Origin of the sequence: Flavobacterium sp. (genome assembly GCF_028712645.1) — a bacterium.
Classification (GTDB): domain Bacteria; phylum Bacteroidota; class Bacteroidia; order Flavobacteriales; family Flavobacteriaceae; genus Flavobacterium.
The window spans coordinates 1-47,369 of sequence record NZ_JAQTPQ010000001.1 but is presented as its reverse complement, the minus strand read 5'-3'; the positions used below and the strand labels follow the sequence as shown (position 1 = coordinate 47,369).

General features: G+C 35.3%; 29 protein-coding genes. 23 read left to right on the top strand and 6 right to left on the bottom strand.

Annotation, left to right across the window (positions count from 1 at the left end; translation table 11 throughout):
- The 4 genes from PHC28_RS00140 to PHC28_RS00125 all read left to right on the top strand — a co-directional run.
- Positions 1-3,081, top strand: a 3,081-nt coding sequence (locus PHC28_RS00140) for a glycoside hydrolase family 2 TIM barrel-domain containing protein (protein ID WP_300095145.1), incomplete at its 5' end; no start/stop codon positions are given.
- A 31-nt stretch (positions 3,082-3,112) separates the two neighbouring features.
- Positions 3,113-4,222, top strand: a complete 1,110-nt coding sequence (locus tag PHC28_RS00135; RefSeq protein ID WP_300095142.1) for an SGNH/GDSL hydrolase family protein — start codon at positions 3,113-3,115, stop codon at positions 4,220-4,222.
- Between the two features lie 63 nt (positions 4,223-4,285).
- Positions 4,286-4,414, top strand: a complete 129-nt coding sequence (locus PHC28_RS00130; protein ID WP_300095139.1) for a hypothetical protein — start codon at positions 4,286-4,288, stop codon at positions 4,412-4,414.
- Between the two features lie 79 nt (positions 4,415-4,493).
- A complete protein-coding gene (locus PHC28_RS00125; protein WP_300095136.1) occupies positions 4,494-6,605 on the top strand; it encodes a beta-galactosidase in 2,112 nt (703 codons plus the stop codon).
- 272 nt (positions 6,606-6,877) lie between these two features.
- On the opposite strand, the gene PHC28_RS00120 is transcribed toward PHC28_RS00125, so the two are convergent.
- Complete coding sequence (locus PHC28_RS00120; protein WP_300095133.1) at positions 6,878-7,900, bottom strand: LacI family DNA-binding transcriptional regulator; 1,023 nt, start codon at positions 7,898-7,900, stop codon at positions 6,878-6,880.
- A gap of 440 nt (positions 7,901-8,340) precedes the next feature.
- On the opposite strand from PHC28_RS00120, the gene PHC28_RS00115 reads away from it, so the two are divergent.
- The 19 genes from PHC28_RS00115 to dnaB all read left to right on the top strand — a co-directional run bounded on the left by PHC28_RS00115 (position 8,341) and on the right by dnaB (position 38,149).
- The gene (locus PHC28_RS00115; protein WP_300095130.1) at positions 8,341-9,825 is read left to right on the top strand and encodes an FGGY family carbohydrate kinase; all 1,485 of its coding nucleotides are present in this window, start codon (positions 8,341-8,343) and stop codon (positions 9,823-9,825) included.
- Positions 9,826-9,832: 7 nt separating this feature from the next.
- Positions 9,833-11,158, top strand: coding sequence for a xylose isomerase (gene xylA, locus PHC28_RS00110; protein ID WP_300095127.1), 1,326 nt, complete (start codon positions 9,833-9,835; stop codon positions 11,156-11,158).
- A gap of 13 nt (positions 11,159-11,171) precedes the next feature.
- On the top strand, positions 11,172-12,590 hold the full coding sequence (gene xylE, locus PHC28_RS00105; RefSeq protein WP_300095123.1) for a D-xylose transporter XylE: 1,419 nt from the start codon (positions 11,172-11,174) through the stop codon (positions 12,588-12,590).
- A gap of 93 nt (positions 12,591-12,683) precedes the next feature.
- Positions 12,684-13,337: a fructose-6-phosphate aldolase gene (gene fsa / locus PHC28_RS00100; protein WP_300095120.1), complete on the top strand. Its 654-nt coding sequence runs from the start codon at positions 12,684-12,686 to the stop codon at positions 13,335-13,337.
- A gap of 1 nt (position 13,338) precedes the next feature.
- Positions 13,339-14,181, top strand: a complete 843-nt coding sequence (locus tag PHC28_RS00095; RefSeq protein WP_300095117.1) for a transketolase — start codon at positions 13,339-13,341, stop codon at positions 14,179-14,181.
- Between the two features lie 9 nt (positions 14,182-14,190).
- Positions 14,191-15,147: a transketolase C-terminal domain-containing protein gene (locus PHC28_RS00090; RefSeq protein ID WP_300095114.1), complete on the top strand. Its 957-nt coding sequence runs from the start codon at positions 14,191-14,193 to the stop codon at positions 15,145-15,147.
- A 661-nt stretch (positions 15,148-15,808) separates the two neighbouring features.
- Positions 15,809-15,994, top strand: a complete 186-nt coding sequence (locus PHC28_RS00085) for a hypothetical protein (protein ID WP_300095111.1) — start codon at positions 15,809-15,811, stop codon at positions 15,992-15,994.
- Between the two features lie 296 nt (positions 15,995-16,290).
- A complete protein-coding gene (locus tag PHC28_RS00080; RefSeq protein WP_300095108.1) occupies positions 16,291-18,291 on the top strand; it encodes a glycoside hydrolase family 97 protein in 2,001 nt (666 codons plus the stop codon).
- A gap of 3 nt (positions 18,292-18,294) precedes the next feature.
- Entirely contained in the window at positions 18,295-19,887 is a 1,593-nt protein-coding gene (locus PHC28_RS00075; RefSeq protein ID WP_300095105.1) for a glycoside hydrolase, read from the top strand.
- Between the two features lie 143 nt (positions 19,888-20,030).
- Positions 20,031-22,898, top strand: a complete 2,868-nt coding sequence (locus PHC28_RS00070; RefSeq protein ID WP_300095102.1) for a TIM-barrel domain-containing protein — start codon at positions 20,031-20,033, stop codon at positions 22,896-22,898.
- A gap of 31 nt (positions 22,899-22,929) precedes the next feature.
- Complete coding sequence (locus tag PHC28_RS00065; protein ID WP_300095099.1) at positions 22,930-25,173, top strand: glycoside hydrolase family 3 C-terminal domain-containing protein; 2,244 nt, start codon at positions 22,930-22,932, stop codon at positions 25,171-25,173.
- Between the two features lie 69 nt (positions 25,174-25,242).
- On the top strand, positions 25,243-27,684 hold the full coding sequence (locus tag PHC28_RS00060; protein ID WP_300095096.1) for a glycoside hydrolase family 95 protein: 2,442 nt from the start codon (positions 25,243-25,245) through the stop codon (positions 27,682-27,684).
- 103 nt (positions 27,685-27,787) lie between these two features.
- Positions 27,788-29,734 carry a sialate O-acetylesterase gene (locus PHC28_RS00055; protein WP_300095093.1) on the top strand — a complete coding sequence of 649 codons (1,947 nt, stop codon included), beginning with the start codon at positions 27,788-27,790 and terminating at the stop codon, positions 29,732-29,734.
- Positions 29,735-29,804: 70 nt separating this feature from the next.
- Positions 29,805-31,850 carry a beta-galactosidase gene (locus PHC28_RS00050; protein WP_300095090.1) on the top strand — a complete coding sequence of 682 codons (2,046 nt, stop codon included), beginning with the start codon at positions 29,805-29,807 and terminating at the stop codon, positions 31,848-31,850.
- Between the two features lie 385 nt (positions 31,851-32,235).
- Positions 32,236-33,366, top strand: a complete 1,131-nt coding sequence (gene tgt / locus PHC28_RS00045) for a tRNA guanosine(34) transglycosylase Tgt (protein WP_300095087.1) — start codon at positions 32,236-32,238, stop codon at positions 33,364-33,366.
- A gap of 74 nt (positions 33,367-33,440) precedes the next feature.
- Positions 33,441-34,526 carry an LptF/LptG family permease gene (locus PHC28_RS00040; RefSeq protein ID WP_300095084.1) on the top strand — a complete coding sequence of 362 codons (1,086 nt, stop codon included), beginning with the start codon at positions 33,441-33,443 and terminating at the stop codon, positions 34,524-34,526.
- On the top strand, positions 34,513-35,397 hold the full coding sequence (locus PHC28_RS00035) for a DMT family transporter (RefSeq protein ID WP_300095080.1): 885 nt from the start codon (positions 34,513-34,515) through the stop codon (positions 35,395-35,397). Before PHC28_RS00040 ends, PHC28_RS00035 begins: the two co-directional genes overlap by 14 nt.
- Positions 35,398-35,513: 116 nt before the next feature.
- Positions 35,514-36,467 (top strand): acetyl-CoA carboxylase carboxyltransferase subunit alpha, encoded by a 954-nt coding sequence (locus PHC28_RS00030; protein WP_300095077.1) that lies wholly within the window; start codon positions 35,514-35,516, stop codon positions 36,465-36,467.
- Between the two features lie 140 nt (positions 36,468-36,607).
- On the top strand, positions 36,608-38,149 hold the full coding sequence (dnaB, locus tag PHC28_RS00025; protein WP_300095074.1) for a replicative DNA helicase: 1,542 nt from the start codon (positions 36,608-36,610) through the stop codon (positions 38,147-38,149).
- A gap of 80 nt (positions 38,150-38,229) precedes the next feature.
- Here dnaB and PHC28_RS18295 read toward each other — a convergent pair whose 3' ends face one another.
- The 5 genes from PHC28_RS18295 to PHC28_RS00005 form a co-directional block, all read right to left on the bottom strand.
- Positions 38,230-38,352 carry a T9SS type A sorting domain-containing protein gene (locus tag PHC28_RS18295; RefSeq protein ID WP_367277963.1) on the bottom strand — a complete coding sequence of 41 codons (123 nt, stop codon included), beginning with the start codon at positions 38,350-38,352 and terminating at the stop codon, positions 38,230-38,232.
- 20 nt (positions 38,353-38,372) lie between these two features.
- Complete coding sequence (locus PHC28_RS00020) at positions 38,373-38,597, bottom strand: hypothetical protein (protein WP_300095071.1); 225 nt, start codon at positions 38,595-38,597, stop codon at positions 38,373-38,375.
- Positions 38,598-38,669: 72 nt separating this feature from the next.
- Positions 38,670-45,260 carry a LamG-like jellyroll fold domain-containing protein gene (locus tag PHC28_RS00015; RefSeq protein WP_300095069.1) on the bottom strand — a complete coding sequence of 2,197 codons (6,591 nt, stop codon included), beginning with the start codon at positions 45,258-45,260 and terminating at the stop codon, positions 38,670-38,672.
- A gap of 124 nt (positions 45,261-45,384) precedes the next feature.
- Entirely contained in the window at positions 45,385-46,062 is a 678-nt protein-coding gene (locus PHC28_RS00010) for a response regulator (protein ID WP_300095066.1), read from the bottom strand.
- A partial coding sequence (locus PHC28_RS00005; protein WP_300095063.1) for a histidine kinase dimerization/phosphoacceptor domain -containing protein occupies positions 46,062-47,369 on the bottom strand: 1,308 nt, incomplete at its 5' end. The genes PHC28_RS00005 and PHC28_RS00010, both read right to left, overlap by 1 nt.

Below are 47,369 nucleotides of genomic sequence, written 5' to 3'. Positions count from 1 at the left end.
CCGTATTATCAGAGTTTAAACGGATCTTGGAAATTTAACTGGGTAAAATCACCAGATATGCGTCCGGTTGATTTCTACAAAACTGATTTTAATGTCAATTACTGGGATAATATTGAAGTGCCGTCAAATTGGCAAATGAAAGGGTACGGCAAACCCATTTATACAAACATAACCTATCCGTTTGTTAAAAATCCACCTTATATTATGGAACCAGGATACGCTGGTTGGACTAATAGTGAATTGCCAAATCCTGTGGGGTCTTACCGACGCAATTTCGTGATTCCTGAAAATTGGTCTGGACGCGAGATTTTTTTAAATTTTGCCGGAGTGCAATCTGCCATATACGTTTGGGTAAATGGAAAAAAAGTGGGTTACAGTCAGGAAGGTATGACTCCTGCCGAATTTGACATCACGCCTTATATCCAGAAAGGAAATAATACGCTGGCAGTTGAAGTGTATCAATGGAGCGATGGCAGTTATCTGGAAGATCAGGATTTTTGGCGTTTGGCTGGCATTTTTCGTGATGTGGCTTTATATTCAACTCCAAAGTTTTATATCCGAGACTTTTTTGTCCAGCCAGAACTCAATGATGATTTTACCTCTGCTATACTCAAAGCGAAATTGTCGTTTGCAAATAAAGCATTCAAGGGAGCTGTTTCTGTTGAAGGGTATTTGTTGAAAGACGGACAAAGTTACAAAGGAGAAAAACCTATTTTTGTAAAACAACTTGCGGCTTCTGAAGTAAGTAAAAAGACATCAGAACTATCTATCAATACTAAAGTAGATCATCCCGATTTATGGTCGGCAGAGACACCTAACTTGTACCAAACCGTATTTGTCCTGAAAAACGCATCTGGCGAAATCCTCGAAGTTCTTGCCACTCCTTTTGGTTTCCGTAAAATTGAAATCAAGGATTCACAGCTTTGGGTAAACGGAAAAAGTGTGTTGCTCAAAGGGGTTAACCGTCACGACCTTGATCCAGCAAACGGACGTACTGTTTCGTACGGAATAATGGAGCAGGATGTGAAGTTATTCAAGCAGTTTAATATCAATACAGTTCGCACCAGTCATTATCCCAATCATCCTGATTTTTACAAATTGTGCGATCGTTACGGCATTTACATGATAAGTGAAGCTGATTTGGAGTCGCACGGTATGGGCTTTGGAAAAGAAGGACTCGGACATGATGTTCGTTGGGAGAAAGCACATGTCAGCAGGCAAGTGTCGATGGTAGAGGTGTTTAAAAACCATCCTGCCATTATCATTTGGTCTCTCGGAAATGAAGCAGGAACAGGAGTTAATTTCGAAGCTTGTCGCAAGGCAGTGCTGCAATTGGACACATCTCGCCCCATTCATTACGAAGGTTACAGCAAAGTGGCCGACATCGAATCGAACATGTATCCAAGTGTGGAGTATATCGATGAAATTGGTTCTCGAAAGGATCCTAAACCATTTTTAATGTGCGAATATGCACATGCAATGGGAAATGCCGTGGGAAATCTCCAGGAATACTGGGACGTGATTGAAAAACACAAACGACTTATTGGTGGTTGCATCTGGGATTGGGTTGACCAAGGATTAAAAAAAGAAGTGCCTGGAAAACCCGGAGAATACTTTTTTGCTTATGGTGGCGATTTTGGAGACCGTCCAACGGATTGGAACTTCTGTGCCAATGGATTGACTACACCTGACCGAGCCATTACACCCAAATTGGAAGAAGTGAAAAAAGTCTATCAGTACATTGCCATTACGCCCCAGGATATACTGAATGGTAAAGTAAGCATTAAAAATAAATACCAGTTTATCAACCTTGATCAGTTTGATCTAGTTTGGGAATTGAGTTGCGATGGCAGCGTGATTGAAGCGGGAACGATGAACCCACTTAATCTTGAACCAGGAAAATCAGCAGAGGTAAGCATTCCGTTTGCCAAACCGCAATTAAAAGCGGGCGGTGACTATTTCCTGAAAGTAATTTTCAAACTGCACACCGACGAAAAATGGGCTACACGAGGACATGTTGTTGCTTGGGAACAGTTGGCTGTACCGCTTAACGTGCCTGCTGTTGAACCCGTTCGTCCGCAAAGCTTGTCGTCACTTTCTTATAATGAAAGCGGAGATTGGATACAGGTTTCCGGCAAAGCATTCAACTTAAAATTCAATAAAAAAGTGGGCACTATTACTGATTTGGATTATTTTGGCAAAACAGTTTTACATACTAACCCCGAAGCCATTAATGGAGTTCGCATTGAAGCAAAATCGATTTACAAAGACACCTTGAGCAGTGCTTCTATTGCTGGTCCGATGCTGAATGTTTTCCGTGCACAGGTGGATAATGATTATTTTTTTGGAGGAGGTTATGGTCCTAAATGGCGAGAGGCAGCATTATACAACATGAAACCGACAGTAAAAAATATTTCGGTAAGCAAACAGGGAGACGCACTTGTAATTGATGTGACTCTTAATTCAAAATCGTCCAAAGGTTATGCCGTGGGTCAGCATACTGTTTGGAAAATTTATGGAAACGGTTTTGTCGATGTGACTACTGATTTTGATCCGGACAAACTAGACTATCCATTACCTAAACTTGGATTCCTGTTACAAATGCCCGAAGGTTTTGAAGACGTGACTTTCTACGGAGCTGGCCCACACGAAAATTATCGCGACAGACTGCGTTCGGCTGCCATTGGTCGTTATAAAACAACGGTAGATGATATGTTTGTGCCTTATTTGCGTACTCAGGACTGCGGTAACCGCTCGAATGTGAATTGGTTTACCGTTAGCAATCATGAAGGTGTGGGAATGATGGTTGTTGCTGACCATAAAATGGATTTTAGTGCATTGCATTACACGCCGTTCGATTTAGAGAAAGCAAACCATCCCTACGAATTGACCCGTAGAAAACAAACAATATTGACTGTTGATATGCAACATAACGGATTAGGTGGCGGAAGTTGCGGCCCAAGCCCAATGGATAAATACTTGTTGAAAACAGAAAAAGCAAGCTTCAGTTTTTCCATCCGTCCCTATATTGGGAATATGGGAGATATGGGAGATGTTGCCAAAATGAAACTTGATAAGTAAAAAAATAGAGTATTAGTAAAATAAATGAGCAATGAAATTAAAATTTAATTTAATTTTTTTAGTGGGAATTTTGATATCGCTTCAGGTTCCAGCACAGAAAAAGAAAGTAGCCTGTGTAGGCGATAGTATTACGTATGGATTGGGGTTGTCAAATCCCTCAACCGAAAGCTATCCAGGTCAGATGCAGGTGCTTTTAGGAACAACTTCTTGGCAACTTGGCAATTTTGGTGATAGCGCCCGACTACTACAAAAAAAAGGATATTCTTACTGGAATTCAGGGCAGTACACTAATGCACTTGCCTTCAATCCAGATCTTGTTGTAATTGCGCTTGGAACTAATGATGCCTATCCTTGGGCTCTAGACGGGAGCGATGCAAATTTCAGGAACGATTATAAAGCATTGATTCAATCGTTTCAAATTCTTTCTACTAAACCTGAAGTAAGTATTTGTTTGATTGCTCCTGCCGAGAACAGTAGCTGGGGACTTTCTAATTCCTATATTGATAAGGTAAATGTTGATATAAAACAAGTAGCCATAGAAAATGGGGTCAATTTAATCGATTTACACACTGCATTCGATGGTCATTGGCCAAGTTGGTTTCAATCAGATGCTGTACATCCATCGGTAACAGGAGCTGGACTAATTGCCCAGAAAGTTCAAGAAATGCTTCTGATGCCAAAACCCGAAGTGAGTTATGCAAATGGTAAAATAACAGCTCCAGATGGAGATGGCTATCAGTGGTATAAAGACGGTGTAGCTGTTGCCTCAGTAGATGGAGGAAATCTAAAGGAAATGACTATTATTGAAACAGGAATTTACAAGGTGTCTATCAAGTTGAATGCAGGTAATGAAACACGCATCGTATCTAAAGAATTAAACCTATTGGTGTTAAGTAAAATAGATTATAAAATAAAATCTAAAAAAGTTGTTGTTTTCCCCAATCCTGTATGCGAGGTTATAAGCGTTATTTTAGATAATCAAAGCGAAAATGTTCGTTACACAATTTCTGATTTATCAGGAAAAACAGTGTCATCGGGCTTAATAAACAATGATCACAATGCAGTAAATGTTAGTAAATTTTCTGCTGGAATTTATATGTTGAAAATTGGTAGCGAAAGCATTAAAATTGTTAAAAGATGAAATATTGGCTTGATTGCATCCAAGTTCTTGCAGGTAAACAATGTGCTTCTGTTGTTCAATTCAATGAAAACCAATAATTGTGGCGATTTACTTGAAGTTCAAAAGGTGGCTATTGGAGATAAAACCGAAGCGATTATTTTTCGAAACCAGAAAGAAGTATTAGTAAGTATGAAATTGCCAAAGAAAAAGTAATTGCTTTATTTTTTTAAAATATAAAAATAATCTTTTAATTGACAGTGTCGTAATTAATAAAATAAATAATTAAGAATCAATGAAAAAAAGTTGTAATCAAATAAGAGTATTTAAAATACTATTTGTCATCGCATTGATGATAGCTGGATGGAATGTACAATCCCAAAATGCTGACAGATTTTTTCCTAAAAAAGATTTAATAGCTACAGGAATTTATTATTATCCCGAACATTGGAACGAAAATCAATGGGAACGGGATATCAAGAAAATTTCAGATATGGGTTATGAATTTGTGCATCTCGCAGAGTTTGCTTGGTACAAAATGGAACCCGTTGAAGGGAAATATGATTTTGCTTGGCTGGATAAAGTAGTGAGCATTTGTATGAAAAACAACTTAAAAATAGTAATGTGTACTCCTTCGGCAACAACACCTTCATGGATGCGTATTAATTATCCTGAGACCTTTATTATGGACGGTCATTATATTCGTGCAGAGAATGGTACTCGAGGTTTAAACTCTACAGTTAACCTTAAATACCGTATGTTTTTAGGAAATATTGTTACTGAACTTGCTAAACGTTATGGACAGAACAAGAATGTGGTAGGATGGCAAATTGACAATGAGCCGCCAGCAATTGCTGATTATAGTCCAGATTCTCAAGTTTCATTCAGAAAATGGCTTAAAAATAAATATCAAACCATTGAGGCGTTAAATATGGCTTGGGGAGCTGCTTTTTGGAGTCAATGGTTTACTAATTTTGATGAGGTTGTAATACCTAATACCACTTTAGTAGGTTGGTGGGGTAACAATCCTCATGCTTTACTCGATTTTAAACGCTATTCTGCAGATTGTCAAGCAGATTGTCTTGATTTTCAAGCAGGTATTTTGAGAGAATATATTTTAGATAATCAGTACATTACAACAAATTATACGGCTATTTGTACTGGTGCTGACCCAAGAAGAACCAAAAAATTGGATTTTGCAGCCTATACGGCTTATCCTAATGGTGGAAGTAATAATATAGGAGAAAATGGGTTTAGATTGGGCGACGGTAAGTCAATTCTTTTCGCTGCCGAATATTATAAATCGGTTGGTGGTGTTTCTGGTGTTATGGAAATTCAGCCAGGTCCAGTGAATTGGGGAAGCTATAATCCTTTATTATTACCAGGTACTGTACGAATGTGGTTGTATCACACTTTTGCCGCTGGAGGTAAAATAGCTTGCTCTTATAGGTTTCGTCAAATCAATTATAGTTCAGAGCAATACCATTCTGGAATTATGAAACCAGACGGAGTAACTGTTTCTACTGGAGGGAATGAATACATACAATTTATGAAGGAGGTTAAATCACTTCGAAAACAATACAAACCTAATGAAAAAATGCCTGAGAAATTGGTCGCAAGATCAACTGCTATTCTTTGGGATTTGGATAATTATTGGGCTATTGATAGACAAAAATTGACTTATCAATGGGATACATGGGGCTATCCTGTAAAATTTTTAGAAATGTCCAAATCTCTAGGGGCTCCTACTGAAGTGATTTCAGAGAAAACGGATTTTTCTAAATATAAATTTTTAATTGTACCCGCTTATGATTTAGCAGATTCTGTTTTGGTTAAAAAATGGGAAAACTATGTTAATAATGGAGGTCATTTGATTTTAACTTGCCGTACTGCAACAAGAAACCGTGATGGACATATTTGGGAAGGAGAGTGGGCAGCACCATTATCTGATCTTATTGGTGCACATGTTGAAGCTACCGATATGCTTTCATCTTATAAAAATGGGGGAATTTTAATGAACGCTACCAATTATAATTGGAACAACTGGGCCGATTTGCTTACGGCTGATAAAGGAACAGAAGTGCTTGCAACTTACAACAATCAATTTTATAAAGGAAAAGCCGCTGTTGTAAGACATAAAATGGGAAAAGGTTCTGTAACCTACATTGGTGTAGATACAGATGACTCAAAACTGGAGAAAGATATTTTGAGAACTATTTATACAAATGCAGGTGCTACTACAGAAGACTATCCAGAAGGTGTTTACGTTTACTGGCGTGACGGATTTAACTTTGCAGTAAATTATTCTTCAAATGATTATACAATGAATTTATCAGCAACTGCAAAAATCCTTGTTGGTGAAAAAACATTAAAACCTGCAGGAGTAGTAGTTTGGAGCGAGTTATAGATTGAAAGTCAAAAAGATACTTCTGATGGAAAAACCAGAAATAACTATTTCTAGAGATAAAGTTGTTGCTCAAAAGGGAATGGATTGTCAATGACATATCAATCTAGTAGCTGTTATTTATGCAAATAGAAGAAACTAGAAAGAAATTGGTGCTCTCAGTCTTTCTTTGAGCATCAATGTTTTGATAATTAGAATTTCAACCCTTGATTCGCATAATATATAAAAGTTTAAAGAACTAAATAATTATGGGTAGATAAAAGAGGTTTTGATGCCTATTTCAAAGGAAAAGTAGTTTCTCTTTCTATTAAGCTAGTTTTGATTATTTTGGTGGTAAATTCTAATTCACTTTTGCCTTCCAAGCGATCTACTAACATTTTTGTAGCAACCTCTCCAATGTATTTACCGTGTTGGCTTATCGTAGTTATTGCGGGAGTAACATGCTGGGGTAATTTTCCATTAGTAAAACAAATGATGGACATTTCCTCAGGAATTTTGTAATTCATAGATTTAATCAATTGTAAAGATTGAATGGCTGAACTTTCCTCTAGGCATAATAAACCGTCTATAGACTTGTCGGATAAGATTATTTTCATAGAGGTTTCAAGGTCTTCTTTTTTATTTAATCGGACGATTATTTTTTCATTGATTGCAATGTTGTGGTCAGTTAGGGCCTTCTTATATCCTTCCACTCTCAATTTTCCCACGCTTAAAGTGTCAATTACAGATACTAAAGCAATTTTTTTACAACCTGTCTTGATTAAGTGTTCGGTGGCATGTCGCGCTCCTTCAATATCGTTAACAATAACTTTATCACAATTAATGGCATCAGTAATTCTGTCAAATAATACAATAGGAACTCCTTCGTTGATGGCTTCTATAAAATGGTTGAAATTTTTGTTAATTTGAGTTTCCTCTGCGATAGAAACTATAAAGCCGTCAATCGTACCGCTTTTTAATAATTCGACTGTGTTTACCTCTTTATCATAGGATTCATTGGAAATGCACGAAATTAAACTATAACCTAATTGGCTCGCTTTTTCTTCAATACCCACAAAAACCTCTGTAAAAAAGCTGTTCATTATGTTGGGAATAATTACTCCCAAAGTTTTTGTTTTTTTATTCAATAAACTTAAAGCAGCTTTATTGGGTTTATAATGATGCTTTTTGGCATATTCTTGAATTTTTTCCTTGGTTTTTGAACTAATGTCTGGGCTGTTATTCAATGCTTTAGAAACTGTAGCTATAGATATATTAAATTCAGTTGCAATTTTTTTTAATGTAATTCTAGAGGTCATTTGGATTCAATAAGGATTAAATTTTTTGGCTAACTTAAATTAAAATTCGATTCATATTTGTTTTAGCTTTTATTAATTGAGTAAAACGATAGATGTAGAATCAAACAATATGAGATTTATAATTTTACAATTTGAATTGATGAGTTATTGTGTTATTATTTTTCAATAAAACTTACACATTTATTATGCTTTGCAAATGTAGTGTTTACTTCTGATTTTTATAAGCAACTTAAACCTTTAAGTAAATTCATAATTCTTGTAATTTTGATTTAAAATTCTCTTAATCCCTTGATTTTATTGAACTTGTTTCTTTATGAAAGTTTTTTTTATGGATTCCTTTTCTAAATCTGAAAAAGAATAATATGATATTTATTTTAATAAATAATAGTGAATACTGTATTTTTAACGTAAAATTTTCAAGAATAACTAAAAAAACAAGAATGTACTATATAGGATTTGATATTGGAAGTTCTTCAGTCAAAGTTGCTTTGGTTGATGCAACTACAGGTGAAAAAATTATTGCGTTGCATGAACCTGTTGATGAAATGGCAATTATTGCATTTCATAAAGATTGGGCAGAACAAGATCCTGATTTGTGGTGGGAATATATTTGCACAGCTACAAAAAGAGCAATTAAAGAGGCAAATATTGATGCGTCAAAAATAACAGGTGTTGGTATTTCATATCAAATGCACGGATTGGTTGTCGTTGATAAAGACGGAAAATCTTTGCGCAACTCCATTATTTGGTGTGATAGCCGAGCAATTGAAATTGGCGAAAAGGCATTTCAAGAAATTGGAACCGAAAAATGTGCCACTCATTTATTGAATTCACCAGGTAATTTTACAGCATCCAAATTAAAATGGGTAAAAGAAAATGAGCCTGAAATTTATTCGAAAATTTACAAATACATGTTACCTGGCGATTATATTGCCTATAAACTTACTGGAGAAATGGCAACTACAAAAAATGGTTTGTCTGAAGGTATGCTTTGGGATTATAAGGAAAATAAAGTAGCCAATTGGTTATTAGATTATTTTGGAATCGATCATTCATTGACTCCAAATATTGTAGAAAACTTTACCAATCAAGGTCTTTTAAACGAAAAAGGTGCTAGGGAAACAGGACTTCCTGCGGGTATTCCAGTTGTTTATAGAGCAGGCGATCAACCGAACAATGCATTGTCATTAAACATTTTGAAACCAGGTGAAGTTGCTGCCACTGGAGGAACTTCGGGAGTGATTTATGCCGTTACCGATCAATTGAAATCAAAAGAAACTTCGAGAATAAATAGTTTTGTACATGTTAATTACACCAATGAACATCCTACAGTTGGAAAATTATTATGTATCAACGGGGCTGGAATTCAGTACAGATGGTTGCGCAATCATAGCGTGGTAGATTCGTATGAAAATATGAACAGGAAAGCTTCGAAAGTTCCGGTAGGATCAGATGGAGTAGTGGTTATCCCTTTTGGAAATGGAGCTGAACGTATGTTGAATAATATAAATGTGGGCAGTCATATTTTGAATCTTAATTTCAACAAACATAGTCATGGACATTTATATAGAGCAGCATTAGAAGGAATTGCTTTCTCATTTGTTTATGGAATGGAGATTTTAAAAAATGACAATGCCGAAATAAAAGTGATTCGTGCTGGAAATGACAACTTGTTCCGTTCAGAAATTTTCGCAAATACGGTAGCAACTTTAATTGGGCACGAAATAGAAATTTACAACACTACAGGTTCTGTTGGTGCTGCAAGAGCTGTTGGACTTTTAGATGGTGATTACGAGAAATTTGGTGAGAACATTATTAAAAATGATCATGTCATGACCTATATGCCATTGAAAAACATCGAACCATACGTAGAAGCTTATAAAAATTGGAAAAAAGAATTAGAAATAATAGTAACAAATAAATAATAAAAAAATGATAGTTTTAGGGAACAAAGAGTATTACAAAGGAATTGGTCAAATTCAATTTGAAGGCAAAGAATCGGATAATCCTCTAGCTTTTAAATATTACAATCCAGATCAAATCGTAGCTGGAAAAACAATGCGTGAGCATTTTAAATTTGCTATAGCTTACTGGCATACTTTCTGTGGTCAAGGATCAGATCCATTCGGTCCAGGAACACAACAATTTGCTTGGGATAAACCAGCAGATGCAATCGAAGCTGCAAAAGAAAAAGCAGATGCAGCATTTGAATTTATTACAAAAATGGGTTTTGGTTATTACTGTTTTCACGATTATGACTTAGTTAGAGAAGGTGCTACTTTTGCTGAATCAGAAAGCAGATTGGCTACAATTACTGATTATTTAAAAGAAAAACAAGCAGCCTCTGGAGTGAAATTGCTTTGGGGAACAGCTAATGCTTTTTCGAACCCTCGTTATATGAATGGTGCTGCAACCAATCCAGATTTTAATGTAGTAGCAAGAGCTGGAGGACAAGTGAAATTAGCTTTGGATGCTACTATTGCATTAGGTGGAGAAAATTATGTGTTTTGGGGAGGACGTGAAGGGTATATGTCTTTATTAAATACTAATATGGGAAAAGAATTAGACCATATGGGACAATTTTTAAGAATGGCTCGTGATTATGCTCGTGCACAAGGTTTCAAAGGAAGCTTTTTTATTGAACCAAAACCAATGGAACCAATGAAACACCAATATGATTTTGATTGCGCTACAGCAATTGGATTTTTACGTGCTCAAGGTTTAGAAAAAGATTTCAAAATGAATATTGAAGTCAACCATGCAACATTGGCACAACATACTTTCCAACACGAAATAGATGTGGCTGCTCAAGCTGGAATGTTAGGTAGTTTAGATGCCAATCGAGGGGATTACCAAAACGGATGGGATACGGATCAATTTCCAAACAATATTCAAGAAACTACCGAAGCGATGTTAGTATTCTTGAAAGCAGGAGGATTGCAAGGTGGTGGAATTAATTTTGACGCCAAAATCAGAAGAAACTCTACGGATATGGAGGATGTTTTCCAAGCACATATTGGTGGTGCTGATACTTTTGCCAGAGCATTACTTACTGCAGATAAAATCATCACTTCTTCGCCTTATGAAGCATTGAGAAAACAACGTTACAGCTCATTTGATTCTGGAAACGGAAAAGCTTTTGAAGAAGGAAAATTAGATTTAAAAGCATTGTACAAAATTGCTCAAGAAAATGGAGAACTTTCATTAAAAAGCGGAAAACAAGAGTTATTCGAAAATATTATTAACCAATATATTTAATCTATAAAAGAATATGGCAACAGCAACAAATTCTAGTTATTTATTTAAACTTACCTTAGTAGCAACATTTGGAGGACTACTCTTTGGATATGATACTGCAGTAATTTCAGGAACTGTGAGTTCTTTAGAAAGTTTTTTCGTGCTACCTTTTGGTTTGGATGAAATGGGAGCAAATGCCCGATTGGGATTTGTTGTTTCAAGTGCCTTAATTGGCTGTATTATTGGTGGGATTTCAGGTGGAATTATCAGTAAAAAATTAGGTCGTAGAAACGGTTTAATTTTAGCGGCTATTCTGTTTTTAATATCAGCTTTAGGTTCTGCAATGCCAGAAATGTTTGTAAAACCAATAGGTGAAGCAGATCATACTTTTATGTATTTGTTTATTGTATATAGAATTATTGGTGGAATAGGTGTTGGATTAGCATCTATGCTATCGCCCTTGTATATTGCAGAAATTGCCCCTGCACATAGTAGAGGTAAACTAGTTTCTATGAATCAGTTTGCTATTATTTTTGGTATGTTGGTAGTTTATTTTGTAAACTATTACATTTCAAAACAAGGTGATGATACTTGGCTAAATGTAGTGGGTTGGAGATGGATGTTTGGTTCGGAAGTAATTCCGGCAAGTCTATTTTTGGTTATGCTATTTTTTGTTCCAGACACCCCGAGATCTTTGGTGTTGAAATCACAACCTGAAAAAGCATTGGCAGTTTTAATTAAAGTGAATGGTATTGATGAAGGAAAGAAAATATTGGCTGACATTCAAAATACAGTAGTAAGCCATTCCGGGAAATTATTTTCTTTTGGTATGACCGTAATTGTAGTAGGAGTATTATTGTCTGTTTTTCAACAATTTGTAGGTATAAATGTAGTGTTGTATTATGCCCCTGAGATTTTCAAAAGTATGGGTTCAGGAACGGATACCGCTTTATTGCAAACTATTATTGTTGGAGCAGTTAATTTATTGTTTACCGTTTTAGCAATTATGACAGTTGATAAATTTGGTAGAAAACCTTTGATGATTATTGGTGCTTTAGGAATGGCGATTTCTATGTTTGCTTTAGGTACTACATTCTTTATGCAATCCGTTGGAATGGGAGCATTGGTATTTATGTTAATTTACGTTGCCAGTTTTGCAATGAGTTGGGGGCCAGTTTGCTGGGTGTTATTGTCAGAGATTTTTCCAAATAAAATTCGTGGAAGAGCTTTAGCAGTTGCAGTTGCAGCACAATGGATTTCTAATTATTTGGTATCATGGACTTTTCCAATGATGGATAAAAACACTTATCTTTTAGAAAAATTTAACCATGGTTTTGCATATTGGATTTACGGAGTAATGAGTGTATTAGCAATGTGGTTAGTATGGAAATATGTTCCAGAAACAAAAGGAAAAACTTTGGAAGAAATGGAAGAAATTTGGGAGAAAAATTAATATCCCAATAGAATGAATAATTTATAAACAACACAAAACAACACAGTTAAATAGATCTATTAACTGTGTTGTTTTTATTTAAAAAAAAACAAAATGAAATTTTTTATTGACACAGCAAAATTAAGTGAAATTGCAGAAGCACAAGCATTAGGAGTTTTAGATGGAGTAACAACAAATCCATCCTTAATGGCCAAAGAAGGAATTACAGGAAAAGACAATATTTTAAAACATTATTTAGCAATATGTAATATTGTGGATGGCGATGTTTCTGCCGAAGTAATCGCAACTGATTTTGAAGGAATGGTTCGTGAAGGAGAAGAATTGGCAGCATTACACCCACAAATTGTTGTAAAATTACCCATGATTGCTGCGGGTATCAAAGCCTGTAAATATTTTTCGGATAAAGGAATCAAGACCAATGTAACATTAGTTTTCTCTGTGGGACAAGCCTTATTGGCTGCCAAAGCTGGAGCTACTTATGTTTCTCCATTTTTGGGAAGATTGGATGATATTTGTACGGATGGTTTAGGATTAATTGCCGAAATCAGACAGGTGTATGATAATTACGATTTTCAAACTCAAATTTTATCAGCTTCGGTTCGCAATACAATGCATGTAATTAATTGTGCCAAAGTAGGATCGGATGTAATGACTGGGCCTTTATCTTCTATCACAGGATTATTGAAACACCCATTGACCGATAGCGGATTAGCACAATTTTTAGCCGATTATCAAAAAGGAAATTAAGATGGAAATTAGTAAATTACAAGCTATCGTCTCTCAAACTAGAAGGGATATTTTAAGGATGGTGCATAAAGTGAATTCAGGACATCCAGGAGGATCGTTGGGATGTACAGAGTTTTTAGTAGCTCTTTACAATGAAGTTATGGATTTGAAAAAAGGGTTTGATATGGATGGAAAAGAGGAAGATTTGTTCTTCTTGTCTAACGGTCATATTTCTCCTGTTTTTTATAGCGTTTTAGCACGAAGAGGTTATTTTCCTGTTGAAGAGCTAAATACTTTCAGATTATTAAATTCACGCTTACAAGGTCACCCAACAACGCATGACGGATTACCTGGTGTGCGTATTGCTTCGGGCTCGCTTGGTCAAGGATTATCTGTGGCAATTGGTGCCTGTCAAGCCAAAAAATTGAACGGCGATAACAATATTGTTTATACACTTCATGGAGATGGTGAATTGCAAGAAGGACAAAATTGGGAAGCCATTATGTATGCTTCCGCAAAAAAAGTAGATAATCTAATTGCTACTATTGACTATAACGGACAACAAATTGATGGTTCAACGAATGAGGTTCTAAATATGGGAAGTTTAAAAGCTAAATTTGAAGCTTTTGATTGGGATGTTCTCGAAATTGCAGCAGGAAATGACCTTGAAGCAATAATTGCCGGAATGAAAGAAGCAAAATCCAGAACTGGAAAAGGAAAACCGGTATGTATTCTTTTAGAGACCATTATGGGAAATGGAGTTGATTTTATGATGCATACTCACGCTTGGCACGGTAAAGCTCCTAATGACGAACAATTAGCAAATGGTTTAGCTCAAAACCCAGAAACTTTGGGAGATTATTAAATTAAGGACATGAAAAAATATACAAATACAGGAAGTAAAGATACTCGCTCTGGTTTTGGAGTTGGTATGACCGAATTAGGTAAAAAAAATGAAAAAGTAGTGGCTTTATGTGCTGATTTAATTGGTTCTTTAAAGTTTGATGATTTTAAAAAAAATCATCCAGAACGTTTTTTTCAAATCGGAATTGCCGAGGCAAATATGATTGGAATTGCTGCAGGATTGACTATTGGAGGTAAAATTCCTTTTACAGGAACTTTTGCTAATTTTTCTACTGGCAGAGTGTACGATCAAATTCGTCAATCAGTAGCTTATTCTGAAAAAAATGTAAAAATTTGTGCTTCTCATGCGGGATTAACACTAGGTGAAGATGGAGCAACACACCAAATTCTTGAAGACATTGGATTAATGAAAATGTTACCTGGAATGACTGTAATCAACACTTGTGATCACAACCAAACCAAAGCAGCAACTCTAGCTATTGCAGATTATCATGGGCCTGTTTATTTACGTTTTGGACGACCAGTTGTGCCTAATTTTATGCCCTCTGATGAACCTTTCGTAATTGGGAAAGCGATTGTGCTTAATGAAGGAACTGATGTTACAATTATTGCTACAGGTCACTTAGTTTGGGAAGCTTTATTGGCTGCAGAAGTGTTAGAAGCTGAAGGGATTTCTGCAGAAGTAATCAACATTCATACTATAAAACCCTTAGATGAGGAAGCTATTTTAAAATCAGTTGCTAAAACAGGGTGTGTAGTTACTGCCGAAGAACATAATTATTTAGGGGGATTAGGAGAAAGTGTTTCGGGTGTTTTGGTTCGAAATAATCCATTACCACAGGAATTTGTAGCTGTTCAAGACAGTTTTGGCGAAAGCGGAACTCCAGAACAATTAATGGAGAAATATGGTTTGAATGCCGAGACAATTGTCAAAGTAACAAAAAAAGCACTTTCGAGAAAAAAGTAAAGTACCTTTTTTAAGGGAATAAAAATCTAGTGGAAATCATTTTTCTTTAGCTAGAATGCGGTAGGGATATTTTATTCCTACCTCATTTTTTTAGTGGTAAAAAAATTAAAGGCGAAATTAGATTATAAAATAAATGCAGATTTATTACAAAAAACACTCGAACTGACGGTTGCGATAATTACATCCAATGAGTATTTTAAAAAAAAAAATTAGAAATAGGCTAGTAGAATTTAAAGGTAATTTCACTTAGATTTTGTTTTAGTCAGAATCCTTTTGCTTACTATGATTCTCAGGACTTTTTTCTATACCAATTCAACTTAAACCTTTTGGATAGTAAATAAGTGATTTAGTTGATACAACATTTAAATATGATAATTGAGACAAATGAGGTACTTTTTAGACACAAAAGAGTACCATCAAATAATAGAGTTTTAAGGACATTTGTTGTTGTAGTATTTTGTAATATTTAATATTTATATAAAAAAAAAGTGTTTTTTAAATATTTACCATAGTTAATTTATTAATAAAGCATTAAATAGTCATTTTAACAAGAAGTTTTGGTTTCTAAGTGCCTTAAAAAAAACACATTGAACAGTTTGGATTAAATTAGGGTAGTTTTCAAGTAAAGTTTATTTTTCTGAATCAATGCTTTGTTTTTTTTATGATACAAAAAGTAACATCTCAAATACAAATGTTCTTAATGAGCCAATTTAATATTAGCAAAGATTTTAAAAATTGCCTGAACGCCTTAAAAGAGATGGATTGGAGTAAATTGAAGCTCAAAGTATTTGCAGTACAAGGAACAGGTGTTGCAATAGCAAAAGTTTTTCTTCTTGAAGGCGAGTAAAAAACTATTTCGCTTTTCAAAAAGGAAATGATTTCAGCATAAATGAAAACCATTAAATCAAAAGATGTCGTTCAAAACAGAATGGATAAAATAAATAATTGGTTAGTTTTTAGACTGGGGAGTTTTAATAGTCTCCCTAGTTTATTTAAATTAATTATGTGAATCAAGGGTTAAAATAAAATGCTAGTATTCTTCTGATTAGACCTAACAGGTTTTAAAAACCTGTTAGGTCTCTTTTGAAAACTAGAAAGTTATAGATTCAACCCTTGATTCGCATTAATTATTAAAAAATAAAAATGATAAAAAAAATAATAATACCTATTTTACTTTTTACTGTAATCTCTGTATTTAGCCAAAGCAAAAAAGATGGGTATGAAGTAATTTCGCCTAGCGGTAAAAATAAAATTAAGTTCGAATTGTTTAAAAGCGAACCTAAATATTCCGTTTCTCACGGTAAAACTCAGGTATTGTCACTTTCGGATATGGGATTTTTATTAAAAGATAAAAATCTAAGTACCAATTTTGAAGTTGTAAAAGTAGAAAATTCTTCTTTCGATGAGACTTGGGAACAAGTTTGGGGAGAAAAACATAAAATTCGTAACCACTACAATCAAATGGTGGTGAAATTGCAACAAAAAGACAAACAAAAACGCCAACTCGAAATACAGTTTCGTGCTTTTGATGATGGGGTTGCCTTTCGTTATGTTTATCCAAAACAAGCCACAAAAGATAGTATTTTCATTATGGATGAAAAAACCACTTTTAATTTAAAGGAGGATGGTAAGGCTTGGTGGATTTCTGCTTACAGAGAAAATCGTTACGAATATCTTTATAAAGAAACTCCAGTAAGCACTTTAGATACGGTACATACACCCTTGACAATAGAAAGCAAGAATGGTTGGAAATTGAGTTTTCATGAAGCAAATCTTGTCGATTTTGCGAGTATGACCTTGGTAAACACTTCGGGAACTCAATTAAAAACTGATTTAGTTCCTTGGTCAGATGGTGTAAAAGTGAGAGTAAAAGACAGTTTCACTTCTTCTTGGAGAACCATTCAAATCGGTGAAAATGCAGGTGATTTGATTGATTCGTATTTGATTTTAAATCTAAACGAACCTAATAAATTAGGGAATGTAGATTATTTTAAACCCTACAAATACTTAGGAATTTGGTGGGGAATGCACATCGGAAAATATACTTTTTGGGAAAGTGAAAAACAAGGGGCTACTACCAAAAATGCGCTAGAATACATTGATTTTACTTCCAAAGAAGGATTTCATCACATATTGATTGAGGGTTGGAACAAAGGTTGGACTCCAGCTTGGTATGAAAATAAGATGCATATGTTCAGTTTTACTAAATGTGCTGATAATTTTGACATTGACAAAGTGGTGGAATATGGAAAACAAAAAGGAGTAGAACTTATTGGATACCACGAAACGGGCTCTAATTTAATTAATTATCTTAAAGAAATCGATGAGGGTTTTGCTATGTACAAACGTCTGGGTATTCACACCATAAAAATTGGTCATGTGGGGGGCAAATTGAATATGAAAGAATGGCATCACGGACAATTTGGAGTAAATTATTTCAGGTATGTTTTGAAAAAAGCTGCCGAATATGATTTGGCTGTGTTTTATCACGAACCAATAAAAGATACTGGAGAACGCAGAACATATCCTAATATGCTGGCTAGAGAAGCCGCTCGTGGACAAGAATACAACGCATGGAGCGAAGGAAATCCGCCCAATCACGTGACTATTTTGCCTTTTACCAGAATGTTGTCTGGGCCGATGGATTATACACCCGGAGTTTTAGATGTCGAAATCAAAAAAGGTTATCCAGGGAAAAGAATCCACGGAACTACGGCTCAACAATTGGCTCTTTATGTAGTATTTTATTCACCAATTCAAATGTTGGCCGACCTTCCTGAAAATTACGAAGGAGTACCTGCTTTTCAATTTTTGAAAGATGTTCCAACCGATTGGGAAACCACAAAAGTATTGAATGGAGAAATAGGGGAATACATTACCACAGTTCGTAAAGATGAAAATAGTGACGATTGGTATTTGGGAAGTATTACTAATGAGAAAGCTAGAGATTTAACTATATCATTATCTTTTTTGGATGCTAAAGCTACTTATGAAGCACAGGTTTATGCCGATGCCGAAGGAACAGATGAAACTCATAATCCAGAATCAGTTGCGATTTCTAAAAAAACAGTAAAAGCTTCGGATGTATTGAAATTGCATTTAGGTGGAGCAGGAGGAACAGCCATTCGATTAAAAAAAATATAGATTATGAAACAAATAGTAGTAGTACTTACAATTCTTTTAGGTTTAGCCAATGCTAAAACTTTTGCACAAAATTCGAGTGCTAAAAAATCAGCATCTACCAATCGAATTATAAAAGTCGATTATAATAAATCGGCAGGTGAATTGAATACGATGTTCAAAGAATGCGTTGGGGCGGGAAGAGCTAATGAAGGATTGCGTGCCGATTGGCAACAACAATTGACTTTAGCAAAAAAAGACTGTGATTTCAAATACATTAGAATGCATGGTTTATTAACTGATGATATGGCAGTTTACACAGAAGATAATAAAGGAAATCCGCAATACAGTTATCAATATGTTGATGCTTTATACGATTTTTTGCTTAGCATCAATGTAAAACCATTTGTGGAATTGGGTTTTATGCCTTCAAGATTAGCAAGTGGTAGCCAAACTATTTTTTGGTGGAGAGGAAATGTAACTCCTCCTAAAGATTACAAAAAATGGGAAGATTTAATTCGAAATCTAACTCAGCATTTTACCGAACGTTATGGTGAAGAAGAAGTAAAAACTTGGTATTTCGAAGTTTGGAATGAGCCTAACTTGTCTCCAGGATTTTGGACTGGTACACAGGCGGACTATTTCAAATTATATGAGTACACTGCTAGAGCTGTAAAAAGTGTAAATTCAGCTTACAAAGTTGGTGGGCCTGCTACAGCTGGAGCAGCTTGGGTTCCTGAAACTATCGATTTTTGTAGCAAAAATAATGTGCCAATAGATTTTATTTCTACACATTCTTATGGAGTTGGGCAAGGATTTTTAGACGAATTTGGAGGTTCTGGAACTGTTTTGAGTAAAGAATCATCAAGTGTAAGTGGAGATGTAATTAATTCTCGTAAACAAATTTCAGCTTCAGACAAACCAAACTTAGAATTGCATTACACCGAATGGAGTTCGTCTTACACTCCGGCTGATCCTTTTCACGATAGTTATCATTCGGCAGCTTATATTCTTCAAAAATTAAAACAAGTAGGGAACGCTGCCAACTCTATGTCATATTGGGTTTTTACCGATGTTTTTGAAGAACCTGGACCAAGATTTACACCTTTTCATGGAGGATTCGGATTGATGAATACTCAAGGCATAAAAAAAGCAGCATATTTTTCGTATGATTTTTTGAATAAATTGGGAACAACAGAACTTCAAGATACGGACACTTCTTCTTGGGCTACCAAAAGCGCAAATGGAAATATGCAGGTTTTGTTTTGGGATTTTACTTATACATTGCCTGATCGTACAAATAATCAGCAATATTATATAAAAGATTTACCATCAAAATCTAAAGGAAGTGTAAAAATTCAATTGACAGGACTTGAAAAAGGGAACTATCATTTAGAGATATACAAAGTAGGTTACAAAGTTAATGATGCCTATACAGATTATTTAGCGATGGGAAAACCAAGCCAGTTAACAAAACAACAAGTAAATGCGCTTAAAGAAAAAAACAACGGTAATCCAATTGCCACAGCAATAATAACAATTGGTTCAGATGGAAGCTATAACAAGGATTTTGACATTAATGAAAATGATGTTTTTTTGTTAAACCTTGTTAAAATATAATTAGTGTTAACCAACAATAGTAAATAATATACATTGCTATTAAAAAACGTTACAAAGTGATTTTGGATTACTGTAGCGAATTATTTTAGATAAAAAAGGTTGCGTTATTGAGCAATCTGTTAAAACATTTTTTACCAACTTATATGAAAAAAAATAAAATATACTTAAGCCTAATTACTGGATTAGTATTAGCATCATGTGCTACTAAACAGTATGAAAAAACGAATGATGGTATAATTGTAAACATAAGTCATCCTAAAGAAGCAGCATCAAGCAAATTACGTTTGCAAGTTTTAGGGAATGACTTAATACATGTGTCTGCGACACCAGATAATGTATTTCCAAAAGATTCTAGTTTAATTATTGTGCCTAATATTGGGACTGTTCCGTTTAATGTTGCCATGGTAAAAGATTCGATCAAATTAGCTACCGAAACTTTAAATGTTATGGTTTCATCAAAAGATGGAGGTGTTAAGTTTAAAGATAAAAACGGCAAAATTATTTTGGCAGAAAGTGCTGGTGGAGGTAAAACATTTAGTCCAGTAGAAGTTGAAGGAACTAAGGGGTATTCAGTTCGTCAAATTTTTTATTCGCCAAAAGAGGAAGCTTTTTATGGTTTAGGACAACATCAATCAGATGAGTTTAATTACAAAGATAAAAGCGAAGAATTATATCAATACAACACTAAAGTTTCTATACCATTTATTGTTTCCAATAAAAATTATGGTCTTTTGTGGGATAGTTATTCATTAAGCCGTTTTGGAGACAGTCGCCCTTTTGAACAATTAAATACCGTTTTTAAATTATACGATAAAAATGGTGAACCTAATAATTTAACGGGTACTTATGTTACGCCAGATAATGGAAAAATAGAAATAGTTCGTAAAGAAGCCTCTATTTTCTTTGAAGATGTTAAAAGTTTTAAAAACTTGCCAGCAAATTTTCCTTTAAAAAATGCTAACGTAACTTATGAAGGCGATATTGAAGCACCGCAAAACGGAGAATATAAATTTACTTTATATTATTCAGGTTATGTTAAAGTGTATTTGAACAATCAATTAGTAGTTCCAGAGCGTTGGAGAACAGCTTGGAATCCAAATAGCTACAAGTTTTCAATGAATTTAGAAGCTGGTAAACGAGTTCCTTTACGAATAGAATGGAAACCAAACGGTGGAACTTCCTACTGCGGATTAAGAGTAAGAACACCTCAATTAGTTGAAGAAAAAAGCAATCAAGTATGGTGGAGTGAAATGAATAAAAAATTAGACTATTATTTTGTTCATGGAAATTCTATGGATGAGGTAGTTAAAGGATATCGTACTTTAACTGGAAAAGCTCAAATTATGCCAAAATGGGCAATGGGGTATTGGCAAAGTCGGGAACGATATAAAACCGAAGCCGAGATTCTGGGCAATTTGAAAGAATTTAGAGATCGTAAGATTCCTATAGATAATATTGTAATGGATTGGAATTATTGGGAAGAAGATGCATGGGGAAGTCATCAATTTGATCCGAAACGTTTTCCTGATCCAAAAAGAATGGTCGATTCTATCCACGCGATGAATGGTAAAATGATGATTTCGGTATGGCCTAAGTTTTATAAAACAACAGAGCATTTTAAAGAATTTGACCGAAAAGGATGGATGTATCAACAAGCCATAAAAGATAATATTCGTGACTGGGTTGGTCCTGGTTATGTAGGTTCTTTCTATGATGCTTATTCAGGTGGAGCAAGAAAATTATTTTGGAAACAAATTTATGATAATTTATACCCAACAGGAGTTGATGCTTGGTGGATGGATGCCAGTGAACCAAATGTGCTGGATTGTACAGATATGGATTATCGTAAAGAATTGCAAGGGCCAACAGCTTTAGGCTCTTCTACAGAATATTTCAATACTTATGCTTTGATGAATGCCGAAGCCATTTATGATGGGCAACGTAGTGTGGAACCAAATAAACGCGTGTTTTTATTAACTAGATCAGGTTTTGCGGGATTACAGCGTTATTCAACAGCAACATGGAGTGGTGATATCGCAACACGTTGGGAAGATTTGAAAGCCCAAATTTCAGCAGGTTTAAACTTTGCTATTAGTGGTATTCCATATTGGACTATGGACATTGGTGGATTCTGTGTTGAAGATCGTTATGTAGATGCTCAAACGGAATTTGACAAAAATGGAACAGAAAATGCCGACAATAAAGAATGGAGAGAATTAAATACACGTTGGCATCAATTTGGTGTTTTCGCACCATTATACAGATCACACGGACAATTTCCTTATCGTGAGCCGTGGAATATAGCTCCTAAAGGACATCCAGCTTACGAGTCCATTTTGTTTTATGATAATTTGCGTTATAGATTAATGCCTTATATCTACACCATGGCCGGGATGACCCATTTTGACGATTATACCATTATGCGTCCTTTGGTAATGGATTTTTCTAGCGATAAAAAGGTTGTGAACACTAATGATCAATTTATGTTTGGTCCTGATTTTATGGTTTGTCCAGTTTATAATTATGGCGTTCGCAAAAGAGATGTTTACTTTCCGGCAGGAACTAATTGGTATGATTTTAATACGGCCAATTACATAAAAGGGGGACAAACTTTATCCGTTGACGCACCTTATGGTCGCATTCCATTATTTATTCCCGAAGGTGCTATTGTTCCTGTAGGACCAGAAATACAATATACGGATGAAAAACCAGCAGATACAATTGTTCTTTATGTATATAAAGGTAAAAACGGTAAATTTGATTTATATGAAGATGAAGGTGTAAATTATAATTATGAAAAAGGATTCCATTCTAGTATTCCATTCAGTTATAATGAAACAAATGGTGTTTTAACTATTGGCGAGCGAAAAGGAGAATTTAATGGAATGTTAAAAAACCGTAAATTTGTTATTGTTCCTGTGAGTAAAGAAAACCCTAAAGCATTTGTATATGATGCTCAAGGTCAGGTAGTCAATTATGACGGACACATACAAACTATTACATTAAAATAATCACAAAATCATAAAGTAAAAAATAACCTAGATGAAAAATAAATATATCATTTTATCAATTGCATTAGTAACGGTATTGACTGTTTCGTGTAAAAATGGATTCCAAAATACAGATAAAAAACCAATAACGGAAACGGTTCACCAAGTCAAAGAATTTGACCCTTCAAAATATGAAGAAAAGATAAATTCTTTAATTTCTCAAATGACACTTGATGAAAAAATCGGTATGTTGCATGGTAATAGTATGTTTGCTAATGGTGGTGTAGAACGATTGGGGATTCCAGAATTAAAAATGGCAGATGGTCCTTTAGGCGTTCGCGAAGAAATTTCTCGTGATTCTTGGGCTGCGGCTGGATGGACAAATGATTTTGCGACCTACTATCCTGCCAGTGGGGCTTTGGCAGCCACTTGGAATACCGATATGGCATATACTTTTGGAAACAGCGTTGGGCAAGAATTGAGAGCGAGAGGAAAAGATATGTTATTGTCTCCTGCAATCAATATTGTAAGAACTCCACTAGGAGGAAGGACTTATGAATATATGACCGAAGATCCTTTTTTGAATAAAAAAATAGCAGTGCCGTTGGTTATTGGACTACAAGATAATGATGTGATGGCTTGTGTAAAACATTTTGCAGCTAATAATCAAGAAACCAATCGTGATATTTATGATGTTCAAATGGATGAACGTACACTTCGCGAAATTTATTTACCAGGGTTCAAAGCTGCGGTAACTGAAGCCAATGCTTATGCTATAATGGGAGCTTATAATAAATTTAGAGGCGAATATTTATGTGAAAATGACTATATGCTCAATAAAATTTTGCGTGACGAATGGGGCTTTAAAGGTGTTGTTGTTTCTGATTGGGCTGCGGTGCATTCTACTGTGAAAACTTTAAAAAATGGTTTGGATATCGAAATGGGAACTCCAACGACAAAGTTTAACGAATTTTTATTAGCTGATAAATTAATTGCAGCTGTAAAAAAAGGTGAAATTTCAGAAGACGAAATTAACAAACACGTAAAACGTATTTTAAGAGTTTTATTCCAAGTAAAAGCAATGGGAAGTCAAGACCGTGTTAAAGGAAGTATTGCTACCGAAGCCCATTATCAAGATGCTTACAAAATTGCGACAGAAAACATTGTTTTATTGAAAAATGATAAAAATGTACTGCCTTTGCAGTTAAATGGAATAAAATCAATTGCCGTAATTGGGAACAATGCCACTAAGAAAAATGCTTTGGGTGGATTTGGTGCAGGTGTAAAAACTAAAAGAGAAATTACGCCTTTGGAAGGTTTGCAAAACAGATTGCCAAGTGCTATCAAAATTAATTATGCAGAAGGGTATTTGGAGCGTTATGAAGAAAAAAAGTCAGGAAAATTAGGCGACATTACCTTGAGTGGTCCAGTAACCATCGATCAATTAGATCCAGCTAAATTGCAAGAAGCTATTGAAACTGCTAAAAAATCTGATATTGCTATTGTTTTTGCAGGTTCTAACCGTGATTATGAAACAGAAGCTTCGGATCGTAGAAATTTAAAATTACCATTTGGACAAGAAGAATTAATTAATAAAGTTAGAGAAGCAAACCCTAACACAATTGTTGTTATGATTGCAGGCGCTCCTTTTGATATTGAAGCAATAAAAAATAAAACATCCACTTTAGTTTGGAGTTGGTTCAATGGTTCCGAAGGTGGAAATGCCTTAGCCGACGTGTTATTAGGAAAAGTAAACCCTTCAGGAAAATTGCCTTGGACAATGCCTAAAAATATTATGGATTCGCCTGCACACGCTACTAACAGTTTCCCTGGTGATAAAACGGTTACTTACTCAGAAGGAATTTTGGTAGGATACCGTTGGTTTGACACGAAGAAAATAGAGCCTCTTTATCCTTTTGGATATGGATTGTCTTATACTACTTTTGCTTTCGAAAATGCTAAATCTGATAAAAAAGAATATGCAACTGATGAGACAATCTCAGTTTCTGTAGAATTGAAAAACACTGGAAAAGTAGATGGTAAAGAAGTGGTACAATTGTATTCTTCCAAATCCGATTCGAAAATTACCCGTGCCGCCCAAGAGTTGAAAGGCTTTGAAAAAGTATTGGTAAAAGCCGGAAATTCACAAACTATTACGATTCAAGTTCCAGTAAAAGAATTGGCTTATTACAATGTTGATGCTAAAAAATGGACAGTAGAATTAGGAAATTATACTTTGAGATTAGGAAGTTCTTCTCGTGATATTAAAAAAGAAATTCAAATTAGCATTAAGTAAGAATTTAGTAATTAAGGTTTTAATTAAAATTGACTCCAGTTTTTGCTGGAGTCAATTTATAATTATAAGATGATAAATAATAAAAAAACAGCATCAATAATTATGCAATCAAACAATTTCAGTAGACTATTTTTAGTTTCTATTTTTTTCTCTTTTTGTGGAATAGCTTCTGCTCAATCCGACCATATTCTTTGGTTCAAACAACCTGCCGATTTTTTTGAGGAATGCTTGGTTTTAGGCAATGGAAAAATGGGTGCAACCGTTTTTGGAGGTGTAGATTCGGACAAAATTTATTTAAACGACATCACACTTTGGTCGGGAGAACCTGTAAATGCTAATATGAATCCTGAAGCATACAAAAATTTGCCTGCTATTCGCGAAGCATTAAAAAATGAAAATTACAAACTGGCAGAAGAACTGAATAAAAAAATTCAAGGAAAAAATTCAGAGGCGTATCAGCCACTGGGAACGATGGAAATTAATAACCATAATTCTGGGAAAGTTTCCAATTATCATAGAGAATTAGACATTTCTAATGCTGTTTCCAAAGTGACTTATGAAGTAGATGGTGTGAAATTTACCCGTGAATACTTTGTTTCAGCACCAGATCAAATTATGGTAATCAAATTGACAAGTAGTCAAAAAGGAGCATTAAATTTTGATATTAATTCCAGCAGTTTATTAAAATACAAAACGGAAGTAAAGGACAATCAGCTTGCAATGAATGGTGTTGCACCAATTTATGATCATCCTGGTTATCAAACGGTGCCGTCTTTTCTTTTGGAAAAAGAAAGAGGAACCCGATTTACTACTTTGATGAAAATTAAAAACACGGATGGAACAATTGTAAGTTCCGATACTAGTTTAGGTTTGAAAAATGGCACCGAAGCCTTAATTTATGTGTCGATTGCAACCAGTTTCAATGGTTTCGATAAAAATCCTGCCACACAAGGTTTAAATGATAAAGCAATTGCTTTGAAAAATTTGAATAAAGCTTTTGCAAAATCATTTGACAAATTAAAACAATCTCATATTAGCGATTACCAAAAATTCTATAATCGAGTTGCCTTGAATTTAGGAAAAACGGAAGCTCCGAACTTGCCAACGGACGAACGTTTGTTGCGTTATGCAGATGGAAAAGAAGATAAAAATCTTGAAATTCTGTATTTTAATTTTGGACGGTATTTATTGATTAGCAGTTCTCGAACATTGGGAGTTCCAGCTAATTTACAAGGCTTGTGGAATCCTTATCTCCATGCGCCTTGGAGAAGTAATTACACAATGAACATCAATTTGGAAGAGAATTATTGGCTTGCCGAAAATACCAATCTTTCTGAAATGCATAAGCCACTTTTGAGTTTCATTAAAAATCTTTCGGTTACAGGAAAGATTTCTGCTAAGACTTTTTACGGAGTAAATAAAGGATGGTCTGCATCACATAACTCAGATATTTGGGCAATGAGTAATCCTGTTGGTGTTTTTGGAAAAGAAGAACCGATGTGGGCTTGTTGGAATACTGCTGGCGCGTGGTTAAGTACACATATTTGGCAACATTATGTTTTTACTCAAGATAAAAATTATTTAAAAAAGGAAGGTTATCCTATTATGAAAGGAGCTTCTGAGTTCTTTTTAGGATGGATGATAACAGATAAAAACAGCTATCTAATTACATCTCCATCAACTTCTCCAGAGAATAAATATAGTACACCTGATGGTTTTGTAGGAGCCACAATGTATGGAGGAACGGCTGATTTGGCAATGATTAGAGAATGTTTTGATAAAACAATCAAAGCTTCAAAAGTTTTAAATATTGATGCTGAATTCAGATTAAAACTCGAAATTGCAATGTCTAAACTGTATCCATATCAAATTGGGAAAAAAGGAAATTTGCAAGAATGGTATTTTGATTGGAATGATGAAGATCCAAAACACCGTCATCAATCGCATTTGTTCGGACTTTTTCCGGGAGAACAAATCACGCCAGAAAAAACACCAGACTTGGCTCAAGCTTGTAAAAAGACTTTAGAAATAAAAGGAGATGAAACAACTGGATGGTCAAAAGGATGGCGTATTAATCTTTGGGCAAGACTTTGGGACGGAAATCGTGCCTACAAAATGTACAGAGAGTTGCTTAAATATGTTGATCCTGATGGTAAAAAAACGGAGACGCCAAGAAGAGGAGGAGGGACATATCCTAATTTATTCGATGCACATCCCCCTTTTCAAATTGATGGAAATTTTGGCGGAGCTGCCGCCGTTGCTGAAATGTTGGTTCAGTCCAATGAAAATGAAATTAGGTTATTGCCTGCTTTGCCAGATGCTTGGGATAACGGATCTGTAAAAGGAATTTGTGCAAGAGGAGGCTTTGAAATTTCGATGGAATGGAATGCCAAAACCTTAAAAAAATTGACTGTTTTTTCTAAAAAAGGAGGGAAAACAACACTTGTTTCTGGCAATAGTAAAAAAGCAATTACTTTGAAAAAAGGGAAGAAATTAGAAATAAATTGGTAAAAACCAAATCGTTTTTAAACCTTTTTTTTGAAGTTCTAACAGTTTGAAACTAAATAAATCTTAAAAGGAAACTTGGTGTTTCTTTAATTATAAATTAATAAAAATGAAAAAATATTTTGCATTCCTTTTTTTATGCTTTAGCATTTATTCTAATGCTAATGTAAAGCTTCCTTTATTGTTTAATGATGGTATGGTTCTGCAACGTGACCAATCAATTCCTGTTTGGGGTTGGTCAGATGCCAATGAAAAAATTGAAATACGTTTCAATAAACAAATTGTAAAAACCAAAGCTGATAAAAATGGAAAGTGGATGGTGAATTTGAAAGCTGAAAAAGCTGGAGGTCCATTTGAAATGATTGTTAAAGGAAAGAACACCATTACCATAAAAGATGTTTTGGTAGGAGAAGTCTGGATTTGCAGTGGTCAATCTAATATGGAATTTCAAATGTATAAAACGATGAATGCTAAAGCAGAAATCGAAGATTCCAATTACCCAATGATTCGTCATTTTGGTGTTGCCCAAGATATGAGCGGTTCGCCAAAAGAGGATTTAAAAGCTGGGAAATGGACAGTTTGCAATAAAGAAACGGTGGGTGATTTTACTGCCGTGGGTTACTTTTTTGCCAAAAAATTATATGCCGAATTAAAAATCCCAATCGGAATCATCAATACGTCTTGGGGAGGAACTTGTGTGGAAACTTGGACAAGCCGTGAAGCATTCGAGAAAAGTGGGGATTTTAAGGGAATGATTGCCAAAGTGCCTATGATGAGTTTTGATTCTATTTCGAAATTGTACGCAAAAACAATAAGAGAAAGAATCGGTAAAATTCAAGGTGGTGAGGTAAGTACAGCCAACGAAACCAGTTTTAAAGAATCAGGATTTAATGATGCGGGCTGGGGTGAACTTAACGCACCAGGATTATGGGAAAACCAACAATTGACGGATTTGGACGGCGTGGTTTGGATGCGAAAAACAGTAACACTTTCCGCAGAAGACATTAAAAATAATGCGACTTTAAGCTTGTCAAAAATTGATGATGAAGACATCACTTACGTTAATGGAATTGAAGTGGGTAGCAACACCCTTTGGAGTGCGAAAAGAGTCTATGCCGTTTCGGCAAATATATTGAAAGAAGGCAAAAATGTTATTGCCGTAAGAATTGTTGACAGCAGTGGCGGTGGTGGAATATACGGAGAATCTTCGGATTTGAAACTGACTCTTGGCAACAAAATAGTTCCTTTGGAAGGAAAATGGAAATATAAAGTAATTGCGGCAAAAACTTCTTTATCTCCCAATAGTTTGCCTTCGTTGTTGTACAATGCGATGGTCAATCCATTGATTCCGTATGCTTTTCAAGGCGTTTTATGGTACCAAGGCGAAGCCAATGTGCACAGGGCGGAAGAATACAAAAAAGCATTCCCATTGATGATAACTGATTGGAGAACCAAATGGAATCAAGGTAATTTTCCTTTTTATTTTGTGCAATTATCCACTTTTGACGAGTTTGGAGGCAATAGCAACAAAGGCAGCAAATGGGCGGAACTTCGTGAAGCACAAACCCAAACTTTGCAATTGCCAAACACAGGAATGGCGGTAACTACGGATATTGGAAACGCAAAAGACATTCATCCAACAAACAAACAAGATGTAGGCAAACGATTGGCTGCGATTGCCCTGAATAATGTTTATGGCAAAAAAATGATTTATAGCGGACCAACTTATAAATCCTTGGAAATAAAAGGAAACCAAATAATTCTAACCTTTGACAACATCGGAACAGGATTATCAACTTCTGACAAAGATGGAACTGTAAAAGGATTTGAAATTGCAGGAGCTGATAAAGTTTTTTATCCTGCGAAGGCAATTATCAAAGATAATAAAGTAATAGTTTCCAGCGAAATGGTGCAAAATCCTATCGCCGTTCATTATGGTTGGGCAGACGATGACAGTGAAATCAACCTTTTCAATAAAGAAAAATTTCCCGCATCACCATTCAGAAGCGATGATTGGGACTTAACAACAAAAGGAATAAAATATAATGTGCAATAAGTGTTTTTTAATATTTCAAAACACGGCATATCTTTTAATACAACACAAAAGAAATAATAATAATAATAATATGATTACAAAAGTTTATAAAACTCTTTTTCTAATAGGTGTTTTTTTCTTATCTAGTTTTTTATCGCAAGCCCAAGAATTATATGTTGGATCCAATTATCATCCACATGACGATAGGAATATTGAAAAGATAAAAAAGGATATTCAGTTAATGAAAGAAGCAGGTTTCAAATCAGTACGTATGGGACATTTGGCTTGGGATAGTTATGAACCATCAGAAGGGAATTTTGATTTTCAATGGTTTGATACTGTGATGGATTTGATGAATAAAGCAGGAATTAAAGTGATTTTGGATATTGCCGTACGTCCTGCTCCAATTTGGTTACATCAAAAATTCCCAGCGATTGATATTGTTGATTCAAGTGGAAATAAACTTTACCCAAACCACCGCTATATGGATGATATTGGGGATCCAAACTACCAAAAATATGCACTACGATATACTGAAGCCATTACAAAGCATTATGCAAAACATCCTGCATTATTGGCATTTGGAATAGATAATGAATCGGGTGACGGTCCAATTTCATATTCTGAAAGTGCAAGAGAAAGGTTTATAATCTGGTTAAAGAAAAAATACAACACAGCTGAGAACTTAAATAAAGCATGGGCAGGTCAGCGTTGGTCTCGTAGAATTAATGATTTTGAGGAAGTAGGTTTGCCTATGTCTGGTTCGATAGTTGGTGCTCCTGAAAGAGTTCTCGATTTTCGTCGTTTTGAGTCTGATGAAATCAATGAGTTTTTGCTTAAAGTCCTTGATAAGGTTAATGCAAATGCTCCTGATGTTTTGACTAATACGAATGCTTGGTTTTACAGCGCATTAAGGTATTTTGATTATTCGGAGATTGCATATTCTGGAAAAATGACACGTCACGGTGCGGGGTTTTATCCTGGGAATTCATTGATAACCAATTGGGGAGTTATGAACTCTTCTTTTGGAATTTCTCGTATCCAGTTTGAAAGTAAAAACCCTTTTTGGTGTAGTGAGTTTACGACAATGACGGCTGTTCCAAATTCTATTCGTAAATCGGCTTATGCCACTCTTATGTATGGAAACCAAATGGTGTGTGGCTGGACTTGGCAAAGTATGTGGGCGGGCGAAGAGCAATACCTGCAAGGAATGCTTGATTGGGATGGAGTTCCAAACCGTAAATATGATGAATATAAACAAATGGCAACCGAATTTAATAAAATCGGGAAATATTTTCCATATAAGCCACAACCAGAAGTTGGTATGGCTTTTTCTTTTCCAAGTCAGATTGCAAGCAGTTCTTTTCCAATGCAACAAGATGATCAATTGCAATCTTGTTGGAACTTGTTTTATTATCGTAATATGGATGCCAATGTTGTGGAAATCAGCAAAAGTGCATTAAAATATAAATTGCTGATTGTTCCTGGAGTGACAGTTATGGATGAAGTTACTGCCACAAAAATCCGTGACTTTGTGAAAAATGGTGGAACGGTTATTATGACAAGCAATTCAGCACTTGTGGACGAAACAGGTCAGGTATTTGCTTCGACACATCCTGGACGTTTGAGCGATGTATTCGGAATACGCATTGCAAGTTTTGAAGAAACAGAGCCATTTAACGAAATATCTCGTAAATCATACAAGGGTAGAAAACTTGAATTTACATATAAAGGAAAAGCAGTTGATACAGAATCAACAAGATTTGATGTAATTGACCTGAAAGGGGCTGAGGTTATTGGAAGTATCACTAGTTTGGATAAGGATTATCCAATTATGACTTCCAATAAATATGGCAAAGGAAAAGCAATCTATGTTGGTTTACCAGCTGATGGAAGCGTACTTAATCCTTTGTTGGATGAGCTTATCGATGAATTAGGAATTAAAAAAGGACCTAATGTACCTTCGGGTGTAATGGCGCGTCAAATTGATAAAAACCATTTTCTTTACCTAAATATAAGTGGAGAACCTAAAGAGATACCAATGAAAGGAAAATCTACAAGTATTCTTTTTGATAAAAAGTATAATGGTAATTTTTCAATTCCTCCTTATGAACCAGAGTTTATTGAAGTAAAATAATGATTCATACTGAAAAAGAGATTATTCAGGATTAATAAAAAATATAAGTGCCATTTTTAGACAGTAGTAAGCTTCCGTTTACTACTGTTTTTTTATGCACAACACAATGTCTTGATAATTGATTATAAATTTTCTTGAAATGAATGCATTTTAAAAAGATATATATAATTAAACTCAACGGGTTAATTTCTAAAAAATAAACTTTAAAACCTGACTTGTTAAATAAAATCCTAAATCCTATCCCGAAGTGTCGGGACTAAAATCTAAATCATTTATCTTTGCGCACTGAAAAAGCATTTGTGAAATGAGCCATAACAAATCTTGAATAAAAAAAAGAGATTATTGGCGAATTACATCTGACCAAAAAAAACAATAAAAACGACAGATGAAGTTTGATTTATTACAAAAAGATCCGCATACCAAAGCCAGAGCAGGAAGTATTACTACTGATCACGGCGTGATTGAAACCCCAATTTTTATGCCTGTGGGAACGGTTGCTTCCGTAAAAGGAGTACACCAACGTGAATTAAAAGAGGAGATTAATCCGGATATTATTCTAGGAAACACCTACCATTTATACTTGCGTCCACAAACCCAAATTTTGGAGAAAGCGGGTGGTTTGCATAAATTTATGAATTGGGACAGGAATATTTTGACTGATTCTGGTGGCTACCAAGTGTACTCACTTTCGGCAAACCGAAAAATAAAGGAAGAAGGAGTGAAGTTCAAATCGCATATCGACGGTTCTTATCACGTTTTTACTCCTGAAAATGTAATGGAAATTCAACGTACCATTGGTGCTGATATCATTATGGCTTTCGACGAATGCACTCCTTATCCTTGTGATTATCGCTATGCACAAAAATCGATGAAAATGACGCATCGTTGGTTGGATAGATGCATTAATCATTTGGAAAAAGTGCCTACAAAATACGGTTACGACCAAACTTTTTTCCCGATTGTTCAAGGAAGTACTTATAAAGATTTGCGTCAACAATCGGCTGAATATATCGCTAATTCGGGACAACAAGGAAATGCAATTGGTGGACTTTCAGTTGGCGAACCAGCCGAAGAAATGTATGCAATGACTGAAATTGTATGTGATATTTTGCCAGAAGACAAACCTCGATATTTAATGGGCGTGGGAACTCCGATAAATATTCTCGAAAATATTGCTTTAGGAATTGACATGTTTGATTGTGTAATGCCAACGCGTAATGCCAGAAACGGAATGCTGTTTACTGCTAATGGAACTATTAACATTAAAAACAAAAAGTGGGAAGATGACTTTTCGCCAGTGGACGAAATGGGGCATACTTTTGTCGATACTGAATATACAAAAGCTTACTTAAGACACCTTTTTGCTGCCAATGAATACCTTGGAAAACAAATTGCTACGATACACAATCTCGGATTTTATATGTGGTTGGTTCGTGAGGCTAGAAAGCATATCTTAGCCGGAGATTTTAGAACTTGGAAAGAAATGATGGTTCGAAATATGAGCCAGAGATTGTAATAAGGTTTGGGGTCATAGGTATAAGTAATGTATCAAAACCCAACACCTAACACCCACAACCCAAGACCAAAAAAATGAATATATTAGACAAATACATCCTTAAAAAATATTTAACCACTTTTGTGGTGATGTTGGCTTTGTTTGCTCCCATCGGGATTATTATTGATGTTTCTGAGAAGATCAATTTTATGCTGGAAAACAAGATTCCATTTGTTGATATCGCCATCTATTACTATCATTTTACAATCTATTTTACTAATTTATTATTTCCGATATTTCTATTTTTATCCGTAATTTGGTTTACTTCAAAACTGGCCAATGATACTGAGATTATAGCCATATTGAGTTCAGGAATTTCATTTACTAGATTTTTGAGACCATTCATTATTGGAGCTGCAATTGTTTCAGTAGTCGTATTATTAATGGGTTTCTTTATCGTTCCGAGATCCAGTGAAGGTTTTAATAATTTTCGCTACACCTACCTTAGAACTGGTGGAAAAGAACAGATGAGAGGTAATAATACAGATGTATTTAGACAAATAAGCAGTAATGAATTTATCTATGTCAATAGTTTTAATACGGTTTCAAAAACAGCCTATAATTTTACCTATGAGAAGTTCAAAAAGGATAAATTAGTATATAAAATTTCGGCAAGCAGGATTCAATGGAATCCTAAAACAAAAAACTACACGATGTTCGATTACACCAAAAGAACCGTTGGGGAATTAGGAGATAAAATTGAAAAATTGGACAAAAAAGACGCTAAATTTAGTTTTGATTTAGAGGATTTGACCCCGGTGGTTTATATTGCCGAAACATTAAACTTAGGAAAATTAAACCGATTTATTGACAAAGAAAGAGGTCGAGGTTCTTCAAATGTAAATGTATATTTAGTAGTTTTATATAAAAAATACAGTATTCCAGCTTCGGCATTTATACTGACTATTATTGCGGTTGCAGTTTCGTCAATGAAACGACGTGGAGGAATGGGATTGAGTTTAGCTATTGGAATTGCGTTGGCTTTTGCTTTTGTGTTTTTCGACAAGATTTTTGGAACATTGGCCGAAAAATCAAGTTTTCCACCTTTATTAGCTGTTTGGTTTCCTAATATAGTTTTCGGAGTTTTAGCCATTTTTTTATTACGAAATGCAAAGAGATAAATTAAAGACCTATCTAAATCTTCATTTAATTGTATTTATTTGGGGTTTTACAGCAGTACTAGGTGCTCTGATTTCAATTAAAGCCGATGCTTTAGTTTGGTATCGAATGCTTTTTGCAGGAGCTTTTCTATTCCTTTTTATTCTATTTAAAAAGATATCCTTTCGAATTCCGGTAAAAGAATTTTTTAAATTGATTTTTGTCGGACTTTTAATAGCCGTTCATTGGATATTTTTTTTCCAAGCCATTCACATTTCTAATGTATCCGTTACTCTTGCTGTTTTTTCGTTGGGAGCCTTTTTTACTTCCATATTAGAACCTCTTTTTTATGGTCGAAAAGTACTTTGGTATGAAGTGTTTTTTGGGCTGGTAATTATTGCAGGTCTTATTTTAATTTTGCAAGTTGAAATCAATTATTTTGAAGGGATACTCTATGCTTTGGCTTCAATAATTATAGGAGTTTTGTTCACGCTTATGAACGGAAAATTGATTCATAAACACGAATCTTCTGTGATTACATTCTATGAATTTATGTCGGGAGTTGGTTTTATTTCTATTTATTTTTTATTTAAACATAAATTTACAACTGATTTTTTTATACTAACAACCAATGATTGGCTCTTACTTCTAATTCTTGCTTCCATTTGTACTGCTTATGCCTTTACCGCATCGGTCAAAATTATGGAGAAATTATCTCCATACACAGTTATGTTAACTACTAGTTTAGAACCTGTTTACGGTATTATTTTAGCCTATTTTATTATTGGAGGAAAAGAAAAAATGAGTATTGAGTTTTACATTGGAGCCATCCTAATTGTTATTACTGTTATCCTGAATGGCTTTATTAAGCGCTATAATACATCTAAAGAATAGTTGTTTTCGTTGATTTTTTTTGTGGATTTATTCGCAATTAGATTCGAAATAAACAATTTTGACAATTTTAAATTTTATATTTGCATTTCAAATCACAAACAAAACGCACATACTCCATGGAATATTTAGATTTTGAGCTTCCAATAAAAGAACTTGAAGACCAGTTAGACAAATGTCTTGTAATAGGCCAAGAATCAGATGTTGATGTTACAAATACTTGCCAACAAATCAGCAAAAAACTTGAAGATACTAAAAAACATATTTATAAAAATCTGACTGCTTGGCAACGAGTACAATTGTCGAGACATCCTAGAAGACCTTATACTTTAGACCATATTAAAGCTCTTTGCGGAGATACTTTTCTTGAACTACACGGCGATAGAGGCTTCAAGGATGATAAAGCGATGATAGGTGGTTTAGGAAAAATTGGCGGGCAATCGTTTATGATAATTGGTCAACAAAAAGGATACAATACTAAAACGAGACAATATAGAAATTTTGGAATGCCAAATCCTGAAGGTTATCGAAAAGCCTTGAGATTGATGAAAATGGCCGAAAAATTTGGTATTCCGGTTTTATCTTTTGTAGACACACCAGGCGCATTTCCTGGAATTGAAGCAGAAGAACGTGGACAAGGAGAAGCTATTGCCAGAAATATTATCGAAATGATTCGGTTGAAAGTTCCTATTATTGTTGTTATCGTTGGTGAAGGTGCTTCAGGTGGAGCCTTGGGAATAGGAGTAGGAGATAAGGTTTATATGTTAGAAAACACTTGGTATTCTGTTATCTCACCAGAATCTTGTTCTTCTATTCTTTGGAAAAGTTGGGATTACAAAGAACAAGCTGCCGAAGCTTTGAAATTGACTTCTTCCGATATGAAAAAACAAAAATTGATAGACGATATTATTCCAGAACCACTTGGTGGAGCACATTATGATAGAGAAACCACTTTCAAAACGGTGGAAAAATATATCATGAAAGGGTTCAATGAAATGAAAGACTTATCAACAGAAGAGTTAGTCGCCCAAAGGATGGATAAATACAGTAAAATGGGTGAATTTAAAGAGTAAAAACTCACAAAATTTTAAAAAATCCGAAGCCACGTCACTTCGGATTTTTTTTTGGTTATTAACAAAGAATGGTTGGTTATAAACAATTTTTTGTAATAACTCAATAGTAATGTTTTTTTAATTTTTGTTACTTTCGCTATATGGAAAACGTCAAGAATATAAACCCAATTCGAATAGATAAAACAGCTATAATTAACCTTGAAAAAGGGAAGTTGCCACCGCAGGTAATAGATTTAGAAGAGGCTGTACTTGGTGCGATGATGATTGACAAAAAAGGGGTTGATGAGGTAATAGACATTTTGCAACCTGATGCTTTTTATAAAGAGGCACACAAACATATTTTTGAAGCTATCGTTCAGCTGTTTACAGATACACAGCCGATTGACTTATTAACCGTTTCGGCACAGTTGCGAAAAAATGCAAAATTAGACTTGGCTGGAGGCGATTTTTACTTGATTCAACTTACCCAAAAAATATCCTCTTCGGCACACATCGAATTTCACTCCAGAATCATTCTTCAAAAGTTTATCCAACGTAGTTTGATACGTATTTCTTCGGATATTATAGAAGAATCGTATGATGAAACTACCGATGTTTTTGATTTATTAGACAAAGCGGAATCTAAGTTGTATGAAGTTACCCAAGGCAATATAAAACGTAGTTCCGAAACCGCACAAAGCTTGGTGTTGCAAGCCAAAAAAAGAATTGAGGAAATAGCCAACCAAAAAGGATTGAGTGGTGTAGAAACTGGTTTTACAAAACTGGATGCAATTACTTCAGGATGGCAACCAAGCGATTTGATTATTATTGCGGCTAGGCCGGGGATGGGGAAAACTGCTTTTGTACTTTCAATGGCTCGTAATATTGCCATAGATTTTGGACACCCAGTGGCTTTGTTTTCGTTAGAGATGTCCTCAGTACAGTTAATTACCAGATTAATTTCGTCGGAAACAGGTTTGTCTTCAGAGAAATTAAGAACTGGAAAATTAGAAAAACACGAGTGGGAACAATTAAGTGTTAAAGTTAAAGACCTAGAAAAAGCACCGCTTTATATTGATGACTCGCCTTCGCTTTCTATTTTTGATTTAAGAGCAAAAGCAAGACGTCTAGCTTCACAACACGGAATTAAAATTATCATCGTCGATTATTTGCAATTAATGACTGCTGGTGGAAACGGAAAAGGCGGTGGAAACAGAGAGCAGGAAATCTCTACAATTTCTAGAAATTTAAAAGCATTGGCAAAGGAGTTAAATATTCCTGTGATTGCATTATCACAGTTATCGCGTGCCGTAGAAACTCGTGGTTCGAGCAAAAGACCCTTGCTTTCTGACCTTCGTGAATCGGGTGCAATTGAGCAAGATGCCGATATTGTATCCTTTATTTACAGACCTGAATATTACAAAATTGAAGAATGGGACGATGATGAGCAATCACCATCAGCGGGTCAAGCCGAATTTATCATTGCCAAACATAGAAATGGTTCTCTTGAAAATGTTCGATTAAAATTTATTGGACAATTAGGTAAATTTGATAACCTTGAAGAATACAGTGGCGGTTTTGATGATTTACCATCTAAAATGAACCATGACGACAATCCTTTTCAAACCAAAAATCTTCCATCTGCAAATGAAGCCTTCGGTAGTAATTTGAATGAAGAAGATGATGATGATATGCCGTTTTAAAAAAAAACGATTAAGTTTATATAACAAAAATTCCCGCAATTTGCGGGAATTTTTTTAATTGAATCAAAAATGGAATAAACCTATTTTTTAATCACTTTTATTATTTTCGATTTTCCATCGGAAACCACTTTTACAAAGTACGAAGCCGTCGGAAGTTTCGATAAATCGAGTTGAACTTCGTTAGCTTTTGTTTTATTGGAAATCGTTTCTTTTTTATAGTTTTTTAACTTTGGATTTTCTTGTCTTGAATAGCCTTAAATCTCAGGAAAACGAAAACCAAACCAACCAAAGCCAGGACCCAAAGGTAGTTATCGATTGGAGCAGCAGGAGCATCATCAGTTTCTAGATTTCCGGTGTCATTATTAGATCCAGGAGCTTGGGCAAACATCACGAAATTAATACACAGGCAAAAAGCAATCAGGCAATATTTTAATAAATTATTTTTCATAATCGTGCATTTGTTATAATTTGATTATTCGGTCATTCGAATCCACGAACAACCGAAAAATAAATCTTCTTATTAGTTTATTACTTTTTTGTTTACTACTTTGTTTGCTTCCGAAGTGATTTTTACCATCAAAACTTGGTTGGCAAATTTACTTCCATCAATACTGGTTTCGCTTGCATTAACTTTCGACTTTTCGAAAATCAATCGCCCTAGAATATCAAATACTTTCACGTTTGCAATGGTAGTGCCAACAGATTTTATCGAAATTACACCTTTGTTTTTAAAGACCGTAACGCTGTTTTCGTCGAAAGTAGGATTATTGATTCCTAAAGTTTTCTGGTATTTCAAGGTAAACCTCGTTTTGTCCGTTCCTGCCGCTGCCGTAAAGGTGTATGCTCCAGCTTTCAAATCGGTTTCTGCACCGGTAAGATTATCTTTCAAGACGATACTTTGGCTTCCTGAAAACAATCCGTCCACGTGATCGATGGCAATGCTGTAATCGCCAGCAGTTTTTGCACTAAAACTCATTAGCACAACATCATTAGCATCAAAAGGCAAGGCGCGTCCTTGGATTGCATAATCATTATTGTCGATTATTGAACTCAAAGCAATCGCTCCATCATTGTAATATTTTCCGTCAAAAGCATCCACGCCTTGTGTAGCATCAGTGATGTAACCAACTGCCATTTGCGAAAAAGCACCTGATGTATTGGTAGCATTCAGCCAAATTCTGTTTCTTTCTACAGCCTTGGTTTTGAAAAACTGGCCTACGGTGTTCCCGATTCTTTGCGTGTTTTTAAATGTCAAAGCGGTACCTGTTCCGTTGGCTTCAACAAAGAATCCTTGTCCTGTTTGGATGATTCCATTTGGATCTACAACTTGGGCTTCGCCATTTGTGGTAAATGTTCCTGCAGTCCAAGAGCAATACGATGGACTTAATGGATTGTTTGTTTTTCTCCAAAAGTACAAGGTTCCAGTTATGTTAGTGTTGTCAGTGACAAATCGTGCCATATTTATTGGAGATGGATATGGATTTCCTGTTAAATTGAAACGGAATCCTACTCCGCCATCAGTCATTGTGTAATTGATTGTGCCGTTATTTGGTACACCCGAGAAAACTCCATTCCAGATGGTTGGAATTGTAGGATGCGTATTGGGCATACGGATTAAATAACCAGTTCCTATGTTGAAATCAAACGTTGGAGCAATGGTGTTATATAAATTAGTCGTTGGATTGTAAATATAAAAACGATTGATCAAGGTAGCGGGGGAGAACGCTAGCAATTGTTGCCCAGCAACTGGCGAAGACCATAATGTATAATCTTGTCGTATCAATGGTGAACTGTTTCGTTTTACGGTAATGTTTCCGGCATTGGCTACATTGTCAATTTGAACGAGATTAGCATCATTCTCGAAGGTCAAGCTGGCAGTAGGAGCAACGGTAACTGCACCAGAAATGTTGAAATTAAATCCTGTTGGAACCGAAACAACGGCTGTTCCTGTGATGTCTAAACTACACGCCGATAAATCCGCGATTGCTGTGAAATCGCTTGCTATAATTACTTTTGAGTAAGATGTTGGTGCGCCATTATCCCATAAACCATTCCAAGTTGTTGTGTTTCCAAGGGTTACCGAAACCGAAGTTCTAGCACTTTCACAACCAGTAATTGTTTGCGAAACATAATACGTTCCTGTTGCTAAAACATCTGTTAAAAGTAAAGCACTTCCTCCAGATGCAACATCATACCATTGCAAAGCGGTTCCTGTTGCCACTAAATCAGCAACTGTTGCACCACTACAAAACGTTTGTGCATTTGCTGTTGGAGCTATTGGAGGTGTATTCACTATTATATTTACCGCTACACGGTTAGAAACGCTTGCTACAGTTATTTTTTTGATGGTATGATTGTTGCCATCTGCCACCAAAATAGTACCATCAGATTGAACGGTAATTCCATAAGGATTCCACAATCCGCTTCCTAATGGTATAATCCCTGTTCCATCGGCATTCATTCTTTTGAGACTATTATTACCCGTATTGACCACCAAAATTTTGCCGTCAGATTGAACGGCAACTCCATAAGGAAGATTAAATCCACTACCTAGTGTTACAAGATCAGTTCCATCGGCATTCATTTGTTTAACAGTATGGGAGCTAAAGTTTGTTAGCAAAATTTTGCCATCGGCCTGAACGGCAACTCCATAAGGAACAGAAAATCCACTACCGAGTGTTACAATGCCTGTTCCATCGGCATTCATTCGTTTGAGAGTACCATTTCCTATGTCGGACACCAAAATTTTGCCATCGGCTTGAATGGCAATTCCTGTAGGATTACTAAATCCACTTCCTAGTGTTACAATGCCTGTTCCATCGGCATTCATTAGTTTGATAGCACCGTTATTAGTATCGGCTACCAAAATTTTGCCGTCAGTTTGAACGGCAACTCCAGTAGGATTTAAAAATCCGCTACCTAATGTTACAATAGCTGTACCATCAGCATTCATTCTTTTGATAGCATTGTTTCCATAATCTGCCACTACAATTTTGCCATCGGCCTGTACACTAACTCCAGTAGGATTTAAAAATCCGCTGCCCAAAGCACTGGTGTTTTCAGCAATTGTTTGTTCAGCATAATATATACCTGCGCTTAAAGCAGTACCGCCTGTTAATGCTACACCTCCCGAAGGGGCACTATACCAATTTATAGTTGCACCAGCACTTGCTGTACTTACTAAATCAGCTACTGTTGAAGAATTGCAAACAGTTTGGGCGGGTTCACTTATTTTAGTTACAGTAACAGCTAAGCGGTTAAGACTTTCGCAAGAATTTAGGGTTTGGCTCGCATAATAGGTTGCTCCATCCGTTAGGCTTGTGGTGTTTGCTAATGCTAATCCTCCACTTGCCGTGGCATACCATTGAATGGCTGTTCCTGTAGCTGTCAGATCGGCTAAAGTAGCCGTTCCTGTAAATACTTGCGGGCTTACAGCCGTTGGAGCAGGAACTCCTACAGTTACAGAAACCGCTGTTCTTGAACTTTCGCAAGTTCCTACTGTTTGCGAAACATAATAAGTTCTTGTTATCAAGGTTGTTGTTGCTACCAATGGAGAACCTCCTGTTTCAACATCATACCAATTGATTGTTCCTGTTCCTGATGCTGTTAAATTGGCAACTGTTGCTCCATTACCAAAAACTTGTGCGCTTGCTGTTGGCGTTGGCGAAAGATTTGCAGTTACTAACACGGCTATTCTTGCACTTTCGCAACCACTTATTGTTTGCGTATAGTAATACGTTCCTGTTGTTAAGGTTGTTGTTCCAACCAATGGAGAACCACCTGTTGCCACATCATACCAATTTATTGTTCCCGTTGCTGTCGCTGTTAAATCAGCTACTGTTCCATTACACAAAGTTTGGGGTGCTGTCGTTGTCGCAATAGGACTCATCGCAACCCAGTTTGAAGTTGAGCCAGTCAGGGCAAAGCCATTTAATGTTCCAGTATTAGTATTTCCACTAGAATCTGTTAGTGTGTTTATTGTTGTATTGTTTGCGTTGTTAATTCCTTGATTAAATTTATAATAAGCAACTAAGCCTGTTTGACCTGAAACTAGTTCATTATCCTTATTATTTTGTATTTCAGCTATTGGTAAAGTCCGATTCCAAATACGAACTTCGTCCAGATTTCCGTTAAACCAATCATCAAAACCAACTCGCTGGCGTACTCCTATATTGGTAACATTTACAGCGATACTTCCGGGGTTTGCAAACGTAAAATTATCAGTGTTTAATCCGTTAATATATAAGCTTGCTGTTGTTTCTGAAGTTCTCACAAACGCTATATGTGTCCAAGTATTTAATGGCATAAAACCAGTAGTACTCGATACTATAAGTCCCACACTTGCTGAGTTTCGCAAAATAATTTCAAAACCTGTTGTATTAGGCAACCTGATTATCGAAAACATAGGGTTATCGTCTGAAGTGTTACCTTCGGCATAAATCGTTTGACGCGACGAATTTCCTGATGCATATACCCAAGCTTCTAAAGTGAAATTAGTAAGATTAGAAACGGGTTGATTAGAAATAGACACGCTGTCATCAATTCCATCAAAATTTAAAGAGTTGCCAGGAATAGGCGTTGTATTTGCTTCAACCGTTACCACTGTTCTTGGGCTTTCATCATCGTTTATGGTTTGAGAAACATAATAATTTGCCGAAGAAAGTGGTGTTGAAGAAGATAAAACAGTGGTAGAAGCAGCATCTGCATACCATTTTAAATTGGTTCCTGAAGCTGTTAAATCGGCAATGGTTACAGCAGAACAAAAATGTTGTAGACTTGCTGCAATTGGAGAACTGGTACAACTTGTACTAGAATAACTAGCTGTTGCATCTTTTTGCCAACTTAAATTATTTGTTGCAGTTGTTACATTATCGACTCTGATGCAAGTGATATTGGGGTTGTTCAAACAATTTAAAACAGTTAAATTTGTTTTTCCGCTAAGATTTAAATCAGTTAAGAGATTGTTATGTAAATATAATAAATGAGGATTGGTTCCACCACTTAAATCGACACTTGTTAACTGATTGTGATCGGCTATTAGATTGATAAAATTGCTTAATCCACTTATATTTATACTTGTTAATTGATTATGATCGCAGGTTATATACCCTAAACTTAATAATCCGGAGCCATTTAAACTTGTTATTTGATTGTAATCGCAAGACACCGCTTGTAGTGCATTTAGTCCGCTTATATTTAAACTTGTTAACTGATTATAACCACAATTAAGAAATGCTAAATTGACTAAAGTACTAATATTTAAACTCGTCAATGCGTTACTATTACAATCTAATACTGATAAATGGATTAGCCCAGCAATATTTAGGCTTGTTAACTGATTGAAACTACAATTTAAGGAAGTCAAACTAACGAAATCCTGAATACCAGTTAAAGAAGCAATGTTTTTATTGGACACATTCAAAGTTGTAATTGCACTAATATTAGCCGTTAAAACTTTTCCGTCAATAACAGTATCATAACCCTTTGTTATCAATTCTTGTTCAAAGTTGGTATCAGGAATGGCGGTATAAATACAACTTGTAAGAATAAAATTAGCAGTCATAGCCGTTCTAGGATGACTTTCGCAACTTCCAATGATTGGAGTTTGGGTTGCATAATACGTTGTTCCGTTTACTAATAAGGCTGTGGAATTTAATAAATTCCCACCTGTGAGTGCATCATACCATTTTATATTAGAACCAACAGCCATATTTTCTAAAACAGCACCACAAAATAAGGGTGTTGCAGAAACTGTTGGTGCTGGAGGATTGCATCTATTTTCGTAGGCACCGCTATCAAAAACACCTACTCGAGTAAAACCAGTTATATCAGTAGCTGGACTTGAAGTTGTTGGGTTACTGGAATCAACACCTAGACTTGTAAATTGTAACGCTAAACCATCATCAGAAGTGCCAAAAATCGCATCAGAACCCGCTGGGAGTGTCGAATTTACAAAGAGTGGATCGGCATTGCTATTGCCTATACCTGCATAAACGGATGAGCCTTGCACGATAGAATAATTAACTGACGAAGTAGCATTTATGTTAGAATTGTAATATCCTCCTGCATTACTATTCAGAACTCCGTTGGCTGAATTTCCCCAGATGATGCAGTTGCTGATATTGGTATTATAAGAACTATGTATTGCGCCGCCATTACCAAGAGTTTCATTGGCACTAAAGGTACAATTTAAAAGATTTAATGTGCCATTAGTACCATAAATAGCTCCTCCCGCATCATTTGCTCTATTGCCTGTAAAGACCGAATTGGTTACGGTAGGATTACTTAAATAATAGTTCAATCCACCACCCGAACTCGTACAATAATTAGTACTAAAGATACAATTGCTAACGGATGGATTACAATTTTGCTGACTATTTATACCTCCACCCGTAACGGCTAGATTGTCAATAAATTTACAATTGGTAATTGTTGGACTACTGGTCGAAAAGTTATTAATACCCCCTCCTAAAGAGGCTTGATTTCCTTTGAATATAATGTTGTTAAGAGTTGCATTACCATTTCTGGTGCAATTCATACCGCCACCGCTATTCTGATAAACATAATAGCCTTGCACTGCCATCCTTCTTGTACCTACAGCGTGTCCACCTGTAACGGTAAATCCATCAAAAATTGTTGCTGGACTAGTGTATTGTGAAAAAACAACGTGCCAACAGTTGCCCCAATTTAAAGCACCATCTTTGTCTATATCGCCACTAAGAATAGAAGCCGAAGCATCGTTTGTGTATGCAGGACGCTGCGAAAGCAAGGTTTCAGTACCCACAAAGCCTCCGTACAACTTCATATTATCCTTAATCGAAAAAGTTTTGTCCCGTTCATCCGTAGGATAACTACTGTTGGTTGAAGGGTCATTGCTATTGAATATAGGGTATTGAGTAGGATAATAGGTTCCCGAAGCAACCCAAACCTCATCGCCTGCACCCGAAATAAAAATCATCGCCTGCAAATCGTTCGTGGCATTTGCCCAAGAAGAGCCATCGCCAGTACCGGTAGCAATTGGTTTTACATAACGAATTGTTTGTGCCTTTGTATTTATTGTCAATAGCAAGCAAATAAAAAGCAACATCAATTTTAAAATAATTTTTCTCATTGTTTTTTGATTTTCTAATATAGAATCCAAATCTAATAAGAACAGAAACCGATATTAAAAAAATGGTGTGAACTGCAAAACTTTGTATGTGAATGGTAAAATAAGACCAAATATCCTTTTGAAATTACAAGAAATCTATGAGACTATTTCTGGAAACAGGAATTTCGGTGTTGTTGATAAAGACACTTTTTGAAGTTATCTTTTCTATTTTTTTTACATTTACCACATAAGAACGATGCGTTTTTTTGAACTCATTTTCGGGTAAATTTTCTAAAAGCCAATCCAAAGAATTGCGAAGGGTATAGATTTTTTTGGAGGTAAATAAATCAATATAATTGCCTTCGCTTTTGGCAAATAATATCTCATTTGTAGGAAGATTAACCGTGTCATAACCGTCTTTAAAAACCAATGTTTTTTCTTGTTGAAGAGCCTTGTTTTTTATAGCGAGATTAATGGCAGCATATACATCCATCGTTTTAAACGGTTTGGTAATATAGCCCGATGGATTCGTGTCGAGTGCTTGCCGAATAATTTGCGCATCAGAATGTGCCGTGATAAAAACAAACGGAATGTTGTATTGTTCGTTTATTTTTTGGGCAATTTCAATGCCTTCTAATTCTCTTTCCATACGAATATCCAGCAGCAGCAATTCAGGTTGAAACCGTTCTATTTCTACAAAAGTTTGTTGCATATTATGTGCCAATTGAATATTGATGAAGCCCAAAGAAACTAGAATGTCCTTTAGGAATTCGGCAATAAGCACTTCATCATCAACTACGAGTATTTTGGTGGTGTTTGTCATTATTGGTGGTATGGAAATTCAAAAATAAAGGAAGAACCAGCGTTGTTTTGTCTCGAAAAAGTGCCTTTTAATTGTCGGGTAAAAATATCTATCAACCGCAAACCTAGTCCAGAATTAGCGTTGTCTTCAAATCCTATTCCGTTGTCCTTTACTTTATAAATAATTTTTTTACTATTGTTATCTAAATATAAATCGATTGTGATTTCGGGTTTTTCGATTCCTTCAAAAGCGTATTTTATAGCGTTACTCAACAACTCTGAACTAATCATACCTATAGCCATACAGTCATTAATATTAAAGTTCAAATCTTCAATTTCAATTTTAAAATTTATTGGCAAATGGCTGTCATTGACCATTTCGTTAAGTTTTTCTACCAATTCTGTGAGGTATTTTTGCAAGGAAACACTTTCGAGTTTGTCTTTGTTATACAACATCTCGTGTACCAATGTCATAGCGTTAATACGACGATAAGTATCATTCAGTACGCTTTTGTTGTTTTTACTTTTAGAAGTGCTAATTTGCATTTGAATCATCGCAGATACAAACTGAAGATTGTTTTTTACCCGATGATAAATTTCTCGCATCAGCATTTCTTTTTCGGATAAAGCGCTTTGAATCTGTTTGTTTTGTTTTTCGATAATCGTTTTTTGCTTTTTATTTTTCTTTAAATCAAAAAAAGTAACTATTGCAAATGCGATTACTAGTATAAGAATGATGATGATGGAATAAATGGCGTTTTTTTGTTTTTGAGCTTCCACTTTCATAATAGCTTCCTTTTTTTGCTGTTGAATTCTAGTGGCTTCCAGCTTTTTATCAAACTCATAAGTTAATTGCAATGCTGTAATTTTTTTGTCTTTTTCAGTATTGAACATCGAATCATTCGCTTGCTTAAACAAAGCTTGATTTTCATAAGCCAACCTAAAATTATTCGTTGCTTTGTATATATCCGACAAGTTTCTATAGGCATTTTTTATAAATTCTAATTGACCTATTTCCTTGGCTATTGCCAATCCTTTATTTGTATTATCAATAGCTTTGACATAATTTTTTTCTTTAAAATAAACAAATCCAATACTGATGTAGCATTCTGAAACACCTACTAACTCTTTGTTATCTTGATTGAGTTTTAACGCTATTTGATACAGTTCCAATGCTTTTGTATAATCTCCTTTCATAGAATAACAATCTCCAATGGCTCGATTGGTATCGGCATTGAAATAGCTGTCATTAAATTTTTTTGCCATAAACATAGCACTATTTAATGTTTTTAAAGCAGCCTCAATTTTCCCTTGCTTTAAATAGGTTTG

Bases quoted from the DNA above. Each gene is read 5' to 3' on its own strand.
- PHC28_RS00135 (WP_300095142.1), top strand. From the start codon at position 3,113: ATGAAATTAAAATTTAATTTAATTTTTTTAGTGGGAATTTTGATATCG.
- PHC28_RS00130 (WP_300095139.1), top strand. From the start codon at position 4,286: ATGAAAACCAATAATTGTGGCGATTTACTTGAAGTTCAAAAGGTGGCT.
- PHC28_RS00125 (WP_300095136.1), top strand. From the start codon at position 4,494: ATGAAAAAAAGTTGTAATCAAATAAGAGTATTTAAAATACTATTTGTC.
- PHC28_RS00120 (WP_300095133.1), bottom strand. From the start codon at position 7,900: ATGACCTCTAGAATTACATTAAAAAAAATTGCAACTGAATTTAATATA.
- PHC28_RS00115 (WP_300095130.1), top strand. From the start codon at position 8,341: ATGTACTATATAGGATTTGATATTGGAAGTTCTTCAGTCAAAGTTGCT.
- xylA (WP_300095127.1), top strand. From the start codon at position 9,833: ATGATAGTTTTAGGGAACAAAGAGTATTACAAAGGAATTGGTCAAATT.
- xylE (WP_300095123.1), top strand. From the start codon at position 11,172: ATGGCAACAGCAACAAATTCTAGTTATTTATTTAAACTTACCTTAGTA.
- fsa (WP_300095120.1), top strand. From the start codon at position 12,684: ATGAAATTTTTTATTGACACAGCAAAATTAAGTGAAATTGCAGAAGCA.
- PHC28_RS00095 (WP_300095117.1), top strand. From the start codon at position 13,339: ATGGAAATTAGTAAATTACAAGCTATCGTCTCTCAAACTAGAAGGGAT.
- PHC28_RS00090 (WP_300095114.1), top strand. From the start codon at position 14,191: ATGAAAAAATATACAAATACAGGAAGTAAAGATACTCGCTCTGGTTTT.
- PHC28_RS00085 (WP_300095111.1), top strand. From the start codon at position 15,809: ATGATACAAAAAGTAACATCTCAAATACAAATGTTCTTAATGAGCCAA.
- PHC28_RS00080 (WP_300095108.1), top strand. From the start codon at position 16,291: ATGATAAAAAAAATAATAATACCTATTTTACTTTTTACTGTAATCTCT.
- PHC28_RS00075 (WP_300095105.1), top strand. From the start codon at position 18,295: ATGAAACAAATAGTAGTAGTACTTACAATTCTTTTAGGTTTAGCCAAT.
- PHC28_RS00070 (WP_300095102.1), top strand. From the start codon at position 20,031: ATGAAAAAAAATAAAATATACTTAAGCCTAATTACTGGATTAGTATTA.
- PHC28_RS00065 (WP_300095099.1), top strand. From the start codon at position 22,930: ATGAAAAATAAATATATCATTTTATCAATTGCATTAGTAACGGTATTG.
- PHC28_RS00060 (WP_300095096.1), top strand. From the start codon at position 25,243: ATGATAAATAATAAAAAAACAGCATCAATAATTATGCAATCAAACAAT.
- PHC28_RS00055 (WP_300095093.1), top strand. From the start codon at position 27,788: ATGAAAAAATATTTTGCATTCCTTTTTTTATGCTTTAGCATTTATTCT.
- PHC28_RS00050 (WP_300095090.1), top strand. From the start codon at position 29,805: ATGATTACAAAAGTTTATAAAACTCTTTTTCTAATAGGTGTTTTTTTC.
- tgt (WP_300095087.1), top strand. From the start codon at position 32,236: ATGAAGTTTGATTTATTACAAAAAGATCCGCATACCAAAGCCAGAGCA.
- PHC28_RS00040 (WP_300095084.1), top strand. From the start codon at position 33,441: ATGAATATATTAGACAAATACATCCTTAAAAAATATTTAACCACTTTT.
- PHC28_RS00035 (WP_300095080.1), top strand. From the start codon at position 34,513: ATGCAAAGAGATAAATTAAAGACCTATCTAAATCTTCATTTAATTGTA.
- PHC28_RS00030 (WP_300095077.1), top strand. From the start codon at position 35,514: ATGGAATATTTAGATTTTGAGCTTCCAATAAAAGAACTTGAAGACCAG.
- dnaB (WP_300095074.1), top strand. From the start codon at position 36,608: ATGGAAAACGTCAAGAATATAAACCCAATTCGAATAGATAAAACAGCT.
- PHC28_RS00020 (WP_300095071.1), bottom strand. From the start codon at position 38,597: ATGAAAAATAATTTATTAAAATATTGCCTGATTGCTTTTTGCCTGTGT.
- PHC28_RS00015 (WP_300095069.1), bottom strand. From the start codon at position 45,260: ATGAGAAAAATTATTTTAAAATTGATGTTGCTTTTTATTTGCTTGCTA.
- PHC28_RS00010 (WP_300095066.1), bottom strand. From the start codon at position 46,062: ATGACAAACACCACCAAAATACTCGTAGTTGATGATGAAGTGCTTATT.